This window comes from Bradyrhizobium sp. NP1 (assembly GCF_030378205.1).
In the GTDB taxonomy this organism is placed as follows: Bacteria; Pseudomonadota; Alphaproteobacteria; order Rhizobiales; family Xanthobacteraceae; genus Bradyrhizobium.
The window spans coordinates 1,950,173-2,006,657 of sequence record NZ_CP127385.1; the positions used below are offsets into that span (position 1 = coordinate 1,950,173).

At 65.1% G+C, this 56,485-nt stretch carries 55 protein-coding genes (2 of these 55 cut by a window edge); 31 read left to right on the forward strand and 24 right to left on the reverse strand.

Annotation, left to right across the window (positions count from 1 at the left end):
• On the reverse strand, positions 1-87 hold the 5' end (the start) of the coding sequence (locus QOU61_RS09370; protein WP_289657822.1) for a DODA-type extradiol aromatic ring-opening family dioxygenase. 792 nt of this gene lie to the left of the window's left edge; the window shows 87 of its 879 coding nt (coding positions 1-87); its start codon is at positions 85-87; its stop codon lies off the left edge, out of view.
• Between the two features lie 139 nt (positions 88-226).
• On the opposite strand from QOU61_RS09370, the gene QOU61_RS09375 reads away from it, so the two are divergent.
• Positions 227-982 carry a GntR family transcriptional regulator gene (locus QOU61_RS09375; RefSeq protein WP_289657823.1) on the forward strand — a complete coding sequence of 252 codons (756 nt, stop codon included), beginning with the start codon at positions 227-229 and terminating at the stop codon, positions 980-982.
• A gap of 15 nt (positions 983-997) precedes the next feature.
• Here QOU61_RS09375 and QOU61_RS09380 read toward each other — a convergent pair whose 3' ends face one another.
• The 9 genes from QOU61_RS09380 to QOU61_RS09420 form a co-directional block, all read right to left on the reverse strand.
• Positions 998-1,879, reverse strand: a complete 882-nt coding sequence (locus QOU61_RS09380) for an alpha/beta fold hydrolase (RefSeq protein ID WP_289657824.1) — start codon at positions 1,877-1,879, stop codon at positions 998-1,000.
• 38 nt (positions 1,880-1,917) lie between these two features.
• The gene (gene hydA / locus QOU61_RS09385) at positions 1,918-3,330 is read right to left on the reverse strand and encodes a dihydropyrimidinase (protein WP_289657825.1); all 1,413 of its coding nucleotides are present in this window, start codon (positions 3,328-3,330) and stop codon (positions 1,918-1,920) included.
• Positions 3,330-4,112, reverse strand: coding sequence for an aspartate/glutamate racemase family protein (locus tag QOU61_RS09390; protein ID WP_289657826.1), 783 nt, complete (start codon positions 4,110-4,112; stop codon positions 3,330-3,332). Before QOU61_RS09390 ends, hydA begins: the two co-directional genes overlap by 1 nt.
• Positions 4,109-4,816, reverse strand: a complete 708-nt coding sequence (locus QOU61_RS09395; protein ID WP_354142521.1) for a GntR family transcriptional regulator — start codon at positions 4,814-4,816, stop codon at positions 4,109-4,111. The genes QOU61_RS09390 and QOU61_RS09395 overlap by 4 nt, the downstream gene beginning before the upstream one ends.
• A gap of 112 nt (positions 4,817-4,928) precedes the next feature.
• The gene (locus tag QOU61_RS09400) at positions 4,929-5,708 is read right to left on the reverse strand and encodes a maleate cis-trans isomerase family protein (RefSeq protein ID WP_289657827.1); all 780 of its coding nucleotides are present in this window, start codon (positions 5,706-5,708) and stop codon (positions 4,929-4,931) included.
• 61 nt (positions 5,709-5,769) lie between these two features.
• Positions 5,770-7,074 carry an MFS transporter gene (locus QOU61_RS09405; protein WP_289657828.1) on the reverse strand — a complete coding sequence of 435 codons (1,305 nt, stop codon included), beginning with the start codon at positions 7,072-7,074 and terminating at the stop codon, positions 5,770-5,772.
• Positions 7,075-7,309: 235 nt separating this feature from the next.
• Entirely contained in the window at positions 7,310-8,209 is a 900-nt protein-coding gene (locus QOU61_RS09410; RefSeq protein ID WP_289657829.1) for an efflux RND transporter periplasmic adaptor subunit, read from the reverse strand.
• A gap of 84 nt (positions 8,210-8,293) precedes the next feature.
• Positions 8,294-8,491, reverse strand: a complete 198-nt coding sequence (locus tag QOU61_RS09415; protein WP_289657830.1) for a DUF1656 domain-containing protein — start codon at positions 8,489-8,491, stop codon at positions 8,294-8,296.
• A 19-nt stretch (positions 8,492-8,510) separates the two neighbouring features.
• Positions 8,511-10,604, reverse strand: a complete 2,094-nt coding sequence (locus tag QOU61_RS09420; RefSeq protein ID WP_289657831.1) for an FUSC family protein — start codon at positions 10,602-10,604, stop codon at positions 8,511-8,513.
• A gap of 429 nt (positions 10,605-11,033) precedes the next feature.
• On the opposite strand from QOU61_RS09420, the gene QOU61_RS09425 reads away from it, so the two are divergent.
• Positions 11,034-11,741 carry a Crp/Fnr family transcriptional regulator gene (locus QOU61_RS09425; RefSeq protein ID WP_289657832.1) on the forward strand — a complete coding sequence of 236 codons (708 nt, stop codon included), beginning with the start codon at positions 11,034-11,036 and terminating at the stop codon, positions 11,739-11,741.
• Positions 11,742-11,841: 100 nt separating this feature from the next.
• Positions 11,842-12,327: a flavin reductase family protein gene (locus tag QOU61_RS09430; RefSeq protein WP_289657833.1), complete on the forward strand. Its 486-nt coding sequence runs from the start codon at positions 11,842-11,844 to the stop codon at positions 12,325-12,327.
• Between the two features lie 24 nt (positions 12,328-12,351).
• Here QOU61_RS09430 and QOU61_RS09435 read toward each other — a convergent pair whose 3' ends face one another.
• Positions 12,352-13,011 carry a Crp/Fnr family transcriptional regulator gene (locus tag QOU61_RS09435; protein ID WP_289657834.1) on the reverse strand — a complete coding sequence of 220 codons (660 nt, stop codon included), beginning with the start codon at positions 13,009-13,011 and terminating at the stop codon, positions 12,352-12,354.
• Between the two features lie 145 nt (positions 13,012-13,156).
• Here QOU61_RS09435 and QOU61_RS09440 point away from each other — a divergent pair, with 145 nt between their 5' ends.
• From QOU61_RS09440 to QOU61_RS09490, 11 genes are all read left to right on the forward strand, one after another.
• Positions 13,157-14,377 carry an acyl-CoA dehydrogenase family protein gene (locus QOU61_RS09440; protein WP_289657835.1) on the forward strand — a complete coding sequence of 407 codons (1,221 nt, stop codon included), beginning with the start codon at positions 13,157-13,159 and terminating at the stop codon, positions 14,375-14,377.
• Positions 14,378-14,401: 24 nt separating this feature from the next.
• Positions 14,402-14,815 carry a RidA family protein gene (locus QOU61_RS09445; protein ID WP_289657836.1) on the forward strand — a complete coding sequence of 138 codons (414 nt, stop codon included), beginning with the start codon at positions 14,402-14,404 and terminating at the stop codon, positions 14,813-14,815.
• A 110-nt stretch (positions 14,816-14,925) separates the two neighbouring features.
• Positions 14,926-15,933, forward strand: coding sequence for a 3,4-dihydroxyphenylacetate 2,3-dioxygenase (gene hpaD, locus QOU61_RS09450; protein ID WP_289657837.1), 1,008 nt, complete (start codon positions 14,926-14,928; stop codon positions 15,931-15,933).
• 37 nt (positions 15,934-15,970) lie between these two features.
• The gene (locus tag QOU61_RS09455; protein WP_289657838.1) at positions 15,971-17,152 is read left to right on the forward strand and encodes an ABC transporter substrate-binding protein; all 1,182 of its coding nucleotides are present in this window, start codon (positions 15,971-15,973) and stop codon (positions 17,150-17,152) included.
• A 3-nt stretch (positions 17,153-17,155) separates the two neighbouring features.
• Positions 17,156-18,178, forward strand: coding sequence for a branched-chain amino acid ABC transporter permease (locus QOU61_RS09460; protein WP_289657839.1), 1,023 nt, complete (start codon positions 17,156-17,158; stop codon positions 18,176-18,178).
• Between the two features lie 5 nt (positions 18,179-18,183).
• The gene (locus tag QOU61_RS09465; protein WP_289657840.1) at positions 18,184-19,950 is read left to right on the forward strand and encodes a branched-chain amino acid ABC transporter ATP-binding protein/permease; all 1,767 of its coding nucleotides are present in this window, start codon (positions 18,184-18,186) and stop codon (positions 19,948-19,950) included.
• A complete protein-coding gene (locus tag QOU61_RS09470; protein WP_289657841.1) occupies positions 19,934-20,677 on the forward strand; it encodes an ABC transporter ATP-binding protein in 744 nt (247 codons plus the stop codon). The genes QOU61_RS09465 and QOU61_RS09470 overlap by 17 nt, the downstream gene beginning before the upstream one ends.
• Before the next feature lie 33 nt (positions 20,678-20,710).
• Complete coding sequence (locus QOU61_RS09475; RefSeq protein ID WP_289657842.1) at positions 20,711-21,106, forward strand: RidA family protein; 396 nt, start codon at positions 20,711-20,713, stop codon at positions 21,104-21,106.
• Positions 21,107-21,236: 130 nt separating this feature from the next.
• Positions 21,237-22,862: an amidohydrolase gene (locus tag QOU61_RS09480; RefSeq protein WP_289657843.1), complete on the forward strand. Its 1,626-nt coding sequence runs from the start codon at positions 21,237-21,239 to the stop codon at positions 22,860-22,862.
• A 150-nt stretch (positions 22,863-23,012) separates the two neighbouring features.
• Positions 23,013-24,551, forward strand: a complete 1,539-nt coding sequence (hpaE, locus tag QOU61_RS09485) for a 5-carboxymethyl-2-hydroxymuconate semialdehyde dehydrogenase (protein WP_289657844.1) — start codon at positions 23,013-23,015, stop codon at positions 24,549-24,551.
• A 30-nt stretch (positions 24,552-24,581) separates the two neighbouring features.
• Positions 24,582-25,406 carry a cyclase family protein gene (locus tag QOU61_RS09490; protein ID WP_289657845.1) on the forward strand — a complete coding sequence of 275 codons (825 nt, stop codon included), beginning with the start codon at positions 24,582-24,584 and terminating at the stop codon, positions 25,404-25,406.
• A gap of 9 nt (positions 25,407-25,415) precedes the next feature.
• On the opposite strand, the gene QOU61_RS09495 is transcribed toward QOU61_RS09490, so the two are convergent.
• The 10 genes from QOU61_RS09495 to gspD form a co-directional block, all read right to left on the reverse strand.
• Positions 25,416-25,793, reverse strand: coding sequence for a response regulator transcription factor (locus QOU61_RS09495; protein WP_289657846.1), 378 nt, complete (start codon positions 25,791-25,793; stop codon positions 25,416-25,418).
• The gene (locus QOU61_RS09500; protein WP_289657847.1) at positions 25,790-26,659 is read right to left on the reverse strand and encodes a S1C family serine protease; all 870 of its coding nucleotides are present in this window, start codon (positions 26,657-26,659) and stop codon (positions 25,790-25,792) included. The genes QOU61_RS09495 and QOU61_RS09500 overlap by 4 nt, the downstream gene beginning before the upstream one ends.
• A 146-nt stretch (positions 26,660-26,805) precedes the next feature.
• Positions 26,806-27,390, reverse strand: coding sequence for a MarR family winged helix-turn-helix transcriptional regulator (locus QOU61_RS09505; RefSeq protein WP_289657848.1), 585 nt, complete (start codon positions 27,388-27,390; stop codon positions 26,806-26,808).
• Positions 27,391-27,495: 105 nt separating this feature from the next.
• The gene (locus QOU61_RS09510; protein ID WP_289657849.1) at positions 27,496-28,824 is read right to left on the reverse strand and encodes an MFS transporter; all 1,329 of its coding nucleotides are present in this window, start codon (positions 28,822-28,824) and stop codon (positions 27,496-27,498) included.
• Between the two features lie 30 nt (positions 28,825-28,854).
• The gene (locus tag QOU61_RS09515) at positions 28,855-29,184 is read right to left on the reverse strand and encodes a non-heme iron oxygenase ferredoxin subunit (protein WP_289657850.1); all 330 of its coding nucleotides are present in this window, start codon (positions 29,182-29,184) and stop codon (positions 28,855-28,857) included.
• A 2-nt stretch (positions 29,185-29,186) separates the two neighbouring features.
• The gene (locus QOU61_RS09520) at positions 29,187-29,699 is read right to left on the reverse strand and encodes an aromatic-ring-hydroxylating dioxygenase subunit beta (protein WP_289657851.1); all 513 of its coding nucleotides are present in this window, start codon (positions 29,697-29,699) and stop codon (positions 29,187-29,189) included.
• Positions 29,699-31,069: an aromatic ring-hydroxylating oxygenase subunit alpha gene (locus QOU61_RS09525; protein ID WP_289657852.1), complete on the reverse strand. Its 1,371-nt coding sequence runs from the start codon at positions 31,067-31,069 to the stop codon at positions 29,699-29,701. Before QOU61_RS09525 ends, QOU61_RS09520 begins: the two co-directional genes overlap by 1 nt.
• Positions 31,070-31,463: 394 nt before the next feature.
• On the reverse strand, positions 31,464-33,590 hold the full coding sequence (locus QOU61_RS09530) for a hypothetical protein (protein WP_289657853.1): 2,127 nt from the start codon (positions 33,588-33,590) through the stop codon (positions 31,464-31,466).
• Positions 33,591-33,846: 256 nt separating this feature from the next.
• On the reverse strand, positions 33,847-34,341 hold the full coding sequence (locus QOU61_RS09535; protein WP_289657854.1) for a tetratricopeptide repeat protein: 495 nt from the start codon (positions 34,339-34,341) through the stop codon (positions 33,847-33,849).
• Positions 34,342-34,393: 52 nt separating this feature from the next.
• Positions 34,394-36,769, reverse strand: coding sequence for a type II secretion system secretin GspD (gene gspD / locus QOU61_RS09540; RefSeq protein WP_289657855.1), 2,376 nt, complete (start codon positions 36,767-36,769; stop codon positions 34,394-34,396).
• Between the two features lie 287 nt (positions 36,770-37,056).
• Between gspD and QOU61_RS09545 the strand changes: the two genes are divergently transcribed.
• The 10 genes from QOU61_RS09545 to QOU61_RS09590 are packed head-to-tail and all read left to right on the forward strand — an operon-like array spanning position 37,057 to position 45,272.
• The gene (locus QOU61_RS09545; RefSeq protein ID WP_289657856.1) at positions 37,057-38,757 is read left to right on the forward strand and encodes a GspE/PulE family protein; all 1,701 of its coding nucleotides are present in this window, start codon (positions 37,057-37,059) and stop codon (positions 38,755-38,757) included.
• 7 nt (positions 38,758-38,764) lie between these two features.
• A complete protein-coding gene (locus QOU61_RS09550; protein ID WP_289657857.1) occupies positions 38,765-39,970 on the forward strand; it encodes a type II secretion system F family protein in 1,206 nt (401 codons plus the stop codon).
• 11 nt (positions 39,971-39,981) lie between these two features.
• Positions 39,982-40,473, forward strand: coding sequence for a type II secretion system major pseudopilin GspG (gene gspG, locus QOU61_RS09555; RefSeq protein ID WP_289657858.1), 492 nt, complete (start codon positions 39,982-39,984; stop codon positions 40,471-40,473).
• 6 nt (positions 40,474-40,479) lie between these two features.
• Positions 40,480-40,944: a prepilin-type N-terminal cleavage/methylation domain-containing protein gene (locus QOU61_RS09560; protein ID WP_289657859.1), complete on the forward strand. Its 465-nt coding sequence runs from the start codon at positions 40,480-40,482 to the stop codon at positions 40,942-40,944.
• Entirely contained in the window at positions 40,916-41,323 is a 408-nt protein-coding gene (locus QOU61_RS09565) for a prepilin-type N-terminal cleavage/methylation domain-containing protein (RefSeq protein WP_289657860.1), read from the forward strand. The genes QOU61_RS09560 and QOU61_RS09565 overlap by 29 nt, the downstream gene beginning before the upstream one ends.
• Positions 41,320-42,057 carry a PulJ/GspJ family protein gene (locus tag QOU61_RS09570; protein ID WP_289657861.1) on the forward strand — a complete coding sequence of 246 codons (738 nt, stop codon included), beginning with the start codon at positions 41,320-41,322 and terminating at the stop codon, positions 42,055-42,057. The genes QOU61_RS09565 and QOU61_RS09570 overlap by 4 nt, the downstream gene beginning before the upstream one ends.
• Positions 42,054-42,965 (forward strand): type II secretion system minor pseudopilin, encoded by a 912-nt coding sequence (locus QOU61_RS09575; RefSeq protein WP_289657862.1) that lies wholly within the window; start codon positions 42,054-42,056, stop codon positions 42,963-42,965. Before QOU61_RS09570 ends, QOU61_RS09575 begins: the two co-directional genes overlap by 4 nt.
• A complete protein-coding gene (locus QOU61_RS09580) occupies positions 42,962-44,041 on the forward strand; it encodes a PilN domain-containing protein (protein WP_289657863.1) in 1,080 nt (359 codons plus the stop codon). The genes QOU61_RS09575 and QOU61_RS09580 overlap by 4 nt, the downstream gene beginning before the upstream one ends.
• Positions 44,038-44,598, forward strand: coding sequence for a type II secretion system protein GspM (gspM, locus tag QOU61_RS09585; RefSeq protein WP_289657864.1), 561 nt, complete (start codon positions 44,038-44,040; stop codon positions 44,596-44,598). The genes QOU61_RS09580 and gspM overlap by 4 nt, the downstream gene beginning before the upstream one ends.
• The gene (locus tag QOU61_RS09590) at positions 44,595-45,272 is read left to right on the forward strand and encodes a hypothetical protein (protein WP_289657865.1); all 678 of its coding nucleotides are present in this window, start codon (positions 44,595-44,597) and stop codon (positions 45,270-45,272) included. The genes gspM and QOU61_RS09590 overlap by 4 nt, the downstream gene beginning before the upstream one ends.
• A gap of 159 nt (positions 45,273-45,431) precedes the next feature.
• On the opposite strand, the gene QOU61_RS09595 is transcribed toward QOU61_RS09590, so the two are convergent.
• Entirely contained in the window at positions 45,432-45,896 is a 465-nt protein-coding gene (locus QOU61_RS09595; RefSeq protein WP_289657866.1) for a prepilin peptidase, read from the reverse strand.
• Between the two features lie 417 nt (positions 45,897-46,313).
• On the opposite strand from QOU61_RS09595, the gene QOU61_RS09600 reads away from it, so the two are divergent.
• Complete coding sequence (locus QOU61_RS09600; RefSeq protein WP_289657867.1) at positions 46,314-48,263, forward strand: alkaline phosphatase family protein; 1,950 nt, start codon at positions 46,314-46,316, stop codon at positions 48,261-48,263.
• A 105-nt stretch (positions 48,264-48,368) separates the two neighbouring features.
• Here the strand turns inward: QOU61_RS09600 and QOU61_RS09605 are convergent, their stop codons facing one another.
• Positions 48,369-49,262, reverse strand: a complete 894-nt coding sequence (locus tag QOU61_RS09605) for a LysR family transcriptional regulator (RefSeq protein ID WP_289657868.1) — start codon at positions 49,260-49,262, stop codon at positions 48,369-48,371.
• A 198-nt stretch (positions 49,263-49,460) separates the two neighbouring features.
• Here QOU61_RS09605 and QOU61_RS09610 point away from each other — a divergent pair, with 198 nt between their 5' ends.
• Genes QOU61_RS09610 through QOU61_RS09630 form a run of 5 tightly spaced genes read left to right on the forward strand, consistent with a single transcriptional unit; the run spans position 49,461 to position 53,952 of the window.
• Positions 49,461-50,213 (forward strand): amino acid ABC transporter ATP-binding protein, encoded by a 753-nt coding sequence (locus QOU61_RS09610; RefSeq protein WP_289657869.1) that lies wholly within the window; start codon positions 49,461-49,463, stop codon positions 50,211-50,213.
• A gap of 20 nt (positions 50,214-50,233) precedes the next feature.
• Positions 50,234-51,034, forward strand: a complete 801-nt coding sequence (locus QOU61_RS09615) for an ABC transporter substrate-binding protein (RefSeq protein ID WP_289657870.1) — start codon at positions 50,234-50,236, stop codon at positions 51,032-51,034.
• A 27-nt stretch (positions 51,035-51,061) separates the two neighbouring features.
• Entirely contained in the window at positions 51,062-51,727 is a 666-nt protein-coding gene (locus QOU61_RS09620) for an amino acid ABC transporter permease (RefSeq protein WP_289657871.1), read from the forward strand.
• Between the two features lie 43 nt (positions 51,728-51,770).
• Positions 51,771-52,679: an arginase family protein gene (locus QOU61_RS09625; protein ID WP_289657872.1), complete on the forward strand. Its 909-nt coding sequence runs from the start codon at positions 51,771-51,773 to the stop codon at positions 52,677-52,679.
• Positions 52,680-52,689: 10 nt separating this feature from the next.
• Complete coding sequence (locus tag QOU61_RS09630) at positions 52,690-53,952, forward strand: M20/M25/M40 family metallo-hydrolase (RefSeq protein WP_289657873.1); 1,263 nt, start codon at positions 52,690-52,692, stop codon at positions 53,950-53,952.
• A gap of 38 nt (positions 53,953-53,990) precedes the next feature.
• On the opposite strand, the gene QOU61_RS09635 is transcribed toward QOU61_RS09630, so the two are convergent.
• Positions 53,991-55,001 (reverse strand): NADP-dependent oxidoreductase, encoded by a 1,011-nt coding sequence (locus QOU61_RS09635; protein WP_289657874.1) that lies wholly within the window; start codon positions 54,999-55,001, stop codon positions 53,991-53,993.
• Between the two features lie 260 nt (positions 55,002-55,261).
• On the opposite strand from QOU61_RS09635, the gene QOU61_RS09640 reads away from it, so the two are divergent.
• Positions 55,262-56,485 carry the start of an ATP-binding protein gene (locus QOU61_RS09640; protein WP_289657875.1) on the forward strand. Its footprint extends 2,871 nt past the window's final position, so only the first 1,224 of its 4,095 coding nucleotides appear in the window; its start codon is at positions 55,262-55,264; its stop codon lies beyond the right edge, outside the window.

The window sequence follows — 56,485 nt, forward strand, 5'->3', positions numbered from 1 at the left end:
GTCCTTGACGTCGGCCGGCGCCGCTTCGAGCAAGCCGATCAAGCCCGGCGCATGCGGCGCGCCGGCCGCGAACACGATCTCTGCCATGGCATTCTCCCTGTTTGTTCCAAGGCTGATGCATAATTCCAAGCATGTCAAGATTTTCCAAAATACCTTTCCGATTGGAATTTTTGGAATTATTATCGATAGTGACTTTGCAGAATCGCGACCTAAGGGCGCAGGGCACATGAAGAGCATTCCCGAGCAGTTGGCGCGGCGATGGGGTCCCGCCGTCAATCCGTCAGGTGACGAGGAGCCGCGGACGCTGGCCGGCCGCGTCGCGCGGCAGTTGCGGCTCGACATCATCCGCCATCACCTCGAGCCCGGAGAGCGGCTGCAATTCGAGAAACTTTCCAAGCGCTACAAGGTCGGCATCAGCCCGCTGCGCGAGGCGCTGTTCCAGGTGGCGGCGCAAGGCCTCGTCGTCGCCGAGGACCACAAGGGCTTTTTCGTCGCGCCCGTGCATTTCGACGAGATGCTCGATGTCTCAAACCTGCGCGCCAATCTCGAGACCTACGCGATCCGCGGCTCGATCCGCGACGGGCGGGAGGATTGGGAGGTCGACCTGATCGCGGCTTTCCATCGTCTCAAGCGCGCGGGCATCTCGGTCGCTGCCGATCAGGAGGACGAGGACAGGCGCACCGAGTGGGAAGATCGTCACCGCGATTTCCATTATGCGCTGTGCAAGGGCTGCGGCTCGCCCTGGCTGCTGCACTTCTTCAACGAGCTCTACGATCACATGGAGCGCTACCGGCGCTATTTCTGGAAATATGCGGAGCGCGCGGTCGCCGCCGACAGCGAGCACGAAGCGATCATGAAGGCGGCGCTCGACCGCGACGAGGAGCGCGCCACCAGGCTGTTGCAGGAGCATTTCCGCCGGCAGGCCAAGCTCACCATGAGCCTGCGCAACAAGGTCGAGCGCGCGGCGGCGTCCGCCGGCTGAACAGCGCGAGCGCTGCTACTTCATTCCGGTGATCGATGCGCTGACGGCGCGCGGATCGCGGCTCGGCCAGCGTCCGCTTTCGACCTGTGCCAGGAAGTCGCCGACGATCCGGTTGTATTCTTCCGGCTCCTCGATGTTGATCGCATGGCCTGCGTTCGGCATCACGGAGAGCGCGGCGGTGGGGATGTTCTGCTTCATCAGGATGCCCGGCAACAGGCACGGCCAGTCCTCGTCGCCGGTGATGATGAGGGTGGGGACGGTGATGCGGCGCATCTCCTCCACGAGGGCATACAGCGACGGCCGCTCCTTCTGCACGCCCTGCTGCGTGTTGGCCGATCCGGCCGCCGAATGGCCGGCCAGCATCGCCTTGAACTCGGCGTGGCCGCGCGGATCCTTGTTCTCGTACTGCACGCGGGTCGGTCCGTACGCATAGCGCTCCGCGAAGGCGGCCATGCCCTCGGAACGGATCATGCCGGCGATCACGTCGGCTTCGGCGCGGAAGGTCTCGCGCTTGTCCGGCTCGGCACCGTAACCGCAGCCGCCGATGCACAGCGAGAGCGCGCGCTTGGGATGGCGCAGGCCGAAATGCAGCGTCGCGAATCCACCCATCGAGAGACCGACCACGTGGGCTTTCGGCGCACCGATGTGATCGAGCACGGCGAGAATGTCATTGGCTGCGCGGGCCTGCGAATAGGACGAGACGTGCTCCGGCACGTCCGACGGCGGAAAGCCGCGCGCATTGAACGCGACCGCCCGATGGCGCTTTCCGAAATGGCGGAGCTGCTGCTCGTAGCTGCGCAGGTCGCCGGCAAATTCGTGTACCAGGATCACCGGGGTACCCGATCCGGTCTCCTCGAAATACAGGCGTACGCCGTCGTCCGTGGTCGCATAGGGCATCTCGGTTTCCTCCGTCCGGTTTGGGTTTTGGCTTCTCGTTACAGGAACTCCGGCTGCTCGGCAGGTTTTGCACGCGGCAGGTAGACGCCATGGCTCTTCGCGCCGACCAGGGCACCGTCCTTCACGACGACGCGGCCGCGGACCATGGTCAGCACCGGCCAGCCGGTGACCTCCAGACCTTCATAAGGTGTGTAGTCGGCGCCGTCATGAACGAGGTCGTGGCTGATGGTGACTTTTCGCTTCGGGTCCCACAGCACGATATCGGCGTCAGAGCCCACCGCGATCGTGCCCTTGCGCGGATAAAGGCCGTAGATCTTGGCATGGTTGGTGGCGGTCAGCGCGACGAAGTGATTGATATCGATGCGTCCTTTCGCAACGCCCTCCGAGAACAGGATCGGCAGCCGCGTCGCCACGCCCGGAATTCCGTTCGGCACCCAGCGGAAGCTGGTGCGGCCCTTGGGCGCGAGCTTGCCTTGTGGATCGTCATAGCGGAACGGGCAGTGGTCGGACGAGAACACCGAAAACACCTTCTGCTGCAGTCCCTCCCAGCACGCCTTTTGGCTCGCGACATCGCGCGGCGGCGGCGAGCAGACATATTTGGCGCCCTCCATATTCAGCCGGTCGAGATCGCTTTCCGTCAGCACCAGATATTGCGGACAGGTCTCGCCCATCACCTTGAGGCCGCGTTGCTGGGCGCGGCGGATTTCCTCCATCGCCTCGCGATTCGACACGTGCACGATCATGATCGGCACGTCGATGAGCTCGGCAAGCGAGATCGCGCGATGCGTCGCTTCGCGCTCCACCGGGATCGGCCGCGAGGTCGCGTGAAAGCGCGGCGCGGTCTTGCCGGCCTGTTCGAGGCGGTCGGTGAGGAACCGAATGGCGTCGAAATTTTCCGCATGCACCATCAGGGTCGCGCCGGTTTCGCGCGCCACCGCCATGGTCTCGAGCAGCTCGCGGTCCGACAGCGCGAGCCCTTCATAGGTCATGAAGACCTTGAGGGATGTATAGCCATCTTCGACCAGCGCCGGCAGCTCCTGCCCGAGCACGTGCTCGGTCGGATCGGTCACGATCAGATGAAAGGCGACGTCGACATGACATTCGCCCTCGGCCAGCGCGTGATAGCGCTTCAGCGCCTCGCGCAGGGTCTGGCCCTTCTCCTGCAGGCAGAACGGCAACACCGTGGTGTTGCCGCCGAACGCTGCCGAGCGCGTGCCGGTTTCAAAGCCGTCCGCCATGACGATGCCCTCGCCCGAGGGCTGGGCGAAATGCACATGGCTGTCGATGCCGCCGGGCAGGACCAGGCGGCCGGTCGCGTCGATGGTGGTTGCCGCATTGCCGAGATCGCGGCCGAGGGCTGCGATCTTGCCGTCACGAATGCCGATGTCGCAGGCGAAAGTGTCGGCGGCGGTCGCAACCGTGCCACCACGAATAATGGTATCGAACGGCATCAGGAGCCTCCTTTCTTGCCCGGCTTCGCGCCTGGTCGTGGCCGATGCTCGATGATGGCGGCAAGCGCGTCCGGCAGCCCGATTGTGGGCTTCGGGTCAGGCCGGCGGAACGTCCCAGCCACCGGCTTGCGCGGCTTCAGCGTCGCGAGCGTCTCGGCCTGGCGTACTGCGGCCGCGACCGGATCGACAACGGGCACCGGGATTCGGTCGCCGACCTTCCCGGCAAGGCCGGCCAGCGGCGCGCCGGACAGGATGACGACGTCGGCCTCGTCCTGTTCGACGGCGCTGTTCGCAAGCCGCACCAGCAAGTCCTCCTTCTCCGCCTGAACGTCGGAAATGGACTGGAATGCACCGTCAAGCGAGCGGACGCCGGCGCAACGTGCGTCCAGGCCGTGCATGCTGACGCATTCTTGGTACCACGGCGCGAGTGCGCGGGCGAATGTCACGATGGCGAAGCGCCGGCCGAGCATGCACGCCGTCAGCATCGCGGCCTCGGCCATGCCGACAATCGGAATATCGAACAGCTCGCGCGCCCCGAGCAGGCCGGGATCGCCGAAGGCGGCGATCACGGCGGCATCGAAGCCGGCATGGGCTTCGGCGAGCATTTCAAGCGCGATAGCGCCGCCGATCTGCGCTTCGGCGCGTGTCGCGATATAGGGCACGCCGCGCGCCGCGGTCGCTGGAACCAGCTCGGTGCCCGGCGAGATCACCTTTTCGCCGGCGGCGTGCAGCAGCGCAGTCACCGCTGGCGTGGTGTTGGGATTGAGCAGCAGAATCTTCACGGTCCGGCCTTTCTCGTCATCGTCGTTACGGCTGGGCGCTCGGCCGAGCCATGATCATCTGTCTCGCTCGCCAGCGTGTCGGCGACCACCTGGCCGGTGCGCCACACATGCTGGCCGAGCAGGCGGCCCGCGCGTTCGGCGTTCCTCACTTTCAGCGCGGCAAGAATCTCCTGGTGCTCGCGCACGGATTCGTCCCAGCGTCCGTGGACGTGCAGGGCCTGGAATCGCGCGCGCTCCGCACGCGGCAGCAGCAGGTCGCGCGCCGCCTTCAAGGCGGTGTTGCGGGCAAAGCCGACTATGGCTGCATGGATCTGCTGGTTGACCTCGAAATAGGGGCGCAGCTCGCCGCGGTCGCGATGCCATTCGATGCGTGCCTGAAGCGCCTCGAGCTGTTCGATATCCGGCGCCGTCGCCCGCATCGCCGCGAACTCGGCGGCGCAGCGTTCGATCCCGCTCAGGGCCTCGAACAGCTCGGCGAGTTCCTCGCGGCGCAGCGGCGCAACGATGGCCGTGCGGTTGAGACGAAGCTCGACCAGGCCCTCGGACGCCAGTTGCTTCAGCGCCTCGCGCAACGGGGTGCGGGAGACCCCGAGCGCCTGGGACAGCTCGGTTTCCAGCAGCATCTCGCCCGGCGCAAGATCGCCGCGCACGATCAGAAGGCGAAGGCGTGCAGCAGCCTGTTCATGAAGGCCGGCGCGCGGCACGCGCAGCCGACGGCGCGGCAGCGCGATGGCGCGTCGGCGCCGCTTTGGCTTCGCCTTCAACCTGATGTCAGTCACGCTCGATACGTCTTCCCGCTTCATCATGTGATGACGGTTACCGTCTTGCCTGCTCGCGACCGCCCGCGGCCGGATGCTCGGGACGGGCGAGCCGCGGATTGTCGAACAGGCCGCCCCAGCCCTTGATGCGCGCCGGGTCGACCCCGGCTCCGAGCAAGCATGCCCACAGTGTTACCGCGATCGAATCGATGACCGGCACGCCGAACCGCCGCTCCAAGGGTGCGGCCGCGCCGGCGCCGCGCATGTTGGTGCAGACCACGGCAACCGCGTCGCAGCCCTCGCGCACAACTTCTTCGATGAGTTCGGCCACCTTGGCTTCCGGCACTTCGGCAAACGAGAAATTGTCCTGCAGCGACAAATGCCGCTCCGCGACGCAGTGAAAGCCTTCCGAGCCCCAATTGGCGATGATCCTGTCCTGCACGTCGCGACGATAGGGCGTCACGAGCCCGACGCGGCCGAGGCCGAGCCGCCGGAACACGTCGCGAAAGGCGAGCACGGTGGTGCACGCCCGGATTCCGGTCGAGGCGGTGATCCGTTCGCACAGACGTTCGTCATGCTCAAAACCGAGCCAGCTGGCCGAGGTTCCGTTCCAGGCGATCACATCGACCTTGGCGTCGGCGAGCAGGGTGGCGGCCCGAAGGATCTCGTCATGGTCGAACTGGCGCAGCGCCTGCTCCGACAAGGCGATCTCGGTGACCTTGAAGCGCGAGAAGTGCGCCGTGACGTCGACGATGCCGGCCAGCATCGCGTTCGTGATCGGCTCGAGCGCGGTGTTGGAGGAGGGGGTCAGCATGCCGAGCCGCACTGGACGTGTCATCTTGCAGAACCTCGAAGAAAGCGGCGGCGTCACGCGCGCGTGGCGCCGCCCGGGACAAGCCTCATACTGGCAGCTTGCGGCTGTAGTCGATCAGGCTCGAGCAGATCAAAAGCGCGATGCCGGCGGCGGCGAAATACATCAGCGCCAGGAAATAAGACCCCGTCGCCTGCACGATGAAGCCCACGATGAGCGGTGTCATGATGCCGGCGATGTTGCCGCCGAGATTCATGCAGCCGCCGAGAAAGCCGGATTTTTCGCGGCCCGCGAGCGCCGAAGGGATCGCCCAGTACATGCCGCACCAGCGCAGGAAGAACAGGGTGCTGGAGAGCAGCGTGACGACGGCGATCGGCTCGGTCACATAGGCGACCGAGAAGATCGAGATCGTGGTCAGGATGGCGGCGATGCCGAACAGCGTGCGGAACACCAGGTTCGGCGCGCCGCCGCGAGCCCGCCAGGTGTCGCCGATCCATCCGCCGACCAGCTCGCCGACAAAGCCGGCGAAGAAGATGATGAAGGAGGCGCCGCCGAGCGTCTTGATGTCGAAGTTGTGGATCTTGTACAGGTAGGTCGGCATCCACGTCAGCAGACCGTAGAAGGTGGTGTTGAAGAACATCCACCCCAGGCACATGCACCAGGTCGAGCGGAAGCGGAAATAAGCCATCCAGTTGCCGCCGTGCGCGCCCGGCGAGGCCGCGTCCTCCAGCGCATGGGCCTGCTCGATGTAGCGCGCCTCGGCCTCGTTGACCGAGGGGTGCTGCCGCGGCTCGTTACGGATGTAGTACCAGGCCCACAGGCCGCACAGCATCGTGCCTACGCCGGCGATGATGAAGGCGGCGCGCCAGGAATCGAAGGCCGCGATCAGCCACGCGATCACGATCGATCCCAGCGCGGCGCCGAGCGGTGCGCCGCCGTCGAGCAGCGTCGCGCCGCGGCCGCGCTCGGTCTGGGTCATCCAGATCGCGTTGAGCTTGCCGCCGGCCGGATAGATCGGCGCTTCCGAGGCGCCCAGCCCAAGCCGGGTCAGCAGCAGCATCCACCAGCTGGTCGCTACCGCGGCGATCGCCTGGAAGGCGCCCCAGAAGATCGTCGCCGATGCGATCACGATCCGCGGCTTGAAGCGATCGGCCAGCATGCCGCCGGGAACCTGCATGAACGCATAGGTCCAGAAGAACGAACTGAGCAACAACCCCTGCGTCGCCGGGTCGATGTCGAATTCCTTGGAGATCAGCGGCATCGCGACCGACAGCGAGGCGCGATCGATATAGTTGATCGAGATCAGGAACAGCATCAGGAGAAAGATCTTCCAGCGTACCCCGGACGGCTTGACTGCGGATGATGCTGCGATGGCTGCGGCCTGATCGCTCATGGCGCTCTCCAATGGCTTGACGATTTCCCCGGTGTTTGGGGTCATCATTGTTGTTGGACTGTTGGCGACGACCCGGCAGTCCAAGTCTGGTGCAGGAGCGATGGCCTGACAACAACTTTTTGCATTTTGCATGCAGAAATTTATAACATATTGATATTGATAGATTTTATGACGCGCATTTTCGCCAAAAAGGCGCCGGTGTGCGCGCCGGAATAGGATGGCTCGATGGCGGGCGCTATGGCGCCGGCGGCTTGACGCGGCGGCGGTCGTCGCCTTGCGTGACCACGATGGTCGCAGTCATGCCGGCGCTCAAGGTGATGCCGTCGGGCACGTCATCGATCGCGATACGCACCGGAATGCGTTGTGCGAGCCGCACCCAGCTGAAGGTCGGATTGACGTTGGCGATCAGATCGTTGCCGAGCGCATTTTCGCGATCGGTGATGGCGCGCGCCACGCTCTGCACATGCCCGGTCAGCGGGCGAGGGTATCCCATCAGGCGGATCGAGGCGGGATCGCCAACCCTGATGTTGCGCAGCTTGGTCTCCTCGAAATAGCCGGCGACATAATAGGAATCGCTGTCGACGATCGCGACCAGGGCGCGGCCGGCGGTCGCATAGTCGCCGCGGTCGAGCAGGAGATTGGTGACGTGGCCGTTGACCGGCGAGCGAACCTCGGTGCGGGCGAGGTTGAGCCTGGCGGTGCCAAGCTCGGCCGTCGCCTGGTCGTAGGATGCCTGTGCTCCGAGTGCCGCGGCGCGCGCCTGGGCGAGCGCCTCGTCGGAGATCGAGATCGAGCTGAGCTTTTCGCGGCGGGCGAATTCCTCCTCGCGCTGATCGAGCACGCTTTTCGCGCCGGCCTGTGCCGCTTCCGCCTGCGATACCGCAAGTTGGTAGCGCGCCGGATCGATCACGAACAGGACGTCGCCGATCCTGACCTCCTGGTTGTCCTTGACGCGGATGTCGACCACGGCACCGGCGACGTCAGGCGCCACGTTGACGACGTTGGCGCGCACGCGGCCGTCGCGGGTCCAGGGGCTTTCCTCGTAGGTTCGCCACAGATACCAGCCGGCGACGGCGGCGATGGCGATCACCGCGAGGGTCACGAGGACGCGAAGCATCGAGCTCAAGGCAGGCATCGGTCTTTCGGAGGTCGTTGGCCCGATCCGGAAGGGATCGATAGCGGTTTTTCGCAACAGTTCATGCCGATCAACTGGCGCGGCCTAAAGGGTTGCAGTCACGAACGCGCTGAGCAGGATCACATACAGTGCAGTGTTGAACAATGGCGGATGCCAGACGTAGCGGTAGACCCCGAGCCGGCCCAGCAGGGCGCGGAGCAGATACCAGACCAGCGCCGTTCCCGCGAGATAGCCGAGGAGCGGCGGCAGGTACACTCCGTCGAGGCTGATTTCCTTGATCATGCGTTCTACCCGTCTGTCGTCATGATGCAGTGCGGTTCGTTGCGATCCCAGGCGCGTCGCGCGCCTCCGAATGGGTGGTCGTCGGCGCGAAGAAATCGGCATGCAGCCGCAGCGTCGCCTCGATATTGTACAGCGCTTCAGCGACCCGCGTCAGCGCCGGCGTATCCCCGATCTCGAGGATCCGGTGTCGCGAGGCCTCAAGCACCGCGACCGGCCAGGCGCGCTTGCGGCCCTTGTGCCAGAAATACTCCGCAAGCGCCGCAAATGACTGCTGCAGCGGTACCGCCGCCTCCGCCGGCAATTCCTGCTGCAGGGTGCGCAGCACCAGGATATTGAGGCCGATGCGAAGGCTGCCGAGGCTCGCCTGCAGGGTGGAACGCTGATCCGCCAGCATGGGATCGAGCCGCATGAAAAGCGCGTTGATACGATCGAACATGCGGCTCTCGAAGGTCGAGCGCGGCACGGCCGGCCCCGGTCCCGCGACCTCGGCGAGTTCGGTGAAGATGCCGCTGACGATGCGCTGCACCGCCCAGTCGGTGCCGAGCGGACGCAAGAGGCCGAGCGACAGCGCGCCAATGCCGATGCCGACGACATAGCCGAGCGCGCTGTTGAGGAATGCCTCGAAGTCGTAGCTCATGGCGTTGGAGAGCCCGAGCAATCCGCCGCCGACGAAGATCATCGGCATCGTGTAGGGCACCATGGCGGGCGAGGCCAGCAGCAGGCCGCAAACGAGATAGAACGGCGCCAGCGCGACGATGAGCGCCGGGAAGGTTGACAGTGTCGGTAGCACGATCATGTAAAGCGCCGCGATCGCCACGCCGACGATGGTCATCTTCAGGAAGACGGCGGAGGCCTGCGCGGGATCGTCACGTGCCCCCATGATCGCGCACATGATGCCGGCGAAGGTCACGGCGGTCGGCCCGCTCGGCCATGCCGAGAAGATCCAGAAGGCGCTTGCCGCAAGCACCGTGACGACGGAAATCAGCGCGCCGATCGTCGCCAGCGTCACGTCGCGATAGGGGCGTAGCGACGGCGCAGGCTCATCCTCCTCAGGCACCGCGCCGACATAAATATGGGTGCGCAGCCAGACCGCCTTGCGCCATAGCGCGATCACATCGCCGAGCCGCAACAGGATGCTGCGCAGCAGGAAACCATCGGGGTCAGTGCGCAGTGTTTCCGAAGACGGCAGCGCCGCCTCGATATCCGCTTTGAGCCCGTGCTCGGCCTCGCTTTCGTTCTTCGCTTCACCCGGCGTCGTGGCTTCGAGTGCACTGGCAATACAGCCTGCGGCGCGCTCCAGCAGCGGCCGCAATTGATCCGCCACCTCCGGCCGGCGACCCCGCAGCAGAGCGAAGCGGTCGTAAACCGACATCAGGAGTGCCAGCAACGACATCAACTGGCCCTCGAATTGCCGGATCACCTGGTCGACGGCCCGCAAGGACGGCGTGTCGAGCGAGGCGAAGACCCTGAGATTGTCGAGCGCGACGACGTCGGAAATGATCCGTCGGCGGTCGATCAGGCCCTTCTCCTCGCTGCCTTCGCCGCGCAGCGCGTCGCCGGCCCAGCGCGCCATGGCCGGCAATGTCGCATCGAGCGCCTTGCGCAACGCGTCGCCTGCCCGGACCGGGAAGATGACGTGATGCATCACCGCGCCGCAGGCGATCCCGAGCATGATTTCCAGGCAGCGTGCCACCGCGTAGTCGAACGCGGTCTCAGGGGCGAGCGCAGCCGGCAGCCCGATGATCGCGGCGGAATAGCCCGCGAGGATGCCGGCATAGGATTGCGGGGCATCGCGCAGATAGATCGAGACGAAGGTTCCAAGCCCGATCCAGAGCGCCAGCGCGAGACAAAACAGCTCCGGCGTGTTGGAGAACAGCGCCACCATGACGAGCGACACGACCGCGCCGATCAGGGTCCCCAGCACGCGATACAGAGATTTTGCAAGCACCATGCCGGCGAGCGGCTGCGACACGATGTAGACCGTGGTCAGGGACCAGCTCGGCTGCGAGAGATTGAGACGGAATGCGATGTAGAGCGCGAGCATCGCGGCGACAAACGTCTTCACCGAGAACAGGCCCTGGCGCCAGCCGAATTGTTGGGTGATCTGCAACATCTGGGTGAAAGGGGCGGTCGCGATATCTAGTGTGGTGGTTCGGACGTTCTCTTCGTTTTATGCCGCGAGTTCACCAAACCAACTTCCGAACCAAAACCACACTGGAATCGTAGAATTGCTAGTGTCCTTTCGGACCCGAAGCTCGCAAAAGAAAACTCGCCGCGAAATGATGCGAACTTCGGGTCCGGGACACTAGGTTGCTAGCATCATTTCCGCGGGCTCGCATCCATGATGCGGGAGTTCGCCGTTGCATGCCAGCATCTTCCCGAAGCGTGAAGCTGCCCGGAACCCGGCTTTTTCCGTGCGGCGGGAGCCTTGGCCGCAATTCACCCCGGCTGCGGCAATGACGCGGTTCTAAGCCGATCCAGCCGATGATATATAAAGGCGTTGGTCTTGGGCGCTGTAGTTGCCGGGGCCGAGGAGAAAGACATGTCGGAGGCAGGTTCATCGTCGGCGGCAAGCGGTCGCCCGGAAGTGACGGAGACGCTGCGCGTCCCGTCCGCGATGCTTACCCATCTGCTCAGGCTTTCTCCGCCGCTTGCACGCCGCAGGATCGCGAAGGGTTGCGTGATCTACCGCCAGGGCGAGGTGAGCAGCCAGGTCTATGTCGTGATCTCCGGCCGGGTCGGGATCGGTATGCTCGGCAGCGGCGGCCATGAGCTGCTGATCGACATCGTCGGGCCGGGTGCGCTTTGCGGCGAAGGCGCGGCGTTCGATCAGTTGCCGCGCTTCTCGAGCGCAAGCGCGCTCGAGGCGAGCGAGGTGCTGGTGATTCCGGCGGCCGATTTCTCCAAGCTGATGTCGTCGGATCCCGAGCTTTCGGCGCTGATCGTGCACGCCATGTCGCTCAAGCAGCGGACGCTGGCGAGCCGGCTCGTGCAGGTGGCGCAGGCTTCGCCCGAAGTCCGCATCACCGAGCTGTTGGCGCAGATCAGCTCCCGGGATGCGCCGGCGATCGTGCTGACGCATCAGCAGATCGCGGATTTGATCGGCGCCTCCCGCATCACCGTGACCCGGGCGATGCAACGGCTGCGCCGCCAGGGCGCCGTGCGCTGCAAGCGCGGCCAATACGAGCTGGTGCGCGCACCGCGCGCCGGCTTCGTGGGCCGCGACAAGGTGCTCGCCGGCCGCGCCTGATCGCGCGCTTCGAAGCGCCGCCTGTGTATGGCGATACAGCGCGAAGGCCCTGTTCTCCGGCATCCTGCGTTGACTGAGGACAGCGACGCAGGAGACGGCCTTGAGCGCAACGCCGACCTTTCGCCAGATGATGGGCCGCTTTGCGACCGGCGTGGCGGTTGTGCTGGCAGACACGCCTGACGGTGTGATCGGGCTGACCGTCAACTCGCTGACCTCGCTCAGCCTCGATCCGTCGCTCCTGTTGTTCTGCGCCAGAAACGAGAGCCGGACGGCGCGCATGATCATCGACCGGGGCCTGTTCTCGGTCAATGTCCTCACCGCGGCGCAGCAGGATGTATCCCGCCGTTTTGCCGGACAGGGCGACAATTGGGATATCGCCGATTGCCGGCGATCGGGCCCGTGGCTCACAATCCCCGATTCAAACGGTGCGCTGTTCTGCGAGGTCGCGTGCGTCTATCCCGGTGGCGACCACCGCATCATTGTCGGCGAGGTGAAGGACATTCTGGGGCCCGCGAAGGCGCAGCGCCCACTGGTCTATCACGAAGGTCGCTACGGGCTCGCGGACGCCAGCCTTTCCGCGGCATGAGCGCGAAACATTTCGCAAGGCTCGTCAGCCGCTGCGCCGGCGCATCAGGACGATGTGACCGTCGAGAATGCCGATGCGGCCCCGCGCGCGAAGGCGCTGCAGCGTGCGGGTGACGGTCACGCGCGACGTTCCGGTCATCGCCGCGATCTGCTCATGGGTCACGTGGGTCACGAGCAGGCGTCCTTTCGGATGATCGATCGCGAACATTTCCTCCAGCCGCGTCAACAGCTCCATGATGCGTTCCTGTGGCTCGCGTGAGGCGAGATGCTTCAGGCGGATCGCCAGCACCCGCTGTTTCAGGCTGGTGACGCGCAACAGCGAGGCGGCGAACTCCGGATGCAGGCGGAACGCTTCCGTCAGCTTCGACGTCTCGAACTCGATGGTCTCGGTGTCCTCGACCGCGACGGCGCTGGAGAAGCGCGGCAGTCCGTCGAAGGCCGAGCCTTCGCCGCAGATCGTGTCGGGCCCCATCAGCTCAAGCACGACTTCCGAGCCGTCGGCGCGGATGATCGAGATCTGCACCAGCCCCTTGATCACAAAATAGAAGCGGGTCGACACCTCGCCCTGCTCATAGAGCACGGCGTTCTTTTTGAACTTCTTCCGCCGGCCATAGCACGCGTGCCCGGTCAGCATCTCCACGAGCTGCCGGTCGATCCGCCAGGTCCCGAGCTTTTTCTGTGGCATTCGTCTCAACGGCTCCCTGCCGCCAGATTTGCTACGGTCGAAATAGCGCCACATCTCGTATAGGGCGATACAGCGCGGCAAAAATAGCTTGTTCTAGCATCACGTCGCCACGTTTTTTGGCGAGGCCCAACTCCGGGAGGCGTAGATGTCGTCGATGGCGGCTGTCCAGTCTTGTCCTGCACCGGCTGACCGTGATCTTGCCGCGCTGCTCGCGCGCGCCGAAGAGGTGCAGGCCTGGCTGCGGGGCCGCGCCTCCGAGATCGAGCAGCGGCGCAGCCTGCCGCCCGAGGTCGCCGAGCGGCTCGTCGATGCCGGGCTGTTCCGGATCACCCAGCCGAGCCTCTATGGCGGGCTCGGCATGGACACGCGCGCCGCCTGGCAGGCGGTCTACCAGATCGCGCGCGGCTGCTCCTCGACGGCCTGGGTGCTGGGCTTGTCCAGCGCCAACGTCGTGATGATCGGCAAATTCCCTGACCAGGCGCAGCGCGAGGTCTTCCTCTCGGGCAGGCCCACCATCGTGTCGCTCCTGACCGGCGGTGTCGGCCACGACATCGAGGTCGAGCCTGTCGCGGGCGGTATGCTCCTGAGCGGCCGCTGGCGCTATGCCTCCGGTATCGATGTCGCGACCTGGGCGGGTCTGCTGGTGCCGATCCCGGTGGACGGCAAGCCCGTGATGCATGTCGTGCTGGTTCCGGCGGATGCTTTCGCGATCGATCATCAGAGCTGGAACGTGCTCGGCATGCGCGGCACCGGCAGCAAGGACATCGCGCTGAGCAAGACCTTCGTGCCGGACCATCGCTGGATGAACTGGCAGGTGCTGCAGGAGGGCGGCCGCCACGCGACCTGCCCGCATCACGGCCCGATATCAGATGCGCCGCTCAACGCCATCAACGCGATGTCGACGCTGGCGCCGACGCTCGGCGTTGCCTCCGCCGTGGCTGAGGAGTTCCGCGCCATCGTTCGCGCCAAGGTCAGTCCGGCCGCGCAGAAGGCGCTGGTCGAGGATCGGGTCGCGCAGATCGAGGTCGCGACCAGTGAAGCGACGCTTGCCATGCTGCGCCGTGCCTTGCTTGACGATGCCGACGAGATCGTGCTCCAGGCGGAGCGCACCGGCGGCGTCAGCCTGATCGATCGCGCCGCGATCCGCACCCGCATCGCGGTTGCCTCGCGCCTGGCGCTCCGCACCGCGCAGGCGATATTCGCCGCACTCGGTGGCTCGGTGCTGCCGCAGGGCACACGGATTGAGCGGCTGTTTCGCGACGTACACGCCATGAGCAGCCATTTGCTGCTGCAGCCGGATATGATCGGCGAAGCCTATGGGCGGCTTTTGCTCGACCTGCCATTGCCGCCAACCGCCCGCATCTAGGCCTTCAGACCATCGGAGAAAAACGTGAAGAAGCAAGCCATCGTTTCCAACAACCCGATCTTCGCCACCAAGGACGGCTCGACCATCTTCAAGAAGTTCGGCTATTCGCCCGCCGTCCGTGCCGGAGACTTCATCTATGTCGCCGGCCAGATCGGTCTCAATCCCGACGGATCGATGCCCGATGATGACGAAGGGCAGATCGTCAACGCCTTCGATCGCCTGAAGATCGTGCTGGAGGAAGCCGGCGCCACGCTCGACGATATCGTCGAGCTCGTCACCTATCATGTCGGCCTGCAGAAGCATCTGGTGCGCTGCGTGGAGATCAAGAGCCGCTACATCCGCGAGCCGTTTCCGGCCTGGACGATCCTGGAGATCGCGGGCCTGGCACGGCCGGGTCTCGTTATCGAGATCAAGGCGGTCGCCTACGCCCCGCGGTAACACGGCGGCCTCGCACCAAAGAATGTGTCGGCTTGGTAGCGCGTGATACAGACGGGGTGGGGCAGGCCGCTAAGTTTCGGGAAATACCCGCAAAATCAAAGGAGGCGGCCATGAGCGGCGGTCGGATCAAGGATATTGCCAACATCCAGAAGCTCGGACATGTCGAGTTCCGCACCACCGACCTCGAGCGGGCCCGCACCTTCTATGTCGACCTGATCGGGCTGCACGAGACCGCGCGCGACGAGAACCGCATCTACCTGCGCTGCACCGAGGACAAGCAGCACCACACCTTCGTGCTGCGAAAGGCAGACAGCGGCGGCGTCGGCGGCATCGGCTTCCGCGTCGCCAGCGAAGACGATCTGGAGCGCATGAAGGCGCGGTTCGAGGAGCTCGGCCTTCCCGTCCGCTGGGTTGGCAACGAGATCCTGGGGCAGGGGCGCACCTTGCGGGTGCAGGATCCGCTTGGCTTCAACATCGATTATTACGCCAAGATCGCGACCGTGCCGTGGCTCGTGCAGCAATATCATCTGCACCGCGGCGTCTCGCCGACACGGATCGACCATGTCAACGTGCTGACGCCGGACGCGCAGGCGGGCTACGAGTGGTACACCAAGGAGCTCGGCTTCGGCTGTGCGGAGTACACCGAGTCAGAGCCGCCGGAGCCGCGCATCTGGGCGAGCTGGCTGTTCCGGAAAGCCACCGTCCATGACATTGCGGTGATGACCGGCGCGGGTCCGGCCGCGCACCACGTCGGCTTCTCGCTGCCGGAGCCGATGGGCATCATCAAGGCCTGCGACATGTTGGCCGGCGCCGGCTACGCCGACAGCATCGAGCGCGGGCCCGCGCGCCACGGCATTTCCAACGCGCTGTTCGTCTATGTCCGCGATCCCGACGGCAACCGTTTCGAGCTCTACACCGGCGATTATCTCACCGGCGACACTTCGGCGGAGCCGATCCGCTGGAGTCTCAACAATCCGGTGCGCCAGACCTTCTGGGGCGCGCCGCCGCCGCGCCGCTGGTTCGAGGAGTCGATGGCTGTGGAAACGTTCGACGGCTCGGCGATGCAGCCGACGAAGCCGCCATTGCTGCAACCGGTACCAAACTACGTGCTCGACTGATCGTTGCCGGGCAAACCGAAAAGAGGGGGAGTTAAGCATGAGAGTAGTCGCCATCGCTGCCGCCTGCGCCGCGTTGATGCTGTCGGCCACGGCCTTTGCCGCGGACAAGCCGGAGCTGCGCATCGGTTCCGTCGTTGCCATGACCGGGCCCGCGTCGGCGCTCGGCCTGCCGGAGAAGAATGCGCTTGAGCTGCTGCAGGAGCAGATCGCGGCCGACACCAGCCTGCCGTTCACGGTGAAGTTCATCACCTATGACGACGCCTCCGATCCGACCAAAGCGGTCAACAACGTCCGCAAGCTGATCACCGAGGACAATGCCCATGTCGTGATCTGCTGCACCACGACGCCGACCTCGATGGCGATCCTGGAGACGGTGACGCAGGCGAAGGTGCCGAACATCTCGCTCGCGCTCGGCCAGAGCGTGATCGAGCCGGCCAAGGACCGCTACTGGATCTTCAAGACCCCAAGTACCGACCAGCTTCAGGTCGCAGCGCTCGTCGACGACATGGTCAAACGCGGCATCAAGCAGGTCGCATTCCTGGGCCTTGAGGATTCCTTCGGCGAGGGCGGCTGGGTCGCGTTGCAGGCCGTCGCCAAGGCCAAGGGCGTCGATATCGTCGCGGCGGAGCGCTTTGCGCGCACCGACACCAATTTCACCCCGCAGGCGCTGAAGGTGCGGCAGTCCAATCCCGGCGCGGTCTATATCCACGCCATCCCGCCGTCATCGGCGCTGGTGCATCAGGCGCTCAAGCGCGTCGGCTATACCGGGCCGATCTATCATTCCGGCGGCTCGGCCAACAACGCCTTCATCTCGATCGGCAAGAAGGACGTCGACGGCGCGCTGCTCGGCACCACGCCGGTGCTGGTTTACACCGACCTGCCCGACAGCAATCCGCTCAAGCCCGTCATCACCAAGTTCGCCTCGCTCTATGAGAAGCGCTTCAACGTGCCGAAGGTCGATATCTTCCCCGGCCAGTCCTGGGATGCCGGCAACATCGTGATCGAAGCCGCCAAGGCCGCGGTGAAGTCGGGCACCAAGCTCGACAATGTCGATGCGGCACGCGCCGCGCTGCGCGACAAGATCGAAGGCACCAAGGAATTCGTCGGCGTCGGCGGCATCTTCAACTATTCGCCGACCGACCATCTCGGTCTCGACCAGCGCAGCACGTTCATCTCTATTGTGAAGAACGACGAATTCAGGCTCTATGATGCCAAATAGGGCATGATCGACACTATCCTCTTTCTTCTGGTCGATGGTCTGACCAACGGCCTGGTCTATGCGCTGCTTGCGCTCAGCCTTGTGCTGGTGTTCGCCGTCACGCGGGTGGTGAACATCGCACAGGGCGAGTATGTCATGCTGGGCGCGCTGACGCTTGCCGACCTGTTGCAGGGACGCATGCCGGGGACGCTGTATCTTCTCGCCGGCGGACTTTTGCTCTGCGTCCTGCTCGACGCGCCGCGGTGGCGGCGGGACTGGCGCCGCGCGGCTGTCGTCGCGATCGGCCTGATCCTGGCTGCGGCCGCGGCGATTGCACTGACCCGCGCCGCGCTTGCGCTGCAATTGCCGATCATCGGCATGATGGCAGTGGCGCTGATCCTTGTCGCTCCGCTCGGCGTCTTGATCTACCGCTTCACGGTGCATCCGATCCCGAACGCGACAACGATCGTGTTCGTGATCATCTCGGTCGGCGTATCCATGATCATGCAGGGGCTCGGGCTTTTGATCTGGGGCGCCAACCCTTATCCGGTCGATCCCGTGGCTGCGGGCGGTTTCATGCTCGGACCCGTCTTCGTCGCCTATCAGAGCGTTGCAATCCTCGTCGTGGCGCTGCTGTCGATGGGAGGACTTTATCTGTTCTCGGAGTTCACGCTGCTCGGCAAGGCGCTCCAGGCTTCCGCCATGAACCGGCTCGGCGCGCAGTTCTGCGGCATCCCGGTCGATCTCGCGGGCGGACTTGCCTTCCTGCTCGCCGCGGCCTTCAGTGCGCTCAGCGGCATGCTGTTGGCGCCGCTGATCACGGCCAACTATGAAATGGGTTTCATGGTCGGTCTCAAGGGATTCGTCGGCGCAGCGATGGGCGGACTTGTCGATTATCCGTTGTCGCTGGCGGGCGTGATGATGGTCGGTGGCCTCGAATCGGCCTCGGCCTATCTCGCCAGCGCCTATCGTGACGTTCTGGTGTTCAGCCTGCTGGTCCCCATCCTGCTCTGGCGCAATGCCCGGCAGCGCGCGGACGCGAGGTGACTGCCATGCGTCCCCGGGCCGTCATCGCCGCAGCGGCAAGCGCCGTTCTCCTGGTCGTTCCGTGGCTGTTGCCGCCGTTCTATGTCGGCATCTTCGCCTATGCCGGCATCTATGCGCTTGCGGCGATAGGCCTCGTGCTGCTGCTGCAGGCCGGTCAGATCTCGCTCGGGCAGGCGGCGTTCATGGGGCTCGGCGCCTATGGCTCGGCGCTTGTTGCCCGCGCCTATGGCATCGATTCCGTCCTCACCCTGATCGTGAGCATCGCGTTGACGGCGCTTGTCGCCGCGCTGATCGGCTTCATCACGCTTCGCCTGCGCGGACACTATCTGCCGCTCGCCACGCTCGCCTACGGCATCGCCTTTTCGAGCGCCTTCACCGCCTGGCATGACGTGACCGGCGGCGCTTCCGGGCTCGACAAGATCCCGCCGCTGTCGCTGTTCGGCCATGCGCTCACCGACGACCGGCTCTATACCCAGCTCGTCTGGAGTATCGTGCTGCTCGCGGTGCTCGGTTTGTCGCGGCTGCGCACGTCGCGGATCGGGCGGGCGATCGCCACGCTGGAATCCCACGACGGCATGGCGCGCAGCTTCGGGGTCGACACCGCGGTGCTGCGCATCAAGGTATTCGTGTTCTCGGCCATGCTCGCGGCGCTCGCCGGCGGGCTCTATGTGCATCTGTTGCGCTTTGTCAGCCCATCACCCTTCGCGCTGCTCACCTCGTTCAAGCTCCTGATCATGGCGGTGGTCGGCGGGCCCGCGAGCGCGGTCGGCGGCGTCGTCGGCGCGTTGACGCTGGAAAGCGCGCAATGGGCGCTGCAGGACGTGCTGGCGCGCTGGGGTGCTTCCGGCAATCTCGAGGTGATCGTGTTCGGCGTAATCCTCGTCGTGATGCTGTTGAAATGGCCGCAGGGCCTGTCGCCCGTGCTGGAGCGCTTCCTGCCGAAGGCGGCCGCGCGCCCGCGTGACGGAGGGGGCCTGGCCACGGCCGAGCCGCCCGCGAGCGGACAGGGTGCGGTGCTGCTCGATTTGAAGGGAATCGGAATCCGCTTCGGCGGCCTGCAGGCGCTGGCCGACGTCGACATGCAGCTCGGGCGCGGCGAGTTCGTAGGCCTGATCGGACCGAACGGCGCCGGCAAGACCACGTTGTTCGGCATCATCTCAGGTCTGCTGCGGCAGACCAGCGGCGAGGTGACGCTGTTCGGCTCGCCGTTGCCTGCAAGCCATCGGATCGTGCAGCGAGGCGTGGCGCGTACCTTCCAGCATGTCCAGCTCGTACCGACGCTGAGCGTGATCGAGAACGTCGCGCTCGGTGCCTACTGGCGCACGGGCTCGGGCTTCATGCGCGGCCTGTTCGCGCTCGATGCCGTGGAAAATCGTCAGGCGCTTGCCAGCGCATCCGCCGCTCTCCGCCGCGTCGGGCTCGAGGCCGAAGCCGACCTTGCCGCGGGGAGCTTGCCGCTCGGTAAGCAGCGCATCGTGGAGATTGCGCGCGCGCTGGTCGCCGATCCGCAGATATTGCTGCTCGACGAGCCGGCCGCGGGCCTGCGCTTTTCGGAAAAGCTGATGCTGGTGAAGATCCTGCGCCAGTTGCAGGCCGAGGGGGTCACGATCCTGCTCGTCGAGCATGACATGGAGCTTGTGATGGGCTGCGTCGAGCGGCTGGTGGTGCTCGATCGTGGCCGCATCATTGCGCAGGGTTGTCCGAAGGAAGTGCAGGCAGATCCGGCCGTGATTGCGGCCTATCTTGGTGGCATCAGTGACAAAGCTGCTTGAAGTCTCCAGCCTTACGGTGGGCTATGGCGAGGCGATCGCGCTGGACGCGATCAGCTTCGACGTCGCCCGCGGCGAGTTCGTCACCTTCATCGGTCCCAACGGCGCCGGCAAGACCACGCTGCTCAACAGCCTGATGGGCGTGTTGCAGCAGAAGTCCGGATCGGTTTCGTTCAATGACGAAGACATCGGCGACCTGAAGCCGGAAACCCGCGTCGCGCGCGGCATCGTCATCGTGCCCGAAAGACGCGAGCTGTTCCCGCATCTGAGCGTCGAGGATCACTTGCGCCTCGGCGCGTTCCTGCGCCGCCGCGAGGGGCGCGCCAGGATCGCGGCAAGCGTCGAGCGCATCTATGACCTGCTGCCGAAGCTGAAGGAGCGGCGTCGTCAGCTCGCCGGCACGCTGTCGGGCGGCGAGCAGCAGATGGTTGCGGTCGGCCGGGCGCTGATGGCCGAGCCGCAGCTCCTGATGCTGGATGAACCCTCGATCGGGCTGGCGCCGCGCATCACCGAGGAGATCTTCGAGGCGATCGCCCGGCTCAAGGCCCATGGCATGACCGCCATTCTCGTCGAGCAGAACGCGCATCTAGCGCTGTCGGTCGCCGATCGCGGCTTCGTGCTCGAGGTCGGCAACGTCGTCGCCTCCGGCGCCGCGGCCGAGCTCAAGCAGGATCCGCGGGTGCTCGCGGCCTATCTCGGCGCCGGTGAACGCTATCGCGACGCCGGCTAGCAATTACTCCGTCCACAAACCGAAGGAAGCATCATGGCACGTACCGTCATCGTTCCACCCACCGGCCTGCGGCCCGGCATCCCCTATTCGCCGGCGATCCGCTGGGACAAGCTCTTGTTCATCTCGGGTCAGACCGGCTCGGACCCGGTGACGCGCGAATTTCCGGCCGACATCAAGGCGCAGACCCGCATCGCGCTCGAGAACGTCAAGGCGCTGGCTGAAGCCGGCGGCGCCTCGATGGACACGGCGCTGAAGATGACCATCCACATGACCGACATGATGAACGAGTTCGCGGCCATGAACGAAGTGTTCCGCGAATTCTTCCCGAAGGAGCCGCCGTCACGCACCACCGTCGGCGTGGCGCATCTGGCGCGCGCGGGCTTGAAGATCGAGATCGACATGATCGCCGTGGTCAAGGATGCGGTCTAGTGGTCCGATTCTAACATTCGCATCCCATCTGGGAGGCACGTTGGCGAATGTTAGAAGCAAAGGACCACTGGCAAACTATTGATGCTAGTGGAGCTTTGGATTTGACGTTCGCATGAAGGAATCGTGGCAGATGGCTAGCGAACGTCAAATCCGCTCCACTAGGCCGCAGTCCATCCTGCTGACGGGCGCGTTGATCGGTGATCGCGCGCCCGATGGCACGTTATCCGACAGCCTGCTGATCCGGGACGGCGCGATCGCCTGGATCGGCACACGCAAGGATGCGCCGGCGGCCGACCGGGTCATCGACCTTGGTGGCAGCCGGCTCTTGCCCGGATTGACTGACGCGCACTTGCATCTGTTCATGCGCGCGCAGGAACTGCTGAATCTGGCGCTGGGGCCTGCGACGACGTCTGTCGAAGCACTGCTCGCGCAGGTTCGAACTGCTTGTTCGGCCGCCTCGCCCGGCGAATGGGTGATGTCCGCCGACTACAGCGAGCAATTCCTGAAGGAGCGACGTCACCCCGCGCGCGCCGAGCTCGATGCTGTTTCCAATGGCCGTCCTGTGCTGCTGCGCCGCACCGGCGGGCACCTGTCGGTGGCGAATTCCGCGGCACTCGCACGTGCAGGCTTCGATGACACGACGCCCGACCCTCCGGGCGGCACGATCGAGCGTGCGCAAGGAAAACTCTCCGGCGTGCTCACCGAGCATGCCGCCGATATCGTCGCAGGCCTGATCCCGCCGCCGTCGCCGGCGCGCACCAGCGCGGCGATCCGCAAGTTCGCCGACGAATGTCTGGGTTTCGGCATCGTCGCCGCGGTGGAGGCCGCGGTCGGCTTCAATCATGGCTTCGAGGCCGAATGGAACGTCTGGAACGCCCTTCGCGAGGCAGGTGGCCTGCCGCTGCGCATGGGGTTCATGCTGCGGATCGATCCGGCCGACGCGAGGCGGCTCGACCTCGTGCCTTCTGGTATCGATCCGCGCTGGCAGGTGCGGACCCTGAAATTCTTTGTCGACGGCATCATCGGCGCGCGGACCGCGGCGTTCTCGGAAACCTATGCCGATCGCGATAGCTGCGGCCTCCTGATGGAGGAGCCTGACGCATTGCGTGCCAAGGTGATCGAAGCCCATGCCGCCGGCTGGCAGCTCGCGGCGCATGTGATCGGCGACCGCGGCATCGGGACCTGGCTCGATTGTCTGGAAGCGGCCGCGCGAACCGCGCCCGGCGAAGGCCGGCGCCATCGCCTCGAGCATTTCGCGGTGCCGGGACATGACGCGATCGCACGCGTCCGCCGGCTTGGGGCCATTGTCGTGCCGCAATACGGATTCCTGCACCGGCTGGGTGGCTCCTTTGCGGAAGCGGTGGGACCCGCTCGCGCGCAGCGGCTCTATCCCGGCAGAAGCGTCCGCGAGGCGGGCGTCGTGATTGCCGGCAGTTCCGATCACCCGATCGGGCCGCTGTCGGCTTATCAGGCGATCGCGACGGCCGTCGACCGCACCACCGCCTCAGGTCTCCTGCTCAATGCCGGCGAGGCCTTGTCCATGCGAGAGGCGCTTGCCGCCTATGCTGAGGGCGGCACCTTCGCGATGGGCCATGAGCGATCACGGGGCCGGATCGAGGTTGGCCGGCGTGCCGATCTCGCCGTGCTCGATCGCGACATTCTTGCTCTTGCGCCGGCGGATATTGCCGCGGCCAGGAGCCGCCTGACCCTGGTTGAGGGGGAAATCGTTCATTCGGACGGAACGCTGGCCGATTGAATACATTCACTAACCGGTGATTTCGCCGGAGAAACGGGCTTTTCGGCAGGTAATTAACATGTTAATAGTATCGCCCACACACAGGCTCCGGGGCGAGCCCGCAAGCCGTGGCAGCCAGCATGAGCAGACGATAGCCTGAAAGGGAGCGACATGAACAAGCCTCTCGCCAACGATGCACTGACCGACAATCTGCGCAAGGCGCAGCAGTTCCTGGCCCGCTTCCGGTCCGCCACCGTGCCGCACCGGATTGCCGGTGAAGCCGTGACGAGCAGCGCCACCTTCGAGGATTTCGATCCCTCCGACAATTCGGTGCTCTGCAACGTGTCGTCGGGAGGGGCCTCCGAGATCGATCGCGCCGCGCGCGCCGCGGAAGAAGCCTTCCAGGTCTGGAAGACCGTTCCCGGCGAGAAGCGCCGTGCGCTGTTGCACAAGATCGCCGACAAGATCGAGGCGCGCTCCGAGGAGATCGCGCTGGTCGAGAGCATCGATAGTGGCCAGGCGATCCGCTACATGGCGAAGGCGGCGCTGCGCGGCGCCGAGAATTTTCGCTTCTATGCCGACAAGGCTCCGGAAGCGCCCGATGGCCTGTCGCTGCCGACCGAGACTCATCTCAACTACACGGTCCGCCAGCCGATCGGGCCGATCGGCGTCATCACGCCGTGGAACACGCCCTTCATGCTCTCGACCTGGAAGATCGCGCCGGCGCTGGCGGCAGGCTGCACGGTGGTGCACAAGCCCGCGGAGTGGAGCCCGCTCAGCGCGGTGATCCTGTCCGAGATCATGAGCGAGGTGTTCGAGGGCGCCGGCTTGCCCAAGGGCATCGTCAACCTGGTCCATGGCCTTGGCGAGAGTGCCGGCAAGGCATTGACCGAGCATCCCGCGATCAAGGCGATCGCCTTCGTCGGGGAGTCCGTCACTGGCAGCCATATCATGGCGCAGGGCGCGCCGACCCTGAAGCGCGTGCATTTCGAGCTCGGCGGCAAGAATCCGGTGATCGTGTTCGACGATGCCGACCTCGATCGTGCCCGCGACGCCGTGCTGTTCATGATCTACAGCCTCAACGGCCAGCGCTGCACGTCCTCGAGCCGGGCGCTGGTGCAGCGCTCGATCTACGACAAGTTCACCGCCGAGCTGAAGGCGCGTGTCGAGAAGATCAAGGTCGGCCATCCGCTCGATCCCGCGACCGAGATCGGGCCCCTGATCCATCAGCGCCATGTCGAGAAGGTGCTGAGCTACGCCGGCCATGCGACCAAGGACGGTGCGCAGATCGCGGTCGGCGGCAAGCGCGCGCTCGACGGCAAGGGCAATTTCGTCTGCCCGACGCTGTTCACGGATGCCAACAACAAGATGCGCATCGCTCAGGAGGAGATTTTCGGACCCGTGCTGACCGTGATCCCCTTCGAGGACGAGGCGGATGCGCTGCGTATCGCCAACGACGTCCGCTACGGGCTTGCCGCCTATATCTGGACCGGCGACGTCGGCCGCGCCCACCGCGTCGCGCAGGGTGTCGAGGCCGGCATGGTCTGGGTCAATTCAGAGAATGTGCGTCACCTGCCGACGCCATTCGGCGGTGTCAAGGCGAGCGGCATCGGCCGCGACGGCGGCGACTACGCCTTCGAGATCTACATGGAGCACAAGAACATCGCGATCGGGCTCGACAGGCACCGCGCACCGAAAATCGGGGTGTGAGCGCAGCGCGACCAAAAAGGGGAGATGGCGATGAACAGCCGGCTGCCGGGCTTCGATGCGAAACTGTTCGGCGCGATCGGGGCAGGGGCAAAAGTCTACGAGCTGTCGCATGCGATGGCGCCGTCGATGCCGGTCTATCATCAGCACATTCCCTATTCGCTGGCGTTGCATCGCCGGCATGGCGACCCGCATCCGAAGAAGCGGGAAGACGGCTCGAGCTTTGCCAACGAGGTGATCGTCACGTCAGGCCATTCCGGCACGCATATTGACGCGCTTGGTCACTTCTCTCGCAACGGCTGCCTGCATGGCGGCATCAAGGTGTCCGAGGTCGAGACCCGCGACGGCTATCGCGAGCTGAATGCGGCTGACATCCCGCCGATCATCCAGCCTGCCGTCGTCCTCGACGTCGCCGTCGCCAGGGGCGTCGACTGCCTCGGTCCGGCCGAACAGATTTCGGTTGCCGACATGGAGCGCGCGCTGGCGCTGAGCGGCTCCGAGATCAAGGCAGGCGATGCGGTCCTGATCCGAACCGGCTGGTCAAAATACTGGACCGATGGCGAGACCTTCATCGGCCGTCGCGGCGGCATGCCCGGCCCCGGCGAGGAGGCGGCGCGCTGGCTGATCGCGCGCGGCGCGACGCTGGTCGGCTCCGACACGCCGGGCTTCGAATGCCTGCCGACGCCGGGTGTCTCGGTTCACGCCATCATGCTGGTGGATGAAGGCATCCACATCATGGAAAACCTCAACCTCGACGAAATCGCTTCGCTGCGGCGCCCGCGCGTGCTGTTCATCGCGCTTCCCCTGCGCCTGTCGGGTAGCACCGGCTCGCCGATCCGACCGGTCGCGATCGCCTGAGGCGGCGTCTCAGAGATGGATCACGCCGAGCCGCGCCGCATGCGCCACCGCATCGGTACGGCCGGTGGCGTCGAGCTTGTCGAGCAGCGAGCTGACGTGGAACTTGACGGTGTGCGCCGAAATCCCAAGCCGCTTGGCGATCGCCTTGTTCGAGGCGCCTTCGGCCAATAGCCCCAGCACGTCGCGCTCGCGCGGCGTGAGGTCGAACTCCTGCGCTCCGGAGGTGCGCGGTGTCGTCCGCGACACCAGCGCCAGCGCGGCCGCCTCGCCCGGTGCGGCGATGCGCAGGCCGGCCACGCCGGCGAGCAGCGCGGCGATCCGGTCGGCCAGGACCGGATCCTCGACCTCGATGGCGACGACGATCGCTGAAGAACCTTCCTCGCTCACGCTTCGCGCCTTTCGCCGATGGTGACCTTGAAGCGTGCTGGCTCGCCTGCGCGCCGCACGGCGACGTCGACGACCGAGCCGATGCTTTCCGGGCCGAGCGCCTGCAGTAGCGCCCGCACGCCGGAGAGCTTCTGGTCGTTCCAGGCGACGATGATGTCGCCCTGCCGGATACCCGCGGCCGCCGAAGGACCTTCGCCGTCGAGGCTCATCACCATCGCGCCGATCCCGTCGTCGAGCTTGACCGGTTGCAATCCGACGCCGAGATAGCCGCGCCCGATCCGCCCGTGGGTTTCGAGCCGGCTCGCGACGCGCTCGATCGTGGCCGAGGGAATCACGAGCACGCGCCGCGGGCCGAGCACCGCCATGCCGATGGCTTCGCCCGTGGCATTGAGCGCGAGCCCGCCCTGGTGGCCGTGACGCAGCCGGACGTCGAGTTCGATCCTGGCGTCGATCTCGCCGCCGCGCAGGCTGCGCCAGGGCTTGCCGACCAGCGAGACAGTGCCGAGTGCAGCCGTGGGCACGCCGTGTTCCGCGGCGGCGACGACGCAGAGCGTGCCGAGCGCGGGGACCTGTTGCGACAGCGTGATCGGCGGAATGCTCCCGGTGTCGACGCGCAGCAATGCGACATCCGTGGTGTGGTCGCGTCCCGCGATAGTGGCCTGCTGCACGGAGCCGTCCGGCAGCCTGATCGAGACCTCGCCTTCGTCCGCGAGCGCCTCCTCGGCGGTGATGACGAGGCCTTTCTTCCACACGAAGCCGGTTGCCCGCAAACGGTGCGAATGCACGGAAACGATCGCGGGGGCAGCTCGTGCGACGACGTTCGTGATGGCGGAAGATAGCGAAGCAAGGCTGGTTGTGTCGTTCATGGATCCCTCCAAATGGATTTTCTCCAATCTGGGAATTTTACACGCCACGGTGAACTAGCCGGATGGTCAGGCTTCTCGCCAGCAGATCGACGCAGTCTAGGGGAGCGGATTTGACGTTCGCTACCCATTTTGCCGGAATCGGACCACTAGCCCGCGCCTTGCGCGCCGCGCCTGATTCGCTTCACCGGCGCGTGGCTCGAATACGGAAGGTCGGATTGGTCGCCCATGTGGGGAATGCGATCTTCGAGATGGCGGATCACGCGCAGGAACGTCTCGACCGATTTCGCATCGAGCCCCGCGGTAAGATTGTCGTGGCGCCTGAGAATTTCGCTCAGGCTGCGATCGAGCAACTCGGTGCCGGCCTTCGACAGCCGGATCTCCGAGCGGTTGCGCGCGTCGCCCTTGACCTGCTCGATCTTGACCAGGCCCTTGCGGGCGAGCGCGCCCGCCTCGCGGCTGACGACGGCCTTGTCGAGGCTGGCCCGGGTCCAGATGTCGTAGGCGCTGGCCGGCTGGTGCTCGGCGAGAAAGGACAGGATGCGCCACTGCGCGAGCGAAACGCCATAGCGCTGCAGGAAAAACACGTTCGAGCTTGCCCTGAGCCTGGCGACGAAGCTCGACAGCACGGTTGGGATATAGCGGTCGAAGTCGATGACGAGCTTCGCGTGGCTCGCCGCCTTTGCATTTCCCGGCGCGGGGGCGGCTCTCGTCCTGGTGCTTGGCTGTGTCATGGAATTTCGTTCATCACCTCGATCGTGTGGAGCGACGTCCGTCGGTTCCCGCACAAGAGCAAAGTCAGCCGGCGCGATCAAGGGCGGCGGCTCAGGGCTGCTTTCTCAGCGCGCGGCCTGTGCGGCCTGGATCAGCTTCGGCCGCGCGATGAAGATCAGCACTGCGGCCGCAACCAGAACGCCGGAGACCACCAGGAAGCCGCCGGTGAAGCTGCCGCTAGCATCCTTGATCCGTCCGATCACGACAGGGATCAGTGCGCCGCCGATGCTGCCGATCATGGCCACCAGCCCGATCGCGCCGGGCGCGCTTTCCCGCGACAGATAGGATTGCGGGATGGTCCAGAACACCGCCTGCGTTCCGTAGACGCCGACATTGGCGACCATGAAGCCGACGATGATCAGCACCGGCGTGGTCGCAAAGGCGGCGATCGCGAAACCTGACGCCGCGAGCAGCATGGTGGCGATCGTATAGTAGAAGCGTTCGCCGACATGGTCGGAATGACGCGACAGTGCAATCATCCCCACCAGTCCGGCGATCGGCGGGATCGCGGTGACCATGCCGACCTGTGATGCCGGAAGCCCGAACGTCTTGATGATCTGCGGCAGCCAGGGGAACAGCGATGCCAGTGCGCAAAACAGGCCGAAATTGCAGAGGCCGAACAACAGCACCATCGGCCTTGTGATGGTCCTCCACACGCCTTCGCCATGCACGACGCCCCTGGCGCGCGTATCATGTTCAAGCGCGCCGTTGAGCCATCTTTTCTGTTCCGTCGTCAGCCAGCTGGCATCGTTGGGACGGTCGGTCAGGTAGAAGATGCCGACAACGCCGAGGATGATCGGCGGCAGGCCTTCCAGGATGAACAGCCATTTCCATCCGGGAATGCCGAGGGTGCCATGCAGCTCGAGTATGGCCCCTGAAATCAGCGAGGCGAAGATATAGGAAATCGGCACCGCATAGTTGAACATCGCGTTGTAGCGCGCGCGATATTTGAACGGAAACCACAGGCTCAACAGCAGCATCACGCCGGGAAACAGGCCGGACTCGGCAAAGCCAAGGAAGGCCCGGAAAGCATAAAGGCTCAAGGGTCCTTGCGTGAACGCCATCAGGACGGTGGCGATGCCCCAGAGGATCGCAATGCGGGTGAGCGTGATGCGGGCGCCGTAGCGGCCGAGGATCAGGTTGCTCGGTATCTCGAACAAGGCGTAGGTGAAATACATGATGCCGACGCCGATGCCGAACATCTCGGCATTGAGCCCGAGATCCTTGTTCATCGAAAGCGCGGCAAAGGAGATGTTGCCGCGATCGAGGATCGCGAGAAAATACATCGCCATCACGTACCACATCAGCCGCCGCGCGACGGCGCGGATGGTCGTGCTTTCGACCACCTGTTCGTCGGCAGAGGCGAAGGCCTTCTCGACCGCGAGCTCGGACATGCGCTTTCTTCCTCCCTGGTCGGCCGCGTCCTATTCGCCGGGCAAGTACACCTGAAGCCTGTCGCCTTCTATCCGCACCGGATAGGTCGGGATGTCGATCTCGACCGGACTCGTCAGCGCCTCGCCCGAGCGGATGTCGAAGCGGCCGTTGTGCAGCGGGCACTCGATCTCGTATCCGTCCAGAAGCCCGTCCGAGAGCATGGCTTCGGCGTGACTGCAAATGTTGCCGGTCGCAAAGAAATCCGCGCCGACGCGGTAGATCGCGAGCTGCGCGCCGGCAATCTCGAGTCCGAGCGGCTCGCCTTCCTTGACGGCGTCGAGGGCGCAGGCTTCGTGCCAGGTTCCTTGCGGGGCTGTCATGGTCAGATGCTGTAGAAATCGAGGACCGTGGGTACGCGGTCGTTGACGAGCGTGATGACCTTGCGCGCGATCTTCCAGCCGCCGTCATCGAGTGACAGCGTATGACGATAGCGGCCGTGGCGGACGTGCTCCCTGGCGACCCGCGGATCGTAGACGTGAACGGAGAAGGCGGATTCGCAGACGATTTCCCTCGCGTTCGCCTCGATCACCTCGACATTGCCGATCTGGTGCACGGTGCGCGGCAGTGGCAGCGCGGTAATCGACTTGCGGGATTCGATCCGGGAAATCCGTTCTTCGAGCCCGCGCCTGTTGTCGTGATAGATCAGCGAGACCTGGGTCTGCGGATCGCTGGTCGTCTCGTACTCGTCGAGCCAGGCCGGCACCCAGTACACCGCATCCGGCCGGTACATCGCGACCCAGTCCGCCCAGTCGCCGCGATCGAGCAGGCGGGCTTCCCGGTAGATGGTCGCGGCCGCGATCTGCGTCGCATCGCCATTCATGGCCGGCCCTGACATTAGCGGGCCTCCGCGGCGGCGCGCTTCAGAAGCCGCTGCCATTCCCGGTAGCCTGGATGGAAGTTGGTTTCGCCGCCGAAAGTCGGCGGCCCGAAAGACCATTCGGCCGGCCGTATGCCCAGCTCGCCCGCATGGCGACTGTCGCCGGCACCGGCAGCCGCGGTGCCACGCAGATAGCCCTGGGTATGGCCGGCGCGCGCGGCGTCATAGCCGGTCTGGCAGAACTCATACATCAGATTGTCGTCGGAGCTCGCGAGCCCCGACGCGTTGAAGAAATCCTCGTAGTTGCGGATGCGCAGGGCGCGCGCCGCGGGGCTTTCGCCGACCGGCGCGAGGCAGTGCGAGACCATTTCGGTCCTGTCGGCGGCGAGCGGCCGCCAGGTCCTGACCTGCGCCGACAGGATGTCGATGACCTGGAGATTCGGGAAAATCGTGAGGTTGCGCTGGCGCAGCATCCATTTGGCGCGGTCGCCGCCGACGCGCTGGCGCACCGCTTCGAGCTGTGCTGGGTCCATCCCGAGCGGGCGGCCGTAGAGCTGGGTCCGCTTGATCGACCAGTTCACCGCGTGGCCGTGATCGAAATTGAAGCTGCCCTGGCCCTCGACCTCGTGCTCGCCTTCCTCGGTGAAGCCGTCGTCCGCGTTGGCCGCGGCCTTTCGCTTCTTCAGGATGTCGACATAGGAGCTGTGGGTCGTGGCGAAGTGGTAGTAGTCGAGCCCGTTCTCGAATTGCAGCTTCCAGTTCGCATCGAAAGTGTACGTGCTCTCGCCGGGGACGAATTCCAGCTGGCCACTGTCGCTCTGGTCGACGATCAGGTCGAGAAACGCGCGGGCCTCGCCGAGGTAGTCCTCGATCGGCGGAACGTCGGGCGACAGGCTCGCGAACAGGAAGCCGCGATAGTTGCCGAACCGTGCGACCGGGATCAGGTTGTGATCGGCACCGGCGAACGAGGGTGGATATTGCCCACTTGCCTGCTCCGTGATCGAGACGTTGCGGCCGGTGCTGTCATAGGCCCAGCCATGATAGCGGCAGACGTGGAATTTCTGGTTGCCGCGCTTGAACGGGCACACCACCGTGCCGCGGTGCCGGCAGGTGTTGAGGAAGGCGCGCACGGTGCCGTCCGCGCCGCGCGCGAGCAGGATCGGATGGCGCCCGATATGGGTCGTGACGAAGTCGTTCGGACGCGCGACCTGCGTCTCCAGTCCGATGAAATTCCAGGTCGCTTCGAAGATATGGCGCAGTTCGGCTTCGAAGATTTCAGGGTCTGTGAAGATGCGCCGATCGACCTGGAACACGCCTTCGGCAGGCCGATCGTCGATCAGGTCCGCGATCGCGAGCAGATCGGCCTTCATCTGGAATGGAACGTTCATCCTGTTCTCCCTTGAGGCCGGCGCCCGCGATGGCTGACGCAGGAACACGCCTTGCGTGCCGGGATCGCCGGAGTGGATCGATTGATCGTGGAAGAAATGTTCTGCCGCGCGTGCCGGGGACGGCTGTTCCACAGGGACGCGGACGCTGCGTGGCGGGCGCCTTGCGTGATTGCGATCACGATGCGACGGCGGTGCGCCATCGGCTCGCCTCCCCTGTCCATTCTTGTCGGCGTCAAGCCTTTAGGAAGGCTGATAGTTGTCTTGACAACCATTGTCAAGCGCATCGCGTCGCGCGGTCGGCGCACCGTCACACTCTCCTGACGGCAATGCAAAAGGCCCGCCGGTGATGCCGGCGGGCCCTGTCGCTTTGTTGTGCCGCGATTTCTCGCCGCGATCAGTCCTCAAGACCTCGGCTGCGTTCGGCAAGATCCTCGACCCGGTCGATCAGCTCTCGCGCGCGGTGGCCAAGGCCGTCTTCCGCACCTTCGCCGACCGGCTGGTTATGGAACGAGGCGTTGTTCAGCACCGTCTTGATCTGACCGGCGAGCTCATCGCGCTCCTCGGTGATCGCCGCGATCTGCTTCAGATAGCGGCCGTAGATCTTGTCGTTGCCGGTGACGGCGTGGTTGGACCACACCAGGCTGGCGCGGCCAAGACGGCCGAGCGGCGCATTGAGCTGCTTATAGACCCGCGCGAGTTCCGTGAAGTCTTCGTGGCGCTCGCGGATGCCTTGCGGCAGCGCCTGCTCGTGCAGCCATTCGGCGACCACGCGGCCTTCATGCACGTAGTCGTCCTTCAGGCCGACCAGTGCCATGACCGTCGGCCGCACGTCGGCGTGGTCGGTGAACACCTGGTCGTCGCGGCCCAGCGAACGCACCCCCGGACCAACCATCGCTACCCAGGTTCGGGTGATGTCCTTCTGGAAGTCGCCGTGGTTCCAGGCAAAGGCCGGTCCCACGAAGACGCAGTCGGACTGGTTCGCGCATGCGCCGCCGCTTCCGGTCTCGAAGAAGTAGTTGTCGTTGCCGAACATGGTCAGCGTCGGCGTGCGCGCCGGGCTCGTGGTAACCATGTGCAACAGCTTCATCTCCGCCCGGTCGGCCAGCAGCCGCGACAGCTTGTCGGTGCTGCCGGTCATCGGGTTGGTCGCGACCAGCGCGTCGAGATCGTGCTCCATGGTGCGGGTGACGGCATCCGTCGGCGCCGGGTTGCCGTTGATATAGAAGGTCGGCGCATCGTCGCTGTGCACAGAGAACGGCGTCGCGTTGGCGCGCTGGGTCAACAGCAGGCGATTGAGCAGCACGTCGATCTCGCCCTTCTGGCCGGCGGCGTAGGTGCAGGGCACGTTGACGCCATCGCAATTGGCTGGCGTCGGCGCGCCGCCGACGAAGTGATCGTTCTCGTCGGGCGTCACCGTGAACAGCGTGTTGTCCTTGGTGATGCCGTCGGCGGCAAGGCGCTGGAAGAACTTGCCGAACGCGATGTCATATTGCTTGAGCTGCGCAACATAGCCGGCTTCGCCGGGACCGAAGGTGCCGGAACCGAAACGGTTGTCGTGCGCGTCCGCGATATAGACGTAGATCACCTGAACGCCGGCTTCCAGCATGGTCGCGACATAGCCGAGCGACTGCGTCGCCAGCGGGCTGAAGCCGTTCGGGAAACCGGGGCGGCCGAACTGATCGGCGATGATGTTGCCGTCGAGGTCCTTGATTGGGCCGGACGGCGAGATCACCGGCTGCACGTTGATGTTGCCGAACAGGCCCTTGAAGCCGACATAGGTGCCAGGTTCGTCAGGGAGGGTGTCGTTGGCGGCGTTGCTGTTGTTGCAGAGCCGGCTGCCGACCGCGCAATGGACGGCGATGCCGAGATAGTCGGTCGTCGGTTGTTGCCGGACCGCTGCGCTTGGCGAGGCAAGCTGGACGCGAACCGCAGTGTCCTGCGGGCTGCCGGCGCCGAAGAAGGTCGTGACGTCGTCCGGAACGCGCTCAAATTCGATATTGGCGACCGAGAAGGCACCGACATCGCAGCCGGCGCGGGTAAAGGGCACCCATGGCGCCGGTGCAGTCTTGCCGCGTTCGTCGAGCATCTCGGGCTTGCCGTCGCCGCCGAGCGCGGTCCAGTACAGGAACGAGGGCGAGAAGCTGACGCTGCCGTCCGGCTTGAAGAAGCCGTATGAGTTGGCAACCGGAATGCCGGAGCGGTCGCCATAGACGCCGGTGAGCCCGGTGACGATGTCGTGCGCGGTGTGCGAAATCAATGGCGTGTGGTGGTTGCCGCTGACGACGCCGTTATCGCGAATGAAGTTGAGCAGGTTGGGCATCTGCTCCAGATCGGACGGAACGTTCGGATTGTCGCGACGCAGGTGCACGTTGTCGAAAACGATGTTGATGACACGTTTGATCTGACCGCTCGGCGCATTCAGCTGGCAGGCCGCAGACGCCGATTGCGAGGCAGCACCGAGAAAGAACAGGCCCAGCGCCAGCGAGACCGGCGCTTTCAATTTCGATCTTGATCCCTTCATTCTTTTCTCCCGACGTCGGCGGGTGAACATGAGATGCAAATTGCCGACGGCTCGCACATTACGGCGCGGGTTGTTGCGACGAATTGACACGCCCATGACGGTTGCTCGGCGTGCACATGAATCGGCCGCTGTGTGATCGGAGCGTGATGCTGGCGCTTGCAGGCGCGCGTGATGTCTGGCGTGGCGAGGACCGAACTACGCGGGACCAGGAGTTCGGCCGTGGCCACGCCAGGCTTCACGCGAACGGATTTGTTGCTCAGGGAAGTCCGGGCGCCCAGGCCAGCGCAAGCCGCTGGCCCGTAACGATCTGATCGGGCGACATCTTGGAAGCGACCGCGTTGCGCAGCCGCAAATAATAGTCGCGCTCGTGCTTTGACGCGCGCGCCGCCGCCAGGTTCAGCCATTTGTAGGCCAGGATGAAATCCTGCGGCACGCCGTGACCCTTGTCGTACATCAGGCCGAGCATGCTCTGCGCGAACGGATTGCCTCGGCATGCCGCCTGGATATAAAGGTCGGCGGCCGCATCATAGGCCTGCGGCGCGCCATAGCCGTTTTCATACATGAAGCCGAGAAAGGCCTGGGCCTGGGCATTGCCCCGCAAGGCAAGCGGCGTCAGCACCCTGACGACGGCGATATAGTCGCCCCGCGCATAGGCCGCGTTGGCACGTGCGACGGTGTTCGCCCGCGCCGGAAGCGCGTGAAACGAGCAGAGCAGGAGAACGAGACCGGCGGCAAGGATACGCAGCCGCATGCCGAGAAGCGCCGCTATTGCGATCGGCGCGCGCGCGACAATGGCGCGGCGCTCAGCGGACCGTGCGAACCCGCAAATCATCGGTGCTTGCTCCCACGCTGCCACGCAGCTTCGACCGCAGCTCCTCGGCGATATGATGCGCGTCCGTGCCGTCGCGGATGATCTGGGGACGAATGAAGATGATGAGCTCGGTGCGGGTGCCCTTCTTGTCCTGGTGCGAGAAGGCGTCGCCCAGCCCCTGGATTTCGTCGAGCAGCGGGATGCCGTTGCGGTTTCCATTCTGCTGCTCGCTGATCAGGCCGGCCAGCAGCACCGTCTGTCCCGATGCGACCGAGATCGAGCTCTTCACCCGGCGTTCCGAGACGGTCGGCGTCAGGCTGGCCGCGGTTGTCGGAGAGACGTTGCTGATCTCCTGCTCCACCTCGAGCCGCACGTTGCCGTTGACGTTGATGCGGGGCGAGACGCGCAGGATGATGCCGGTGTTGCGATAGTCGATGGTGTTGACCACCGTATTGCTGGTCGTCAGCACGGTGGCGCTGCCGGTCGAAACCGGCACTACGTCGCCGACCTGGAGGGTCGCCGCCTGGTTGTTGATCACGACCAGCGACGGGTTGGACAGGACCTTGACGCTGGTCACGGTATGCAGCGCGTCGAGGATGGCGCTGGGCTGCGCCTCCGATCCGATCAGGAAGTTGAAGCCGGGAAAGGCGCGGTTGATGAAGGCGCCGGCCACCGATCCGGCGGCGGCCGCGGCGCTGGTCGCGTCGGTGCCGGTCGTCGGGGTTGTGCTCGTCGTGGTCGACCCGGGTGCCTGGGTCGATTGCGTGTTGAGGACAGAGCCCTGGTTCGGCCGCAGGCCTAAATTGTGGCTGGTCAGGAAGAACTGCACGCCATAGCTGAGCTCGTTGGTGAGAGTGACCTCGGCGATCGTGGCATCGATCGCCACTTGCAGCGGCGGCTGGTCGACCTGCATCAGGGTCGCCTCGATGATGCGGTAGTTGCCCTGGTCGGCGTAGATCAGGAGCGAGTTGTTGACGGCGTCGGGCGTGATCCGCACGTTCTGCATCAAGGGTTGTCCGCCGCTGCCGGAACTGCGGCTGTCGAGCGCGCTGGTGCCGGAGGAGGAGTTGGCGCTGCCTGCCTGCAGCGGCTGGCCGAAGCCGGGTGTCGTCGCGCCATTGCCGCCATTGCCGCCGGTCGACATGCGCGAGGCGAAGCCACTCGTGGCCGACGACGCGTTGTTGGCACCCAGTGACAGCCGGTCGGCGCTGGACGTGGCCGACAGGCCCGATCCCGGCGCGAGCTGGTTGTCGGGACTGTCGAGCGATCCTTGCGAGCCGCCGATGAACATGTCGGTCAGCACCCGCGCGATCTGCTTGGCGTCACCATATTTCACGCGGTAGACGTGGACGCTGTTGCGCGCCGTGTCGGCATGATCGAGCCGCCGGATCCAGCTTGCGGCGGTGTGCAGCAGCGCCGGCTTGCGGCTGACCACGAGAATGGCGTTGAGTCGGCTGACGGGCTGGAATTTGACCACGTTCTGGCTGAGGCCGCTCTCGCCGGAATCCATGATCTTCTCCAGCTCGGCGATGATCGGCTCCGGCGCGCTGTTGCCGACGGGATAGATCCCGACCGACTGGCCGCGCATCCAGTCGACGTCGAAGCTCATCGCGGTTTCGACCGCCGTCTGCCGTTCGGCGCCGGTGCCCTGGATCAGGAGCAGGTTGCGCGTCGGATCGGCGCGGACGCTGCCCGGCTTGGTGGCGAAGGAATCGAGCAGCTTCAGGACCGTCGCCGCCGACACATATTGCAGCGGCACCACGGAAACGCCGTAACCGGGCTCGGGGTTTGCTGCGGCCTGGTCGACGCGTCCGGAGCCGACCGCGTCGCCGAGCGGCGTCAGGCGATAGCCGGCGCTGTCGCGCACCAGCACCACGCCGCTGAGCCGCAGCGCGTTCTCCAGCACGAACACGATGTCGGACTTCGGCACCGGCCGCACCGACACCAGGCTGACCGTGCCCTGTACGCGCGGATCGATGGTATAGCCGGTGCCCAGGATGTCGCCGAGCACCACCTTGGCGACGGTCGCGATCGGCGTGTTCTCGAAATTGAGGTCGTAGCCGTTGCCGCTGGCAGCGGTTCGCTGCATCCGCACTTCCGGAATATCGGATATCTCGGTGCCCTCGAACACCGCGGCGCGGCCGCGCTCGCCGGCATTGGATTGCACCGAATTCACGAGCTCGGTGCGCCGCGGCATGATGTCGAGCGAACGCACCTTGTCGAGCACGTCGATATCGGCAGGCGCCGTCGTCCCCATTGTGGCCGGATTACACGAAGTGAGAAGCAGTGTGACGCCAAGCGTCATCGCAACGACGCCGGCGCTGCGTGCAGCCGTCCGGGATCGGCCCTGATTGCCGGCGCGCACCATGTCGTTGCTGATCCAACTCTAGATACTGTGGTCCTGGATCATGCGCGAAGGCCGACCCGAGCAAGCCCGTACCCGTAGCGAGGAAAGATGACAGCAATAATTACCGTCGCTGTTTGATGACTTGATGACAGAGCGGTGTGACCTTTCTGCCATGATCTCGATCACGTCCTGCGGCGCTTCGTACAGATGTCATATTGAAGATCAATAACGCTGGTTCTGGCGGTAAGCGGCTCGGCCTGCGCCGCATTGTCCGCATCACTACCCATGCAGCACGAACTGGAAGAAGCATGACCGGCCAGCAGTCATTGCAGTTCGTCGAGCATCTTGGCCGGGCTGGCCATCTCAAGTCGAGGGTCGTATCGGAGCTCGCGTCCGGTCAGCGGCTGGCGGCGCCGGGGCAGGAGACCGTCGCACAGGGCAAGCTTTGGGAGCTCACCGACCTGTCGGCGAACGAATTCGCCGACCAGGCAGCGCAGTTCTTTGATTGCAAGCGTGTTGCGCTGCAAGAAATGCTGTCGGCAGCGCCACTGGTCGCAGCCTTTTCGTCGCGTTTCCTCCGCGAGACGCTGATCTTCCCCTACCGACTGGCCGAGGATGGCACCGCGCTCGCCGTCGCCGACCCGACCGATCTCGCTGCGAGACGCGCCGCGGAAATCGTGCTGGGACCCAACGTCGAGCTCCACATCGCTTCGTTCGATGATCTAGCGGTGGTGCTGGACCAGCGGCTCAACGATGACCGCGCCGACGACGGCGGCGATATCGACGGGATGCCGCGGCTGCGCGAGGACGATATTGAAAGCCTGCGCGATCTCGCCAGCGGCGCGCCGGTGGTGCGCGCGGTCAATGATCTCCTTGAGAAGGCGATCGAATTGCGCGCCAGCGACATCCATATCGAGCCGTTCACGACCGCGCTCGTGGTGCGGATGCGGATCGACGGCCTGTTGCGGCCGGTCGCGGCGCCCGCCGGCGTGTTGCCGCAGGCGGTGATCTCCCGCATCAAGATCATCGCGAGCCTCAACATCGCCGAGCGCCGCCTGCCGCAGGACGGCGCGGCGCGGCTGCGTGCCGGGCGTGCCGACGTCGACATCCGTGTGGCCATCATGCCGACCCAGCATGGCGAATCCGCCGTCATCCGCATCCTGCCGAAGGATCGGGGCCTGCTGGTGGTCGAGAAGCTCGGCTTCGCGCCGGCCGATGAGGCGAGGCTCAGGCGGCTGTTGACGCTGCCGCACGGCATGATCGTCATCACCGGACCGACGGGCAGCGGCAAGACCACGACGCTTGCCACCATCCTGTCGATCCTGAACGAGCCGATCCGCAAGATCCTGACCATCGAGGATCCGGTCGAATACGAAATTCCCGGCGTGAACCAGTCGCAGATCAAACCGGCGATCGGGCTTACCTTTGCAAGCGCGTTGCGCTCCTTCGTGCGCCAGGATCCCGACGTCATCATGGTCGGCGAGGTGCGCGATTCAGAAACCGCGCATGTCGCGGTCCACGCCGCGCTGACCGGGCATCTGGTGCTGACCACGCTGCATACCGAGACCGCGGCCGCCGCGGTGCCGCGCCTGCTCGACCTTGGCATCGAAGGCTATCTGTTGCGCTCGACGCTGCGCGCAGTGATCGCACAGCGTCTGGTGCGCCAGCTTTGCGAGCGCTGCAGGACTGCAAGGGTGTTGAGCGAGGCGGACCTCGCCGAAGATCCGCGCCTCACCACCCTCGGTTTTCGAGCCGGCGAAACCGTGCACCTGCCTTGCGGCTGCGAGCGCTGCGGCGGCGCCGGCTATCGCGGCCGGCTCGGCGTGTTCGAGGTGCTGGAGCTGGACAATACCTTGCGCGAACTGATCGGGGAGCGCACCGACGGGCTGAAGATCGACCAGGCGGCGATCCGCGGTGGCATGACGACGATGCTAGACGACGGCATCGCCAAGTGCCGCGCCGGACTGACCTCGCCCGCGGAAATCCTCCGCGTCACCACGGCACGGTGAGCTAACCATGCCAAACTTCCGATATCGTGCGTTGACACAGAGCGGCGAGATCGTGCACGGCACTGTTTCCGCATCGAGCGCGATCGAGGTTGCCGCGCGGATCGAATATCTTCGCCTGTTGCCGATCGAGACGATGGAGGAAAAGCGCAACGCGTCCGCTGGTCTCGGCCTGTTCGGCCGGCCGGGCGCGACCGAGGTCACGACTTTCACCCGTGATCTCGCGCTGCTGCTGAAAGCCGGTGCACGCCTCGACGACGCGCTCGAACTGCTGGCTGGCGATGCCGATGTCGGCAGGCTGCGTCCGATCGTCGCCAAAATGCGGGCGGCAGTCATGAGCGGCGACAGCTTTGCCGACGCGGTTGCTGCACACCCCGATCTGTTCGCGCCGATGTATGTCGCGCTGGTGCGGGTAGGCGAGGTATCCGGCACGCTCGACCAGGTGCTGGAGATGCTGGGCGCCGAACGCGCGCGTGCCGAGCAGATGCGCCGCAAGCTGACGGATGCGATGCAATATCCCGTCTTCGTGCTGATCGCGGCTGTTGGCGTGATGCTGTTCTTTATCCTGTTCGTGCTGCCGCAATTTTCCTCGGTGCTGCAGGATTTCGGCAACAAGTCGGATTCCGCGCTCAGCGTCTTCATCGGCATCTCGGACTTCATGCGGGCCAATGGCGAGATGCTGACGGCGGCGAGTGCGGGGCTTACCGTGTCGACATGGCTGCTGCTGCGGCGGCCGGGCACCCGAACGGCTGTCATCGCCGGCCTCGCGCGCCTGCCCGGCGTTGCCGGCATCTTCCGGTTCTACCGGACCAGCCTGTTCTGCCGCAATCTTGGCGTCCTGCTCGGTAGCGGTGTCAGCCTGACGGCCACCTTGCGTATCCTGATCGACATCATGGCCGTCACGGGCAATGTGGAAGCCTGGACGGCGGCCGCCGATCGCGTGCGTCACGGCGGCAAGCTGTCGGAAGCACTTTCGGCTTCGAATAGCCTGCCGCCGATGGCGCTGCGGATGCTCCGCCTCGGCGAGGAGACCGGCCAACTGCCCGTGCTGGCCGGCCGGGTCGCCGAGTTCTACGAAGCGAAATTGCAGCGCAGCCTCGATCGCGCCGTGGCCATCGTCGGGCCGCTTGCCATCATCACGATCAGCGCTGTCGTCGGCGGCCTGATCGTCTCGGTCATGACCGCGTTGTTGTCGGTCACGCAGCTCGTTGGATAGGGGGCATCGCCATGTCAGGAAAAATCGGGATCGGGACACCTAGCTCGCTTGTCGCAGCCGGGACGAGCAGGGAGAGCGAGCAGGGCTTCACCCTGGTCGAAATGCTCGTCGTCATCACCATCATCGGCTTGATCATGGGGCTGATCGGCCCGCGCGTGCTCAATTATCTGAGCGAGTCGAAGGTCAAGGCGGCCAGGATCCAGATGCAGAGCTTTTCCAGCGCGCTTGACCTCTTCAACCTCGATGCGGGCCGTTATCCGTCGACGGCGGAAGGGCTCGCCGCCCTGGTTCGCCGCACGCCGGGTATCGCCGCATGGAACGGCCCTTACCTGAAGGGCGGCAACGTTCCCAACGACCCCTGGAACAATCCGTACATCTACCGCGCTCCCGGAGAGCACGGCGCCTACGACATCATCTCGCTGGGTTCGGACGGGCAGGAAGGCGGCACCGGCGTCGCCGCCGACATCTCGCTCGACACCATGACGAGCGCAAGAAACGAATAACATCACATGAGCAGGGCCGGCGAGCAGGGCTTTACGCTTCTGGAGATGGTGTGCGTGATCGCGCTCATCGCCATGCTGGCGGCTGTGCTGCTGCCGTTCGTCCCCCATCACACTTCGCGCTCGCGGCTGCAGGCCTATGCGCTGGAAGCCGCGACGTTGCTGAAAGCCGATCGCAACGCCGCAATTCGGCGCGGCGCCGACGTCTCGACCCTGGTCGACGCGGCATCACGCGCGATCCGGTCCGGCGCGACCGCGCAGACGTTGCGTATTCCCGATGATGTCCGCTTCGATGCGCTGCTGCCGCAGACCTGCCGCCAGCGCCCGGCGCTCTCGACCGTCAGCTTCTTCGCTGACGGCATGTCGTGCGGCGGCACGATCGCGCTGGCGCGGCTCGACACGGCTTACGAAATTCGCGTGAACTGGCTGACCGGGAGGATCGAAATTGTCTCGCGCCCGACGCTCGCCAACTGATCGGCCGGACGCCGGCTTCACGATCATGGAAGTGCTGATCGCACTTGCCGTCGTCGCGGTCTCGATCGTTGCGATCGGTTCGGTGATGTCGACCAATGCGCGCGGCGTCACGAAGCTGGAAAACCATGTGGCGCTGATGCAGTCCGTGCAGACGGTGCTCGCGACCGCGATACCGCAGCGCAAGGAGCTTGGCCCGGGGCGGCTTTCCGGCGAGCTGCGCGACTATCGTTGGCAGGTCGACATCGCGCCGCTCGGCGGCGACTGGGAGGTGAAGGACGCGCCCTGGATACCGGAGCTGGTCACGGTCCGCGTTCGTTCGCCGACCGGCGCCACGGTCGATCTTGAAACCGTCCGTCTGATGCGGGGAGCGCGCCGATGACAGGCCAAGCCGACATCAGGCGAAGGGCCGAGCAGGGCTTCACCCTGGTCGAGGCGCTGGTGGCGCTGGCGTTGACCGGGCTCGTGCTGTCGGCGCTCGCGACGCTGACCGCGCAATGGCTGCCGAGCTGGAATCGCGGTTTCGATCGCATCCAGCACAGCGAGCTGATCGGGATCGCGATGCAGCGGATCGCCGCCGACCTCGCTGCGGCCGAATATGTGGCCGCCGGACGCGAGCGGAAAAGGCCGCTGTTCGATGGGTCGGCCCTGTCGGTCACCTTTGTGCGCACCGCGCTCGGTCCCAATGCTGGCGTGGGCCTCGATGTGGTGCGGATCGGCGAGACGACCGATCAGGGGCGGCTGGTGACCCTGCGCACACGCATGCCGTTTGCGCCGCTGCCGCCGGGCGTCTCGCCATCAGAGCAGATTCATCCGGCCGATCCGGTGGTGCTGCTGCGACCGCCCCTCCGGCTGTCGTTCTCCTATGCCGGGCCAGATCGCCTCTTCCGTGACACCTGGCAGGACATGGACAAGCTGCCGGCGGCAATCATGCTGACGGTCCGCGATGCGGCAAGCGAGCGGGTGCTGGCGGTGTCGACGGTGACGCCGGTTCACGTCAATGCGCCCGCTACCGGCGCAAAATCCGACGACGACCAGAAGGATGGAGCGAAGGACGACATCAAGGATGGCAGCAAGCCGGCCGGCGGCTCGAGCAGGGAGGGCGGCGCCTCATGACGCAAGCGAATTCGCCTCGCCTGTCCGAGCAGGGTTTCGTCATCGTTGCGGTGCTGTGGCTCGTTGCGGCCCTGGCCGCGCTCGCCCTGGTCTTCTCGATCTATCTGTCGAATTCGGCGCGGGCGCTGGCGCTTGGCGACACGGCGGCACAGACGGAAGCGCTGGTGTCGGCGGGCGTCGAACTTGCGGCCTACCAGTTGCAGCTCGCGGCGGAAGAGTCGCGCCCGGCGCAAGGAGCATTCCGCATCCGGATCGGCAGCGCGGACCTCGCCATCTCCTATGTCTCCGAAGCGGCGCGGATCGACCTCAACGCGGCGCCGAAGGAGCTGATTGCCGGCCTGCTGTCGGTGCTTGGCGCTGGCGAGGATGAGGCCAGGGAAGGGGCCGATCGCATCGTGGCGTGGCGGACCCGCTCGACGCCGGAGAGCGCGGGCAATGAGGACGCGCTCTATCGCGCCGCCGGCCGCAGCTACTCGCCGCGCCAGGCGCCGTTCGTCCATATCAACGAGCTCGGTCTGGTGCTCGGGCTGTCGCCCGCATTGGTCGAGCGCGCGCTGCCTTTCGTCACGGTGTTCAGCGGTGCCTCCGGCGTCGATGTGCTGACCGCGGCACCGGAAGTCATCGCATCGCTGCCCGGCATGACGCCGCTGATCCTCAAGGCGTTTCTCGATGAACGCAGCGCGTTGCCGGACGACAAGACGGCGATCGCGGCGGCACTGGGCACGGCTGCGGCGAGCGCGAGCCAGCAGCGCAGCCGTGCCTATCGCATCCTTGTCCGCATTCGCCTTCCGAATGGCCGCGAAAACGCATCCGACGTGGTGATCGTGCTTCGCAACGACGAGGAACCTTATCGCGTGCTGTCGTGGCAGGACGTGACCGCAAGCTTCCGCGCGCGGAGGTCGTCATGAATGGAGCGCTTGCCGAATTGAAGGCACTGCTCGCGGTCTGGATCACGGCGGTCGCCGCGGCCGTGAACGCGACGATGGCGAGAATCCGGCCGCAACCGCGTATCCGCATGGTCGAGGGCGAGGATGGTCGCTTCACCGCGTGCCTTGTCGCTGCGCCGAAAGGCGCGGTCCTGCCGGATCTGTCATTTCATGTGGCGCACGACCGGTGCGAGCCGACACCGAGCGCGGAATGGCGGACCGTACTGCGCGGCAGCCGCATCGAGCTGTTGCTCAGGCCGGATCAGGTGCTGTTCCGCACTCTCGATTTTCCGAGGCAGGCGGCCGATTTCCTCGACGGCATGGTCCGCGCACAGATCGACCGTCTGACGCCCTGGGCCGCGAGTGAGGCGCTATTCGGCATCACCGCAGCAGCGACGGCACCGAACGATCGCATCGCGGTGACGCTCGCGGCGACCGCGCGGCAAAGGATTGAGCCGCTGCTCAGGCTGGCGTCAGGTTTCGGCGCGACATCCATCGCCGGTATTGTCGAGGTGTCCGAAGCTGGGCGGGCAGCGCAGCCGATCAAGCTGTTCGAGACAGTGCTGGCCGGCGCCGGCAGCGCTGCCATCGATATTCCCCGCTTGCTGCGCCTGACCCTGGTTGGTGCCGCAGCTGCAGCTGCGCTTACGCTTGCGATCACTGGCTATGTCGGCGGCAGGCTGGAGGCGGAGCAGCAGGGTCTGCAGCAGCGGATCGCGCAGCGGCGCGCGGCCCTGCGCATCGCGCAGCCCGGCGGATCGGCCGAAACACTGCTCGCCCGGCGCAAGCAGACTTCGCCGCCGAGCGTGATGGTGCTCGAGGCCGTCTCCAGGGCCTTGCCCGACACCACCTATGTGACGGAGCTCAGGATCGAGGCCGACAAGATGCAGGTGGTCGGCCTCACCCAGGATGCGCCGTCCCTGATCAGGCTGTTGGAGCAGTCGCCGCAATTCACCCGGGCCACCTTCTTCGCGCCAACCACGCGCGGCCAGAGTGACCCGGGCGAGCGATTCCACATCGAGGCGCATATCACACCTTATTTTGGATCGGGATCATGAACGGCGTCGCGACCTTGCGAAGAATCCTCGGCAAGCCGCTCCCCGCGGCCGCGCTCTATCTCGGCGTCTTGATGCTATGTCTGTTCGAGATCGCCGGCGCATTGAGCGACTTGGCGAGCCGGCGCGCCGAGGTCGCTGCGGCGTCCGCGATGCTGGAGCAGTTCGAAGGCCGCAAGGCCGCGTTGGCACGCGGCCAGGGCTCCGACATCAACGCGCCTGCCGGCTCCCCATTCCTCGAAGGCGCGACCGTGACGGTGGCGGGCGCAGCATTGTTGCAGCGTGTTTCAGCCGTGGTGACAAGGCTCGGCGGCAACGTGCTGTCGTCGCAGGTCGATCTGCAGGGCACGCAGTCCAAGGCGGGATTCGTCAGCATCATCGCAAGCTGCGACATCGATCAGCCGGGCCTGCAGCAACTGCTCTATGACCTCGAAGCGGGTATGCCGTTCCTGTTCGTCGATCAGCTCTCGGTGCAGGCGTCGGCGAATTTCGCAAGCGCAGGCGAGGGCAGGCTGCGCATTCTGCTCGCAGTCTCGGGACAATGGCAGGGGGCGAAATGACGGTGCGGAAGACGAGAAGGACCGCCACGTGGCTGTTTCTGCTGGCGTGCGTCGGATCGGTGCTGCCGGCACCCACCTCGGCTTTGCCGACCGACGCGCCATCGCTCGATGCGGAGGTGCCTCCCCGCGCTGACGCGCCGGCTGGCTCTTCGCTGTGGGATACGCCGGCTGCTCCCGCGCCGATCGTCGTGCGGCCGCCCGAGCCGCCGCCCGTTGCGCCGTCGCGCACGCCGAGCGCGAACCCGCTCTGGGGCATCCCGCTCGCCACTCTGTCTGCGACGCGGGAGCGACCGATCTTCTCGGTGTCGCGGCGTCCGCCGCCACCCGCCGTCGTCGCGGCACCCGTGGTGAAGCCGCCGCCAGCGCCGAAGCCGCCCCGGATCGAGCGTCCGCAGCTCGCGCTGGTCGGCACCATCGCTGGCGGCGACGAAAGCTTCGGCATCTTCGTCGATCAGGCGACCAAGGCAGCGCTGCGCCTCAGGATCGGAGAGGACTATCAGGGCTGGAAGCTGCGCGCGGTGCAGGGCCGCGAGGTGACGCTTGAGCGCGACCAGCAGACCACGACCTTGAGCCTGCCGCAGCCCGGCGCCGGCAGCGTCGGCGCGGCGCGTGCGTCGACCGACAAGGCAATGGCACAGGACGACGATCCGTCGCCACGAAGGGCCCGGCGCTAGTGGAGCGGATGTGACGTTCGCTACCCATTTGCCACGATTCCATCATGCGAACGTCAAATCCAAAGCTCCACTAGCACTAAGAACTTAGCTCGTGGTCCTTTGATTCTAACGTTCGCAAACGTGCCTCCCAGATGGGATGTGAATGTTGGAATCGGACCACTAGAAGCCGCTCTGCTGAAGCCCAGCGGTAACCAGAAGTCCCAGCGCGAGAAACGGACCAAACGGCAGGACGGTTTGCCGCGTCATCGTCTGTCCTGCGACATGGAGGATGCCTGCGGTTGCAAGCGCGGTCAGCGAAGCGATCAGGAGCTGGAGCGGAACGCCGGCAACGCCGATCCAGATGCCGGATGCGGCGAGCAGCTTGACGTCGCCAAGTCCGAGACCGTGGAATTTCCGAATCCGGAAATAGAGCGCGCGCAAGAGCCACAGGACCGCGCCGATCGCGATGCCTTCGCCGAAGGCCTGCAAAGCTACCGTCCAGCCGCCAAGCGAGAGCGCCCGCGCCAGCCCGACAATGGCGATGGCAAGGTTGAGCCAGTCCGGGATGATGCCACGCTTGATGTCGATCCATGCGAGTAGGGCGCTTGCGACGCAGAGCAGGGCGAAACAGATCGCTGCGAGCATGATGGGGATCGCCGTGTGAAACCAACGTGTTGCCCACTATAGATCAAGCGCCTGCTTGCCTGCATCGACGAAATGCTGGTGCGGGCTCCTGAATCTCCGCAGGCATCGATCCCCCGAGGGCCCCGGGCGGGCTGGCCAGATCTCCGTTCGCTTCCGAATCGTTTTGACCACAGGCGAACAAATCCTTGCGCGAGACGACCAGCGTGTCGGGTCGCGGGCTTGCGCGGCGTCGAAATCCTGTGAGTTCGCCGTGCCGCCTTCATAGGACGACAACACCGATCGTTCGCCGCGACGCTTGTCGCGTGGATGTTGTCGAAGCGTCATGCCAGCGGAATAACGCGCGTCATCGTAGCCGAATACCAACGTCCTCGTTACCACCCACCCACCCACTCAAGAAACTCCAGACAGGAGAAGGTTATGTCAAAAGCTTCGCTCGCGCGCAGGCTTCGCTGGTTGCTGCTTGGCGCGTCCGTGACGACCCTTGCACTTGCGCAAGGTGTACGTGCCGAGGACGGTGATCGGGACGATGCTCGCAACCCGGTCGAACGGATCCGCACCGCATCGCCGATCAAGCATGTGATTATTATTGTTGGCGAAAACCGCAGCTTTGATCATTTGTTCGCGACCTATACGCCGAAATCCGGCCATGAGCGCGTGCTGAACCTGCTCTCGGAGCGCATCGTCAAGGCTGACGGTTCGCCGAACGAAAACTTCGACCGAGCGCACCAGTTCCAGATCAGCTCCGCGCCGAACGGCGGGAAGTATTTCATCAGCGCGGGCTCGGCCAACAAGACGCTTTACACGACACTGCCGGCGCCCGATCTCGGCGGCGTGCAGAATCCGCCGGCGGCCGGTGTTCTCAGCCTGCCGGGCGGTGATCCCGGGCTGCCGCCTTCACAGCAGTTCCTGTTCGGCACCGGCGGCACCGGGCTGCCCAACAGCCTGGGCCCGGATACCCGCATCACCAACGTGAACACGCTGCCTCCGGGACCGTTCCAGCTGACCGGCCCGACCATGCCCTACGACGCCTACACGGCCGACACCATTCATCAGTTCTTCCAGATGTATCAGCAGGTGGATTGCGCGATCGACGCCGAGCATGTCAGCCGCCGCAACCCGACCGGTTGTCTGCACGATCTGCAGTCGGCGGTCACCACCACCTATTCGACGCCGCCCGGCGGCGCGCCGCACGACACTGGCCAGACCATGGCCTTCTTCAACATGCAGAACGGCGACGTGCCTTACTTCAAGCTGCTCGCCGACGAGTTCACGATCAGCGACAACTATCACCAGCCCGTCATGGGCGGCACCGGTCCGGACAGCGTTCCGCTCGGCTTTGCCGACCAGGTCTTCTTCGGCGACGGTCACGGCAACGCCGCGACGCCGCCTGCCAGCACCGTCTACAACCCCGATCCGCGGCCCAACACGCTGAACCAGTACACCTTGCGCAAGCAGTGGTTCAACTGCTCCGATGCGACGCAGCCGGGCGTCAAGCCGATCCTCGATTATCTCGGCAAGCTGCCGTACACGGTGCAGGCGAAGTGCGACGCCGGCCATTACTACAACGCCGTGAACATCAGCCCGGCCTGGACGCCGCAGGGCACCCCGAGCGGGGCCGGCTCGATCCCGCCGGTCACGATGACCAGCGTCGGCGACCTCCTGAGCGCGAAGAACATTCCGTGGAAGTATTATGGCGGCGGCTACAACGTCTCCGGCACCGGCACGCCGCTGGACGGCACCTATTGCGACATCTGCAATCCGTTCGAGTATCAGCTCAACTATCCGGCGATGCGCGCCGATCACATGCGCGACGTCACCGACCTGTTCAATGACTTGAAGAACGGCACGCTGCCGGCGGTATCCTATGTGAAGCCGGACGGTGCGCTTGACGGTCATCCGGCCTCGTCGAAGTTCAACCTGTTCGAGGCGTTCGCCAAGAACATCGTCGAACTCGCCAGGAGCAACCGCGAGCAGTGGGAAAGCACGGCGATCTTCGTCACCGTCGACGAAGGCGGCGGCTACTACGATTCGGGCTTCATTCAGCCGGTCGACTTCTTCGGCACCGGTCCGCGCATTCCCATGATCGCGGTTTCGCCGTTCTCGCGCGGCGGTCATGTCAGCCACGTCTATGGCGAGCACTCCTCGTTCGTGAAATTCGTCGAGCGCAACTGGCATCTCGGCAAGCTGAGCCAGCGCAGCCGCGACAATCTGCCCAACCCGCGCATCGACGATGACAACCCCTATGTCCCCGTCAACATGCCGGCGATCGGCGATCTGTTCGACATGTTCGATTTCGACCGCGATCGTGATCGCGATCATGATCGCGACCACGATCATGACCGGGACGACGGCCGCGACTTCCACTAACTGAGGCGAAAGAGACAGGTTGGGCCGGCTGCTTGCAGCCGGCCCTTCCTTTTTTGGTCCGACTGCGCGAGCAAGGCGCGTGCGGGTCGTTGCACCAGATTGCGCTTACGGTTTTCGCACGAAGCGGCTCACCTCGGCGTCGAATGCGGCAAGAAACGCCTTCCCGACGACCGAGAGTTCGCGCTCCGCCGAGGCGAACGCCGCAATTTCGTAAGGTACCGCCGGCTCGAAGCGGCGAACCTCGATGCCGAGGCAGCGGAACTGTTCGGCGCTGGCGGGGTCCACGACCGAAACGCCGACGCCGCTTGCCACCAGCGCACAGATCGTGACGAACTGATCGGCCGATGCGACCAGGTTGAGCCGCGCGCCGGCGTCGGAAAACACGCTCGATACCACGTGATGCGCGTACCACTCGCGCGACACGCCGACGTAGGGCAGGTTCGACATGGCGCGTGGCGTCACGACCTTCCGCGCCGCCAGCGGATGGCCTTTCGGCATGATGGCGACGCATTCCATGCCGTAGCGCCGCACGTTCAATCCCGTCGGGTCGATCGGGACCTCGGCGATGCCGATGTCGTGCATGGCCGAAGGAAACATCATGCGCACCTGATCGGAATTGCGGGTCAGGACCTGGAGGCGCACTGCCGGGCGCTCCCGCGCGAATCGCGCGATCACCGCCGGCAGCAGCGCGGTGCTCGCCATCGGATGGCTTGCCACCACGAGCGATCCGTCGCGGCCGAGCTTGATATCCTCCACCGATCGCTCGAGGAAATCGATCCGCGCCAGCATGCGATCGACCGTGCCGCGAAAGGCCAGTGCCTCCGGGGTCGGACGCAGCCGTTTTCCCGCACGTTCGAACAGGGCAAAGCCAAGTTCCTGCTCCAGCCGCGCGAGCTGCGCGCTGACTGCCGGCTGCGTCACCCCGAGCGATGCCGCCGCGTGGGTCACCGAACCGGTGTCGAGTACGGTGCGAAACATTTCAAGCAGGCGGATTTCCATGATGCGCTCGGCGCCAGATGCTGCAGGCTTTTCAGGCAATTGCCGGAAGTTCGTGCAGCTTTCAAGATTTTTGTTCCGTATGCAATCATATATTAAAAATAGCTATTGAAGTTTCCGCAAATGCAGGCCTAGATTTAGCATAATGGTTCAAATAAAAGAATCATGAATAGATTTTGCTTATAAGTGAGGCGAACGGACATGGCTGACGTCCCGATCATGTCCGCCGATGGGGTCCGGAAATCCTTCGGGAGCCTGCAGGTCCTCAACGACGTTTCGCTGGCGATCGGCGGCGGCGAAGTCGTCTGCGTGATCGGGCCGTCAGGGTCGGGCAAGACCACGCTGTTGCGGTGCCTTGCGCTGCTGGAGCAGCCGAGCGGCGGGCAGATCGCGATGGCCGGCAAGGTGATTGCCGCGCCGACGCCGACCGGTGAGATCAAGCGCGCCGCGCGGGCGGCGCGGCCGTCGATCGGCATGGTGTTCCAGCATTTCAACCTCTGGCCGCACATGACCGTGCTGGAAAACGTGATCGAGGCGCCGATCCTGGTGAAAGGGACATCGCGCGCCAATGCGATCAGCGAGGCCGAGCGTCTGCTCGCCAAGGTGGGCCTCGCCGACAAGCGGGATGCCTATCCGACGCGGCTCTCGGGAGGCCAGCAGCAGCGGGTCGCGATTGCGCGGGCGCTCGCCATGAATCCGAAAGTGATGCTGTTCGACGAGCCGACCTCGGCGCTTGATCCCGAGCTGCGGCACGAAGTGCTCACCGTCATGCAGCAGCTCGCGGCGGAGGGCATGACCATGATGGTGGTCACCCACGAGATGGGGTTCGCGCGCAGCGTCGGCTCGCGCCTGGTTTTCATGGATCGCGGCGAGATCGTCGAGACCGGCGATCCCAAGGCGTTCTTCGCAGCGCCAAAATCGCAGCGCGCGCAGCGCTTCCTGCAGAATTTTTGAAGCGAGGGGAGGAGAGGATGATGAAGATCTCGACCGTGGGTCTGCTGGCGCTGGCCGTCATGGCATTTGCACAACCGAAGGAGGCCGCCGCCCAGCAAGCGGAATCCCGGCTTTATCAGGTCACCAAGTCGAGGAAGCTGCGGGTGTGCCAGTATCCGCTCTATTATGCGATCTCCTATCGCAACCCCAAGACCGGCCAGATCGAGGGCATCGACGCGGATCTGTCGAAGGAGCTCGCCAAGGAGCTGGACGCCCAGCTCGAAATCGTGGAATCGAGCTTCGGTACCTTCATCGCGGATCTCCAGGCCAACAAGTGCGAAATCGGGATGTTCGGCGTGGGCGCTACGCTCAAGCGGGCGCAGGCCGTCGATTTCACCAGGCCCTACCTCGTTTCCAGCATCTACGCGGTCGGACGCAAGGACGGCAAACTCAAGAAGTGGGCCGACATCGACAACAAGGGCAACAAGGTCGCCGTGCTGCTCGGCAGCTATGTCGAGCCGTTCATGCGCGCCTATCTGAAGAATGCCGAGCTGATCGCGATCTCGCCGCCCAACACCCGTGAAGGCGAGCTGCTCGCCGGGCGGGTGGACGCGATCATCGCGGACTATCCGACCGCGGTCAAACTCAGCGACGAGTTCGATTGGGCTCTTACCCTTGAGCCCGAGGAGAAGCTGTCGCCGACACCCTATTCCTATGTCGTGCCGCAGGGCGACCAGACCTGGCTGAACTTCATCAACCTGTTCGTCGACACCATCAAGCTCGACGGACGGCTGAAAAAGTACGCCGACAAGAACAGGCTGGGCCCGATCGTCGCTCCTTGACGCATCCGAATCCGGGGAGAACCGCGCGTGTTCGCCTATCAGTTCCGATGGGATGTCATTCCGGCCAACATCGATTTTCTGCTGGCCGGATTGCAGCTGACGCTGCTGATTTCGGCGACTGCGCTGGTTTGCGCGATGATCGGCGGGCTGCTGCTCGCCGTGATGGATATGTCGCGCTTCTGGTTCCTGCGCTGGCCGGGGCTGGCGATCGGCGAGGTGATCCGCAACACGCCGATCCTGGTGCAATTGCTGTGGGTCTATTACGTGCTGCCGATCGTCTTCCATGTCCAGATCACCGCATTCACCGCGGTGCTCATTGGCTTGTCACTCTACATGGCGGCGTTCATCTCCGAGGTTTATCGCGCCGGCATCCAGGCGGTGCCGAAGGGTCATCGCGAGGCGGCGCAGGTCCTGGGCCTCAGTCCGCTGCAGGCGATGCGGCGCATCGTGCTGCCGCAGGCGATCCGCCTGACGCTGCCGCCGCTCGCCTCCAATTTCGTGCAGCTCATCAAGTTTTCCTCGCTCGGCGCCGTGATTTCGGTGTCCGAGATCACGCGCAAGGGCATGGAGCTCGCATCGTCAACCTTCCGGCCGCTGGAAATCTTCACCTTCATCGCGGTCGTCTACTTCTTCATCTGCTGGCCGCTCGCGATGGCGATCCGCCTCTGGGAGCGGCGACTGGCAAGCCGCTAGCGCGAGACAGCCTCAAGGCAATACCGGGAAAGGAAAAAGAGCTGTGACGACGGAAATCAGCCATGGATTCATGGGCGCGCCATGGGCGACCTCGGCGAAAGGCGCCAAGGTTGCCATCCTCGGCGTGCCGTTCGATTGCGGAACACACGCGTTCCGGATCGGATCGCGCCAGGGACCGGGCTCGATCCGTGAGCAGTCGCGCCTGGTGCGCGCGTTCGAATCCGAAGTCGCCGATTTCGACATCAGGGAAACGCTGGGGCTGGTCGACTGTGGGGACGTGGTGCTGACGCCGAGCCGCATCGAGGAAGCTTTCGAGCGGATCGAGGAGGCCACGTGGCAGATCATCGAGGCCGGCGCGACGCCGGTTGCTTTCGGCGGCGACGGCTCGATCTCGGTGCCGCTGGTCCGCGCCGCCGCGCGGCGCTGGCCGCAGCTCTGCGTGCTCCATATCGACAGCCACACCGACTGCCATCCGGTCGACAAGCAGCACCCGTTCGATGCGGCAAGCCAGTTCAGCCACGCTGCGCTCGAGCAGCGCGTCTCGCCGCAGGCATCCTACCATGTCGGGATCCGCGGCTCGACCTTCCGGCCCGGCGTGTTCGACCACACCCGCGCGCTTGGCTACAACATCATCACGATGCGGGACTATATCGCGCGCGGCGAAGCCGATGTGCTGGCCGAACTTCATCGCAACATGAAGGGAAGGTCGGTCTATCTGTCATGGGACATGGACTCCTTCGATCCGTCGGTCGCGCCCGGTGTCTGCACCCCGACCTGGGGCGGCTTCACCGCGCGCGAAGGGCTGCAACTGCTGCGCGGGCTCGAAGGTCTCGACATCGTCGCCGTCGACGTCAACACCGTCAGTCCACCCCACGACGTCAACGGCATGGCGGCGCATCTTGCCGCCCATGTCGCCTATGAAGCGCTGCTGCTTCTGAACGCGGCACGCTGACGGATCGATCATGTCTACAGAACCGTCAGGAATTTCGGACCGCAAGGCGCTGGCCGGCTTCGCTCGCGAAAGCCGCGGACTCACGCTCGATCTCGCACTCAGGCTGGTATCGATTCCAAGTCCCAATCCGCCCGGAGATACCAGGGCGGTCGCGGCGGAAATCCTGAAGTTCGTCGAGCAAATTCCCGGCGCCGAGGCGAAGCTGCACGTGTCGGCCGAAGGCATTCACAACGTCGTCGCGGTCGTCAAGGGTCAGCGTCCCGGGCGGCGGCTGATCCTGAACGGCCATCTCGACACCTTTCCGCTCGCAGGCGCGGCGCAGTGGACGGTCTCGCCGAACGGCTGCGAGAGGGATGGCAGGATTTATGGTCTTGGCATTTCCGACATGAAAGGCGGTATTGCCGCAAGCCTCGTGGCGCTCCGCAACCTCGCGCTCTGCCGCAGTATCTGGTCGGGCGAAGTTGTTGCCACCTTCGCGGGCGACGAGGAAACAATGGGCCTGCTCGGCACGCAATACCTCATTGATCACGTGGCGGAGGCGAAGGGCGATGCCGTGATCTGCGCCGACGTCGGCTCGCCGCGCGTGCTGCGCGTCGGCGAGAAGGGTCTGATATGGTTGCGGCTGACGGCAAAGGGGCGCTCCAGCCATGCGGCCCATGTGCATCGTGGCGACAGTGCGATCGACAAGCTGCTCGTCCTGATCGCAGGGCTTTCGACCCTGCGCCACCACGCGGTGGAGCTGCCAGCGGCGGTAGAGAAAGCCATTGCCGAGGCGAAGGCCGTTTCCGAACCACTGTCCGGCGAAGGCGAAAGCCGGGTGCTGCGGTCGATGACCGTGACCTTCGGCACGATCTCGGGCGGACAGTTGCCCAATCTCGTCTCCGACCATGCGGAGGCGACGGCCGACATCCGCTTGCCGATGGGCACCAGCGTGTCGGATATCAAGCGCATCATCGAAGAGCATGTCGCCAGCGTTCCGGGCACAGCGATCGAGTGGGTCAGGGCCTATGAGCCGAGCTGGACCTCGCCCGAGGAGCCGATCGTGCAGGCGATCGCGAACGGCGTCCGCGAGGTGACGGGCGAGCGGCCCGTCGTCAACATGCGCATCGGCGCCTCCGACTCGCGGCTGTATCGGGCGGCGGGCATCCCGACCGTCGTGTGCGGGCTGACGCCGAACAACATGGGTGCGCCGGACGAGCATGTCGAAGCCGACGAACTCATGGGTCTCAGCGAGGTGCTGACGCTCGCGGCCTTCGACTATCTCAACCGCTGACCGCCTTGTCTGCGCACGCTGCCGCAAGCGCTCGCCCGCTAGAGGCGGATGAGCAGCTTGCCGTCATTCCCGCCGGCATAGAGCTTTTCGATCGAGCCGGGCGCCTGCTCGATGCCGTCGAGAATGTGTTCGCGGTATTTCAGCCGTCCCTCCCGCACCCAGCCGGCGAGGTCGTCGATCGCCTCGCGAAAGCGCGGTGCGAAGTCGGTGACCAGAAAACCCTGCATGATCGCGCGCGTGACCAGAAGGTGCCGCTCCGGCCGTGGACCCTGATTCCACGGCTCCCAGCTTGCGTAAGATGCCGTGCCGCAGATCGCGATGCGGGCGCCGACATTGATCTGCCGCAGCACCGCGTCATGGATCGCGCCCGAGGTGTTGTCGAAGAAGACGTCGATGCCGCCGGGGCAGGCGCGCCGCAGCGCATCGTCAAGGTCGGATGGCGCCTTGTAGTCGATCGCAGCGTCGTAGCCGAATTGCTCCAGGCACTGACGCACCTTGTCCGGCCCGCCGGCGACGCCGACAGTGCGGCATCCCCTGATCCTGGCAATCTGGCCGACTGCCGATCCGACCCCGCCGGCGGCGGTCGAGACCACCACCGTCTCGCCCGATTTGGGACGCCCGACATCGAGCAGGCCGAAATAGGCGGTGAGGCCGTTGACGCCGAGCACGCCGAGCGCAAGCGACAACGGCAGGTCGTCCTCCGTCACCTTGCGCGTGATCTGTGCTGCGCCGGCGGCCGCAAAATCCTGCCAGCCGAACAGGCCCATCACCCGCTCGCCCGCGGCATAGTCGGGATTCCTGGATTCGACGATCTCGCCAACGGCGAATGAGCGCATGGTGTCGCCGATCTCGATGCGCGGCCAATAGGTGCTCTTGTCCACGATCCAGCCGCGCATCGCGGGATCGGCCGACAGAAACCGGTTGCGGACCAGGATCTCCCCCTCGCCAAGCTTCGGAATGTCGGCTTTGCGGACGGCGAAGTCAGTGGTGGCCGGAATGCCGTTCGGTCGCGACGCGAGCCAGACTTGGCGGTTCTGCAGAGTGTCCATCGATTCCCCGCTGATTTTTTGCCGGGGCGGGATTTCGGACGCCCGTCAAGCGTTGCCCCGCCGTATGGAAAGGACAGCATAGCAAGCTTCACAACTGATGGGTGTGAAGGCCCGGTCGATTTTGGTTGCGTCGTGCGCCGTCAATCCGCCTTGCCCGTCCCACCTGCCGGCCCATTCGTGGCCCGGGGGCGAAGGCCTGATGGAACCTAGCCCGGGATTGCGCGTTTTCGCATCCAGCATCGCTGTGGGTAGAAAACACTGTGTTCGAGCCTCAATTTCGGGTCCCAGGTCCTGCCATCGAGACGACGGAGCGCCTTTTTGTCGGGCACAGCGAGCTGGCCAGGCTGATCGCAAGTTTCGACTGGGCGAGCACGCCGATCGGGCTCCCGCAGCATTGGCCGCAGAGCCTGAAGACCGCGGTCCGCATCATGCTCACCTCGCAGCAGCCGATCTGGATCGGGTGGGGAAGCGAGCTGATCTATCTCTACAACGACCCCTACAAGTCGATCATCGGCGGCAAGCATCCCTGGGCGCTCGGGCGGCCCACATCGGTGGTGTGGCGCGAAATCTGGGATGACATTGCCCCGCTGCTCGACAAGGCGATGAGCGGCGACGAGGGGACCTACACCGAAGCCCAGCTCCTGATCATGGAGCGCAACGGATTCCCGGAAGAGACTTATTACACGTTCTCCTACAGCCCAATTCCCGATACCGACGGCTCGCCCGGCGGAATCTTCTGCGCCAACACCGACGATACCCAGCGCGTCATCAGCGAGCGTCAGCTGCTGCTGTTGCGAGAGCTCGCCAGCAGCGCGGCCGAGGCGCGAAGCGTGCAAGAGGCCTGCGAGCGCAGCGCGGGCGCGCTGGCGACCGACCCGAAGGATCTTCCCTTTGCGATGATCTATCTGGCCGATACGCGGGAGGAGGTTGCAAGGCTCGCCGCGTTGTCTGGCATCGATGCCGGCCATCCGGCGGCGAGGCCGACGCTTCGGCTCGATGGTGGCGAGCCGTGGCCGCTCTCGGAAATATGGGAGAGCCGCAAGGCCGTGATCGTCGACCTCGCCGGCGTATCGCGGTCGGAGTTTCCTGCCGGTGGCTGGCGCCGGCCGCCGGGCCACGCCATCGTGCTGCCGATTGCCTCGAGCGGGGATGCCTCGCTGGCTGGATTTCTGATCGCAGGTCTTAATCCGTTTCGTCTCTACGACGATCGCTATGCGAGCTTCCTGGACCTTGTTGCGGCCCAGATCGCCGCGGCCATCAGCAACGGCCATGCCTACGAGGAGGAACGACGCCGCGCCGAGGCGCTTGCGGAAATCGACCGCGCCAAGACCGCGTTCTTCTCCAATGTCAGCCACGAATTCCGCACGCCGCTAACGTTGATGCTTAGCCCGCTTGAGGAAGTGCTGGTCAAGGCCGGCGGTCAGTTGCCGGGTGAATACCGCACGCTGCTCGACATCGCGCACCGCAACGGCACACGACTGCTG

Excerpts from the sequence above, each read along its gene's own strand:
- QOU61_RS09535 (WP_289657854.1), bottom strand. The coding sequence starts at position 34,341 with ATGCGGCTGCGTATCCTTGCCGCCGGTCTCGTTCTCCTGCTCTGCTCG.
- QOU61_RS09630 (WP_289657873.1), top strand. The coding sequence starts at position 52,690 with ATGTCTACAGAACCGTCAGGAATTTCGGACCGCAAGGCGCTGGCCGGC.
- QOU61_RS09515 (WP_289657850.1), bottom strand. The coding sequence starts at position 29,184 with ATGACAGCCCCGCAAGGAACCTGGCACGAAGCCTGCGCCCTCGACGCC.
- QOU61_RS09475 (WP_289657842.1), top strand. The coding sequence starts at position 20,711 with ATGGCACGTACCGTCATCGTTCCACCCACCGGCCTGCGGCCCGGCATC.
- QOU61_RS09575 (WP_289657862.1), top strand. The coding sequence starts at position 42,054 with ATGACGCAAGCGAATTCGCCTCGCCTGTCCGAGCAGGGTTTCGTCATC.
- QOU61_RS09605 (WP_289657868.1), bottom strand. The coding sequence starts at position 49,262 with ATGGAAATCCGCCTGCTTGAAATGTTTCGCACCGTACTCGACACCGGT.
- QOU61_RS09460 (WP_289657839.1), top strand. The coding sequence starts at position 17,156 with ATGATCGACACTATCCTCTTTCTTCTGGTCGATGGTCTGACCAACGGC.
- QOU61_RS09510 (WP_289657849.1), bottom strand. The coding sequence starts at position 28,824 with ATGTCCGAGCTCGCGGTCGAGAAGGCCTTCGCCTCTGCCGACGAACAG.
- QOU61_RS09465 (WP_289657840.1), top strand. The coding sequence starts at position 18,184 with ATGCGTCCCCGGGCCGTCATCGCCGCAGCGGCAAGCGCCGTTCTCCTG.
- QOU61_RS09545 (WP_289657856.1), top strand. The coding sequence starts at position 37,057 with ATGACCGGCCAGCAGTCATTGCAGTTCGTCGAGCATCTTGGCCGGGCT.
- QOU61_RS09505 (WP_289657848.1), bottom strand. The coding sequence starts at position 27,390 with ATGACACAGCCAAGCACCAGGACGAGAGCCGCCCCCGCGCCGGGAAAT.
- QOU61_RS09560 (WP_289657859.1), top strand. The coding sequence starts at position 40,480 with ATGAGCAGGGCCGGCGAGCAGGGCTTTACGCTTCTGGAGATGGTGTGC.
- QOU61_RS09520 (WP_289657851.1), bottom strand. The coding sequence starts at position 29,699 with ATGTCAGGGCCGGCCATGAATGGCGATGCGACGCAGATCGCGGCCGCG.
- QOU61_RS09415 (WP_289657830.1), bottom strand. The coding sequence starts at position 8,491 with ATGATCAAGGAAATCAGCCTCGACGGAGTGTACCTGCCGCCGCTCCTC.
- hydA (WP_289657825.1), bottom strand. The coding sequence starts at position 3,330 with ATGCCGTTCGATACCATTATTCGTGGTGGCACGGTTGCGACCGCCGCC.
- QOU61_RS09375 (WP_289657823.1), top strand. The coding sequence starts at position 227 with ATGAAGAGCATTCCCGAGCAGTTGGCGCGGCGATGGGGTCCCGCCGTC.
- hpaE (WP_289657844.1), top strand. The coding sequence starts at position 23,013 with ATGAACAAGCCTCTCGCCAACGATGCACTGACCGACAATCTGCGCAAG.
- QOU61_RS09550 (WP_289657857.1), top strand. The coding sequence starts at position 38,765 with ATGCCAAACTTCCGATATCGTGCGTTGACACAGAGCGGCGAGATCGTG.
- gspG (WP_289657858.1), top strand. The coding sequence starts at position 39,982 with ATGTCAGGAAAAATCGGGATCGGGACACCTAGCTCGCTTGTCGCAGCC.
- QOU61_RS09410 (WP_289657829.1), bottom strand. The coding sequence starts at position 8,209 with ATGCCTGCCTTGAGCTCGATGCTTCGCGTCCTCGTGACCCTCGCGGTG.
- QOU61_RS09570 (WP_289657861.1), top strand. The coding sequence starts at position 41,320 with ATGACAGGCCAAGCCGACATCAGGCGAAGGGCCGAGCAGGGCTTCACC.
- QOU61_RS09615 (WP_289657870.1), top strand. The coding sequence starts at position 50,234 with ATGAAGATCTCGACCGTGGGTCTGCTGGCGCTGGCCGTCATGGCATTT.
- QOU61_RS09380 (WP_289657824.1), bottom strand. The coding sequence starts at position 1,879 with ATGCCCTATGCGACCACGGACGACGGCGTACGCCTGTATTTCGAGGAG.
- hpaD (WP_289657837.1), top strand. The coding sequence starts at position 14,926 with ATGAGCGGCGGTCGGATCAAGGATATTGCCAACATCCAGAAGCTCGGA.
- QOU61_RS09420 (WP_289657831.1), bottom strand. The coding sequence starts at position 10,604 with ATGTTGCAGATCACCCAACAATTCGGCTGGCGCCAGGGCCTGTTCTCG.
- QOU61_RS09405 (WP_289657828.1), bottom strand. The coding sequence starts at position 7,074 with ATGAGCGATCAGGCCGCAGCCATCGCAGCATCATCCGCAGTCAAGCCG.
- QOU61_RS09455 (WP_289657838.1), top strand. The coding sequence starts at position 15,971 with ATGAGAGTAGTCGCCATCGCTGCCGCCTGCGCCGCGTTGATGCTGTCG.
- QOU61_RS09425 (WP_289657832.1), top strand. The coding sequence starts at position 11,034 with ATGTCGGAGGCAGGTTCATCGTCGGCGGCAAGCGGTCGCCCGGAAGTG.
- gspM (WP_289657864.1), top strand. The coding sequence starts at position 44,038 with ATGAACGGCGTCGCGACCTTGCGAAGAATCCTCGGCAAGCCGCTCCCC.
- QOU61_RS09610 (WP_289657869.1), top strand. The coding sequence starts at position 49,461 with ATGGCTGACGTCCCGATCATGTCCGCCGATGGGGTCCGGAAATCCTTC.
- QOU61_RS09500 (WP_289657847.1), bottom strand. The coding sequence starts at position 26,659 with ATGAACGACACAACCAGCCTTGCTTCGCTATCTTCCGCCATCACGAAC.
- QOU61_RS09530 (WP_289657853.1), bottom strand. The coding sequence starts at position 33,590 with ATGAAGGGATCAAGATCGAAATTGAAAGCGCCGGTCTCGCTGGCGCTG.
- QOU61_RS09590 (WP_289657865.1), top strand. The coding sequence starts at position 44,595 with ATGACGGTGCGGAAGACGAGAAGGACCGCCACGTGGCTGTTTCTGCTG.
- QOU61_RS09595 (WP_289657866.1), bottom strand. The coding sequence starts at position 45,896 with ATGCTCGCAGCGATCTGTTTCGCCCTGCTCTGCGTCGCAAGCGCCCTA.
- QOU61_RS09480 (WP_289657843.1), top strand. The coding sequence starts at position 21,237 with ATGGCTAGCGAACGTCAAATCCGCTCCACTAGGCCGCAGTCCATCCTG.
- QOU61_RS09580 (WP_289657863.1), top strand. The coding sequence starts at position 42,962 with ATGAATGGAGCGCTTGCCGAATTGAAGGCACTGCTCGCGGTCTGGATC.
- QOU61_RS09635 (WP_289657874.1), bottom strand. The coding sequence starts at position 55,001 with ATGGACACTCTGCAGAACCGCCAAGTCTGGCTCGCGTCGCGACCGAAC.
- QOU61_RS09435 (WP_289657834.1), bottom strand. The coding sequence starts at position 13,011 with ATGCCACAGAAAAAGCTCGGGACCTGGCGGATCGACCGGCAGCTCGTG.
- QOU61_RS09600 (WP_289657867.1), top strand. The coding sequence starts at position 46,314 with ATGTCAAAAGCTTCGCTCGCGCGCAGGCTTCGCTGGTTGCTGCTTGGC.
- gspD (WP_289657855.1), bottom strand. The coding sequence starts at position 36,769 with ATGGTGCGCGCCGGCAATCAGGGCCGATCCCGGACGGCTGCACGCAGC.
- QOU61_RS09525 (WP_289657852.1), bottom strand. The coding sequence starts at position 31,069 with ATGAACGTTCCATTCCAGATGAAGGCCGATCTGCTCGCGATCGCGGAC.
- QOU61_RS09490 (WP_289657845.1), top strand. The coding sequence starts at position 24,582 with ATGAACAGCCGGCTGCCGGGCTTCGATGCGAAACTGTTCGGCGCGATC.
- QOU61_RS09400 (WP_289657827.1), bottom strand. The coding sequence starts at position 5,708 with ATGACACGTCCAGTGCGGCTCGGCATGCTGACCCCCTCCTCCAACACC.
- QOU61_RS09440 (WP_289657835.1), top strand. The coding sequence starts at position 13,157 with ATGTCGTCGATGGCGGCTGTCCAGTCTTGTCCTGCACCGGCTGACCGT.